The 57671-nt window shown below is 43.2% G+C and carries 53 protein-coding genes (1 of these 53 running past the window's edge); 40 read left to right on the forward strand and 13 right to left on the reverse strand.

The features are described from left to right. Nucleotides 1-116 precede the first annotated feature (116 nt). Nucleotides 117-497: a DUF4363 family protein gene (locus HNQ56_RS19380; RefSeq protein ID WP_429149545.1), complete on the reverse strand. Its 381-nt coding sequence runs from the start codon at nucleotides 495-497 to the stop codon at nucleotides 117-119. 5 nt (nucleotides 498-502) lie between these two features. Further along, on the reverse strand, nucleotides 503-1180 hold the full coding sequence (locus HNQ56_RS19385) for a DUF421 domain-containing protein (RefSeq protein WP_429149547.1): 678 nt from the start codon (nucleotides 1178-1180) through the stop codon (nucleotides 503-505). A 425-nt stretch (nucleotides 1181-1605) separates the two neighbouring features. On the opposite strand from HNQ56_RS19385, the gene HNQ56_RS19390 reads away from it, so the two are divergent. The 4 genes from HNQ56_RS19390 to HNQ56_RS19405 all read left to right on the forward strand — a co-directional run bounded on the left by HNQ56_RS19390 (nucleotide 1606) and on the right by HNQ56_RS19405 (nucleotide 6328). Beyond that, a complete protein-coding gene (locus tag HNQ56_RS19390) occupies nucleotides 1606-2607 on the forward strand; it encodes an immunoglobulin-like domain-containing protein (protein WP_429149549.1) in 1002 nt (333 codons plus the stop codon). Between the two features lie 137 nt (nucleotides 2608-2744). Beyond that, nucleotides 2745-4496: a Na/Pi cotransporter family protein gene (locus HNQ56_RS19395; protein ID WP_429149551.1), complete on the forward strand. Its 1752-nt coding sequence runs from the start codon at nucleotides 2745-2747 to the stop codon at nucleotides 4494-4496. Continuing rightward, nucleotides 4493-5950 (forward strand): hypothetical protein, encoded by a 1458-nt coding sequence (locus HNQ56_RS19400; RefSeq protein WP_429149553.1) that lies wholly within the window; start codon nucleotides 4493-4495, stop codon nucleotides 5948-5950. The genes HNQ56_RS19395 and HNQ56_RS19400 overlap by 4 nt, the downstream gene beginning before the upstream one ends. A 204-nt stretch (nucleotides 5951-6154) precedes the next feature. Further along, a complete protein-coding gene (locus HNQ56_RS19405; protein WP_429149791.1) occupies nucleotides 6155-6328 on the forward strand; it encodes a nitroreductase family protein in 174 nt (57 codons plus the stop codon). Between the two features lie 88 nt (nucleotides 6329-6416). Here the strand turns inward: HNQ56_RS19405 and HNQ56_RS19410 are convergent, their stop codons facing one another. Both HNQ56_RS19410 and HNQ56_RS19415 read right to left on the reverse strand, forming a co-directional pair. Next, a complete protein-coding gene (locus tag HNQ56_RS19410; RefSeq protein WP_429149555.1) occupies nucleotides 6417-6941 on the reverse strand; it encodes a hypothetical protein in 525 nt (174 codons plus the stop codon). Nucleotides 6942-7100: 159 nt separating this feature from the next. Continuing rightward, the gene (locus tag HNQ56_RS19415) at nucleotides 7101-8639 is read right to left on the reverse strand and encodes a MerR family transcriptional regulator (RefSeq protein WP_429149557.1); all 1539 of its coding nucleotides are present in this window, start codon (nucleotides 8637-8639) and stop codon (nucleotides 7101-7103) included. Nucleotides 8640-9107: 468 nt separating this feature from the next. Here HNQ56_RS19415 and HNQ56_RS19420 point away from each other — a divergent pair, with 468 nt between their 5' ends. Then, on the forward strand, nucleotides 9108-9908 hold the full coding sequence (locus tag HNQ56_RS19420) for an ABC transporter permease (RefSeq protein WP_429149559.1): 801 nt from the start codon (nucleotides 9108-9110) through the stop codon (nucleotides 9906-9908). Nucleotides 9909-9912: 4 nt separating this feature from the next. Next, complete coding sequence (locus tag HNQ56_RS19425; RefSeq protein ID WP_429149561.1) at nucleotides 9913-10689, forward strand: ABC transporter permease; 777 nt, start codon at nucleotides 9913-9915, stop codon at nucleotides 10687-10689. 36 nt (nucleotides 10690-10725) lie between these two features. On the opposite strand, the gene HNQ56_RS19430 is transcribed toward HNQ56_RS19425, so the two are convergent. The 5 genes from HNQ56_RS19430 to HNQ56_RS19450 form a co-directional block, all read right to left on the reverse strand. Then, nucleotides 10726-11616: a hypothetical protein gene (locus HNQ56_RS19430; RefSeq protein ID WP_429149562.1), complete on the reverse strand. Its 891-nt coding sequence runs from the start codon at nucleotides 11614-11616 to the stop codon at nucleotides 10726-10728. A gap of 33 nt (nucleotides 11617-11649) precedes the next feature. Then, nucleotides 11650-12021 carry a hypothetical protein gene (locus HNQ56_RS19435; protein WP_429149564.1) on the reverse strand — a complete coding sequence of 124 codons (372 nt, stop codon included), beginning with the start codon at nucleotides 12019-12021 and terminating at the stop codon, nucleotides 11650-11652. Nucleotides 12022-12214: 193 nt separating this feature from the next. Further along, nucleotides 12215-14836, reverse strand: coding sequence for a DUF4183 domain-containing protein (locus HNQ56_RS19440; RefSeq protein ID WP_429149566.1), 2622 nt, complete (start codon nucleotides 14834-14836; stop codon nucleotides 12215-12217). Between the two features lie 109 nt (nucleotides 14837-14945). Continuing rightward, the gene (locus HNQ56_RS19445; protein WP_429149568.1) at nucleotides 14946-15326 is read right to left on the reverse strand and encodes a DUF4183 domain-containing protein; all 381 of its coding nucleotides are present in this window, start codon (nucleotides 15324-15326) and stop codon (nucleotides 14946-14948) included. A gap of 331 nt (nucleotides 15327-15657) precedes the next feature. Further along, nucleotides 15658-18393, reverse strand: a complete 2736-nt coding sequence (locus tag HNQ56_RS19450) for a MerR family transcriptional regulator (protein ID WP_429149570.1) — start codon at nucleotides 18391-18393, stop codon at nucleotides 15658-15660. Between the two features lie 264 nt (nucleotides 18394-18657). Between HNQ56_RS19450 and HNQ56_RS19455 the strand changes: the two genes are divergently transcribed. From HNQ56_RS19455 to HNQ56_RS19475, 5 genes are all read left to right on the forward strand, one after another. Beyond that, nucleotides 18658-18990 carry a PadR family transcriptional regulator gene (locus HNQ56_RS19455; RefSeq protein ID WP_429149572.1) on the forward strand — a complete coding sequence of 111 codons (333 nt, stop codon included), beginning with the start codon at nucleotides 18658-18660 and terminating at the stop codon, nucleotides 18988-18990. Beyond that, nucleotides 18983-19615, forward strand: coding sequence for a DUF2812 domain-containing protein (locus HNQ56_RS19460; protein WP_429149574.1), 633 nt, complete (start codon nucleotides 18983-18985; stop codon nucleotides 19613-19615). Before HNQ56_RS19455 ends, HNQ56_RS19460 begins: the two co-directional genes overlap by 8 nt. Nucleotides 19616-19748: 133 nt before the next feature. Next, nucleotides 19749-20561, forward strand: a complete 813-nt coding sequence (locus HNQ56_RS19465) for a hypothetical protein (RefSeq protein ID WP_429149576.1) — start codon at nucleotides 19749-19751, stop codon at nucleotides 20559-20561. Nucleotides 20562-20620: 59 nt separating this feature from the next. Continuing rightward, complete coding sequence (locus HNQ56_RS19470; protein WP_429149577.1) at nucleotides 20621-20758, forward strand: hypothetical protein; 138 nt, start codon at nucleotides 20621-20623, stop codon at nucleotides 20756-20758. Next, on the forward strand, nucleotides 20755-21624 hold the full coding sequence (locus tag HNQ56_RS19475; RefSeq protein WP_429149579.1) for a hypothetical protein: 870 nt from the start codon (nucleotides 20755-20757) through the stop codon (nucleotides 21622-21624). The genes HNQ56_RS19470 and HNQ56_RS19475 overlap by 4 nt, the downstream gene beginning before the upstream one ends. Nucleotides 21625-22284: 660 nt before the next feature. On the opposite strand, the gene HNQ56_RS19480 is transcribed toward HNQ56_RS19475, so the two are convergent. Beyond that, entirely contained in the window at nucleotides 22285-23208 is a 924-nt protein-coding gene (locus HNQ56_RS19480) for an AEC family transporter (RefSeq protein ID WP_429149581.1), read from the reverse strand. A 200-nt stretch (nucleotides 23209-23408) separates the two neighbouring features. On the opposite strand from HNQ56_RS19480, the gene HNQ56_RS19485 reads away from it, so the two are divergent. From HNQ56_RS19485 to HNQ56_RS19505, 5 genes are read left to right on the forward strand one after another with little or no spacing between them, the layout of a single operon-like run. Then, entirely contained in the window at nucleotides 23409-24560 is a 1152-nt protein-coding gene (locus HNQ56_RS19485) for an ROK family protein (protein ID WP_429149583.1), read from the forward strand. Nucleotides 24561-24614: 54 nt separating this feature from the next. Beyond that, nucleotides 24615-25343 (forward strand): 6-phosphogluconolactonase, encoded by a 729-nt coding sequence (locus HNQ56_RS19490; protein ID WP_429149792.1) that lies wholly within the window; start codon nucleotides 24615-24617, stop codon nucleotides 25341-25343. Beyond that, nucleotides 25340-26260, forward strand: a complete 921-nt coding sequence (locus tag HNQ56_RS19495; protein ID WP_429149584.1) for an ROK family protein — start codon at nucleotides 25340-25342, stop codon at nucleotides 26258-26260. The genes HNQ56_RS19490 and HNQ56_RS19495 overlap by 4 nt, the downstream gene beginning before the upstream one ends. Continuing rightward, nucleotides 26257-26427, forward strand: a complete 171-nt coding sequence (locus tag HNQ56_RS19500) for a hypothetical protein (RefSeq protein ID WP_429149586.1) — start codon at nucleotides 26257-26259, stop codon at nucleotides 26425-26427. The genes HNQ56_RS19495 and HNQ56_RS19500 overlap by 4 nt, the downstream gene beginning before the upstream one ends. Before the next feature lie 43 nt (nucleotides 26428-26470). Then, nucleotides 26471-26803 (forward strand): family 4 glycosyl hydrolase, encoded by a 333-nt coding sequence (locus HNQ56_RS19505; protein ID WP_429149794.1) that lies wholly within the window; start codon nucleotides 26471-26473, stop codon nucleotides 26801-26803. Between the two features lie 201 nt (nucleotides 26804-27004). Here the strand turns inward: HNQ56_RS19505 and HNQ56_RS19510 are convergent, their stop codons facing one another. Beyond that, the gene (locus tag HNQ56_RS19510; protein ID WP_429149588.1) at nucleotides 27005-28312 is read right to left on the reverse strand and encodes a YcxB family protein; all 1308 of its coding nucleotides are present in this window, start codon (nucleotides 28310-28312) and stop codon (nucleotides 27005-27007) included. 197 nt (nucleotides 28313-28509) lie between these two features. Here HNQ56_RS19510 and HNQ56_RS19515 point away from each other — a divergent pair, with 197 nt between their 5' ends. From HNQ56_RS19515 to HNQ56_RS19630, 24 genes are all read left to right on the forward strand, one after another. Next, nucleotides 28510-29109 (forward strand): CPBP family intramembrane glutamic endopeptidase, encoded by a 600-nt coding sequence (locus tag HNQ56_RS19515; RefSeq protein WP_429149590.1) that lies wholly within the window; start codon nucleotides 28510-28512, stop codon nucleotides 29107-29109. 185 nt (nucleotides 29110-29294) lie between these two features. Beyond that, a complete protein-coding gene (locus tag HNQ56_RS19520; protein WP_429149592.1) occupies nucleotides 29295-31049 on the forward strand; it encodes an ABC-F family ATP-binding cassette domain-containing protein in 1755 nt (584 codons plus the stop codon). A 78-nt stretch (nucleotides 31050-31127) separates the two neighbouring features. Beyond that, nucleotides 31128-31475: a cupin domain-containing protein gene (locus HNQ56_RS19525; protein WP_429149593.1), complete on the forward strand. Its 348-nt coding sequence runs from the start codon at nucleotides 31128-31130 to the stop codon at nucleotides 31473-31475. A gap of 329 nt (nucleotides 31476-31804) precedes the next feature. Further along, on the forward strand, nucleotides 31805-32068 hold the full coding sequence (locus HNQ56_RS19530; protein ID WP_429149594.1) for a hypothetical protein: 264 nt from the start codon (nucleotides 31805-31807) through the stop codon (nucleotides 32066-32068). A 44-nt stretch (nucleotides 32069-32112) separates the two neighbouring features. Then, a complete protein-coding gene (locus HNQ56_RS19535; RefSeq protein WP_429149596.1) occupies nucleotides 32113-32832 on the forward strand; it encodes a nitroreductase family protein in 720 nt (239 codons plus the stop codon). Between the two features lie 20 nt (nucleotides 32833-32852). Further along, complete coding sequence (locus HNQ56_RS19540) at nucleotides 32853-33077, forward strand: EamA family transporter (protein WP_429149598.1); 225 nt, start codon at nucleotides 32853-32855, stop codon at nucleotides 33075-33077. Between the two features lie 175 nt (nucleotides 33078-33252). Continuing rightward, nucleotides 33253-34050: a phosphate ABC transporter ATP-binding protein PstB gene (gene pstB / locus HNQ56_RS19545; protein WP_429149600.1), complete on the forward strand. Its 798-nt coding sequence runs from the start codon at nucleotides 33253-33255 to the stop codon at nucleotides 34048-34050. A gap of 18 nt (nucleotides 34051-34068) precedes the next feature. Continuing rightward, entirely contained in the window at nucleotides 34069-34917 is an 849-nt protein-coding gene (locus tag HNQ56_RS19550; RefSeq protein ID WP_429149602.1) for a phosphate ABC transporter substrate-binding protein, read from the forward strand. Further along, a complete protein-coding gene (gene pstC / locus HNQ56_RS19555) occupies nucleotides 34914-35759 on the forward strand; it encodes a phosphate ABC transporter permease subunit PstC (protein ID WP_429149604.1) in 846 nt (281 codons plus the stop codon). Before HNQ56_RS19550 ends, pstC begins: the two co-directional genes overlap by 4 nt. A gap of 7 nt (nucleotides 35760-35766) precedes the next feature. Next, the gene (pstA, locus tag HNQ56_RS19560) at nucleotides 35767-36603 is read left to right on the forward strand and encodes a phosphate ABC transporter permease PstA (protein ID WP_429149605.1); all 837 of its coding nucleotides are present in this window, start codon (nucleotides 35767-35769) and stop codon (nucleotides 36601-36603) included. Between the two features lie 10 nt (nucleotides 36604-36613). Next, nucleotides 36614-37375, forward strand: coding sequence for a phosphate ABC transporter ATP-binding protein (locus HNQ56_RS19565; RefSeq protein ID WP_429149607.1), 762 nt, complete (start codon nucleotides 36614-36616; stop codon nucleotides 37373-37375). Between the two features lie 110 nt (nucleotides 37376-37485). Continuing rightward, complete coding sequence (locus tag HNQ56_RS19570) at nucleotides 37486-38223, forward strand: SDR family NAD(P)-dependent oxidoreductase (protein ID WP_429149609.1); 738 nt, start codon at nucleotides 37486-37488, stop codon at nucleotides 38221-38223. A gap of 472 nt (nucleotides 38224-38695) precedes the next feature. Then, nucleotides 38696-39775, forward strand: a complete 1080-nt coding sequence (bglB, locus tag HNQ56_RS19575) for a beta-galactosidase BglB (RefSeq protein WP_429149611.1) — start codon at nucleotides 38696-38698, stop codon at nucleotides 39773-39775. A 60-nt stretch (nucleotides 39776-39835) separates the two neighbouring features. Then, the gene (locus HNQ56_RS19580) at nucleotides 39836-40768 is read left to right on the forward strand and encodes an ABC transporter permease (RefSeq protein WP_429149613.1); all 933 of its coding nucleotides are present in this window, start codon (nucleotides 39836-39838) and stop codon (nucleotides 40766-40768) included. After that, complete coding sequence (locus HNQ56_RS19585) at nucleotides 40768-41640, forward strand: carbohydrate ABC transporter permease (RefSeq protein WP_429149615.1); 873 nt, start codon at nucleotides 40768-40770, stop codon at nucleotides 41638-41640. The genes HNQ56_RS19580 and HNQ56_RS19585 overlap by 1 nt, the downstream gene beginning before the upstream one ends. Before the next feature lie 61 nt (nucleotides 41641-41701). Next, complete coding sequence (locus HNQ56_RS19590) at nucleotides 41702-43303, forward strand: extracellular solute-binding protein (RefSeq protein ID WP_429149617.1); 1602 nt, start codon at nucleotides 41702-41704, stop codon at nucleotides 43301-43303. 38 nt (nucleotides 43304-43341) lie between these two features. Continuing rightward, a complete protein-coding gene (locus HNQ56_RS19595; protein ID WP_429149619.1) occupies nucleotides 43342-44274 on the forward strand; it encodes a CehA/McbA family metallohydrolase in 933 nt (310 codons plus the stop codon). A gap of 20 nt (nucleotides 44275-44294) precedes the next feature. Beyond that, nucleotides 44295-45218 (forward strand): CehA/McbA family metallohydrolase, encoded by a 924-nt coding sequence (locus HNQ56_RS19600; protein WP_429149621.1) that lies wholly within the window; start codon nucleotides 44295-44297, stop codon nucleotides 45216-45218. A 12-nt stretch (nucleotides 45219-45230) separates the two neighbouring features. Beyond that, complete coding sequence (locus HNQ56_RS19605) at nucleotides 45231-47723, forward strand: hypothetical protein (RefSeq protein ID WP_429149623.1); 2493 nt, start codon at nucleotides 45231-45233, stop codon at nucleotides 47721-47723. A gap of 73 nt (nucleotides 47724-47796) precedes the next feature. After that, entirely contained in the window at nucleotides 47797-49185 is a 1389-nt protein-coding gene (locus HNQ56_RS19610) for a hypothetical protein (protein WP_429149625.1), read from the forward strand. A gap of 83 nt (nucleotides 49186-49268) precedes the next feature. Then, a complete protein-coding gene (locus tag HNQ56_RS19615; protein ID WP_429149627.1) occupies nucleotides 49269-51713 on the forward strand; it encodes a hypothetical protein in 2445 nt (814 codons plus the stop codon). Next, nucleotides 51710-53947, forward strand: coding sequence for a hypothetical protein (locus HNQ56_RS19620; RefSeq protein ID WP_429149628.1), 2238 nt, complete (start codon nucleotides 51710-51712; stop codon nucleotides 53945-53947). The genes HNQ56_RS19615 and HNQ56_RS19620 overlap by 4 nt, the downstream gene beginning before the upstream one ends. 170 nt (nucleotides 53948-54117) lie before the next feature. Further along, entirely contained in the window at nucleotides 54118-55161 is a 1044-nt protein-coding gene (locus HNQ56_RS19625) for a LacI family DNA-binding transcriptional regulator (RefSeq protein WP_429149630.1), read from the forward strand. Nucleotides 55162-55274: 113 nt separating this feature from the next. Beyond that, nucleotides 55275-56618 carry an MFS transporter gene (locus HNQ56_RS19630; protein WP_429149632.1) on the forward strand — a complete coding sequence of 448 codons (1344 nt, stop codon included), beginning with the start codon at nucleotides 55275-55277 and terminating at the stop codon, nucleotides 56616-56618. Here HNQ56_RS19630 and HNQ56_RS19635 read toward each other — a convergent pair. Continuing rightward, nucleotides 56615-56890: a hypothetical protein gene (locus HNQ56_RS19635; protein WP_429149634.1), complete on the reverse strand. Its 276-nt coding sequence runs from the start codon at nucleotides 56888-56890 to the stop codon at nucleotides 56615-56617. The two genes, HNQ56_RS19630 and HNQ56_RS19635, sit on opposite strands and share 4 nt — an antisense overlap. A 238-nt stretch (nucleotides 56891-57128) precedes the next feature. After that, nucleotides 57129-57671: the 3' portion of an AraC family transcriptional regulator gene (locus HNQ56_RS19640; RefSeq protein WP_429149636.1), read on the reverse strand. 300 nt of this gene lie beyond the right edge of the window; the window shows 543 of its 843 coding nt (coding positions 301-843); the start codon falls outside the window, past its right edge; its stop codon occupies nucleotides 57129-57131.

Genomic DNA, 57671 nt, shown 5'->3' on the forward strand with positions numbered 1-57671 from the left:
CTTCTTTTTGCCATAAAATAAAACCTCCAAACCGAGTAATTTTATTTTACACCAGTTTGAAGGTTTACACAAACGTTAGGATAGTCCCCATTGATCAGCCGAAAGCCGTTTGAGGTTTAAAAAATATTTTGCAATTTGATTTTTTCTAGTTCCGAAATATGATCGACTAAAAACTTTAAAACATGAACGCTTGCAAGTGATTCATCTTTAGTCATTTCTTTTATATATTGTGGTAGCTTCATTAACTCCATTTCGATATTATCTATTTCCTGATGATTTAAATATAGTTTTATTTTTTTTGAATAATCTATCCACTTTTCAGTAAAATCTATGGATGCTTTATATGCTTCATCCCAATTATCATCAGCAATATAGTGTTCTATTTCATCGTTAAGCCTTCCTAAGTCCTGAGATACTTTATTTAGATACTTAATGGAAAAAGACATGGCCATTATCATAATTACTGATATCATTAAAGATATAACAATATTTTTCATGAATATTATATACCCTCTTTCTTAAGCTGATAGACAAGTTTGCCCTTTGAATCTAATAGAGCCACAAAAACTTGATCGGCAGATATATTTTTTTTATTAAGTTGATTATGAAGCCAAGACTTATCTTTATTTATATGCTTTAAATTTTTACTATTTATTTTGCCATCAAGGATTAAAGTAACAGGTAAGATATCTTGAGTGGATTTTACATTTAAGTCCTTTCTGGTAGCTGGTTCCAATTCACTTTTTGGTATTATAGATATTTGACCACCTGTTTCCAAGATGGCATACTCTATATCTTCAAGATTATAATAGTCTTTTAATCTTAATTCTTCCAACAAATCGTTGAGATTAAGTCTACTATTTCTAAGTTCTTTAATATTAATTTCCCCTTTTTCTATTAATATACTGGGTTTACCACAGAAAACGATCCTGGCAGTTTCGCTTTTAAGCTGTAACGTGGAAATCAATACTTGTAAAACCAATAGTGTTATTATGGGAATTATTCCATGGAACAGTGGTATACTAGTGTTTTGCATAGGCATTGCAGCAAGTTCCGAAACCATAAGAGCAATTACAAGTTCAAAAGGTTGAAGTTGACCAATTTGTCTTTTTCCCATTATTCGCATAATAAATACCACAATAAAATACAAAATTATGGCTCTAATTAAAACGATAAACATAATAAAATAACTCCCTTAAATTTATTTTTGTCTTTTATATTAATTGTTTGTAATATTTTACAGATTATACGCAGCTGGACTATAAATTATTTTTTCTCTTATGTTGGCAAATAATAATGCATATTTTTCGTCTTCTATATAGCTTATCAGGTATCCTATATTTCAATTAAAATGTACTATAAAGTTTTATTTTTGTTTCTTTTACGGAATTGTAATGCTGTCATTCCATAAAGCTTAAAAAACTGTTGATAGAAAATAAAATGTGTTAGTAATAAGTGCATGTATATGATATAGTAATTGGGTAAGATAGTCATGTATGGTATTGATGACAAAGAAACAGTTGTTGTAGACTTGACCTTGCATATGCAAGGAACCGCTTTTTGGTTTTTTGTCTATAATAATATAACATATCTTGGAGGGTGTTGATGAAGAAAAGAAAATCAATCTATATCATGGCGGTTCTTTTCATGTGCATGTTCTATGGATGTCATGCAGGGGGAGAAAAAACCTTACCTATGCTGAAAGCGGAAGACAAGCATAGTGGGTCGCTGAATGCGTATGACAACAGCGATGACAATGAACTGCCGGATAATGGAACACTTCCCAATGAGAATACAGTCCCCATATCTGATGTTGTCGGCATCGGAAGGACGGACGCTAATGAAGCCTATCAGGATGAATGGGGTGTAAAGCTCATCGCAAGGGATATCAATTCCACCGGTCTTACCATCATCTGCAATCAGTCGGGGGGAGAACCCGGCGGAAAGCTCCAGACCGGAAGTCCGTATTTTCTTGAAGTCCTAACGGATGGAGAATGGGTCGAGGTCGAGCTTCTTCCATCAGAGTACGAATTAGCATGGACATGTGAAGCTTGGTGTATCAGCGCTAATGATTCGGTTGAATGGACGGTAGACTGGACCAGGCTATATGGTGAGCTCCCCACCGGTAGCTATCGCATCGGAAAGGAGATCATGGATTTCAGAGGTACCGGTGATTACGACAAAAAGCTCTACTATGCAGGTTTTAATCTCAATAAGAATAGTAATGATTTTGACGTCAGCTATGAGCATGACAGTATCAGCATTCGTCTTCCCTATGTGGAAGGCTGGGAATACTGCATAACGGAGTCTGTCCAAGGATGCATAAGCTACGGTCTCGGCTTTCGCCCGGTCGGAGAGGATGGTTGGATTAATCTCCACTACTGGGAGAGCTTCGGCGTCTGCGGCACCGGTTTGGAAACAAAGTCCTACGGTCAAGGTACCATGGGCACCTATGATAACCATGCCGTGTGGGATTTCATTAGCTTTAAGGCGGATGAGGGGAACTTTGTTGCTATGACCGAAGCCGTTGATGAATGGTGGCCGCAGCATGGTAAGACCGCAATGGAGATTCTCTCTGCAGCAGGGTTTGACATTACGGATCAATGAGGGGAGGAGTGGGCTCAGTCATCCTTTTTATATCCTCAAGGCATGCGTAGACGTGCTGTCCGCTATATAAGGCGAAGTAAGAAATAGATAATACAAATAGATAATACAAATAGATAATACAAATAGGGAGAGACATAATGGAAATTTTTATGAATTTACTGCTTATGTTAGGCGGAGTCGCTGTATTTATGTTTGGCATGAAGCAGATGAGTTCTGGTTTGGAGCAAAGCGCAGGATCAGGAATACGAAATCTTTTCAAAAAATTCAACAAAAACAGAGTCTTTAATTACGGAATCGGAATCGGAGCTACCGTACTTGTTCAATCTTCTTCCGCCTCTTCGATCATGACAGTCGGACTTGCCCATGCGAATATTGTAACAGTCAAGCAAGGCTCAGGTTTTATCTTAGGTGCAAAAGTAGGTACCACTCTTACCGCATTTGTATTTGCTCTTTCAGGCGTCGGCAAAGGCGGCTTTAGCATTAGTTCTGTTTTTGCAGCGGTTGCGTTTGTCGGTGTCATCATCGTTTTTTCCACTAATAACGAAACCCTTAATAAAATTGCGCCATTTTTAATCGGATTTGGAATGCTTTTTATCGGGATGGAAGTGATGGAAACCGCAATCGGTGGACCGGATTCGACGCTGAGCATTCAACTCTCTAAAGTATTCAAGTATGAAATCATGCAGAATCCTATTTTGCTGGTGATATTAGGAATTCTCTTTACAGGCATCATACAGTCATCTACGGCAGCAACTGGTGTTTTTATAGCTTTCTTGGCTACGGGAGTTATCCGCAATATAGATCAATCGTTTTTCTTAGTGATGGGAGCAAATATAGGAACCTGCAGCGATGGCATTATGGCCTCCCTGTCCACGAACGCCAACGGGAAACGTATCGCATTATTCCATCTGATGACCAGCGTAATTGGCGCGATAGCTTTTTCTATTATTCTGGTTCTTTTCAGAATACCCATTAGGAATATGTTTGAAAGTCTATTCCCCGGAAAACCCCAGTTTAGTCTTGCAACATTTAACCTGATTTATAATACTCTTTATACCTTAGCGTTACTTGTATTTATCGACCCGTTAGTCAATTTGGTGACAGGTTTAGTGAAAGATAAGCAACAGAAGTTGGAAGAATTGTCATATATTGATGAGCGTTTCCTGCAAACTCCGGCGGTTGCCATTGAACAAGCATTAAAGGAATTGTATGATATGGCGATTCTCGCAAAGGAGAATATTGATCGTTCTTTTGCTTCATTGGTCAACGAAGATATGAGTGAAAGCAATAAAATTGCCGATACGGAATATCGCATTGATTTCTTAACAAATAAACTCACAAGCTTTTTTATCAAGATTTCATCAGTTACTAAATTTGCTGATGACGAAAAACTGATTGGCGGATTGCATCATGTAACAAATGATATTGAGCGGTTGGGGGATTACGCCATACTTTTGGTAAAAGAAACCAGCTATATGAAGGAGAATAATGTAAAGTTTTTAGATCAGACCAAGGATGAACTCGATCTAATCTACGGGAATATATCCGAGATGTTCGACTTAGGGTTTGATGCGTTTAAAAAACGCAGAACCGAAAATTTCAAAAAAATTTCAAATCTTCACAAGGAAATTAAAAAATTAATATCCTCTACGCGTAACGAACATGTGGTACGCCTGGGTTCCGGAATGTACCCTGTTGAGGTGTCAAAAAGCATTTATTCCGTTCTGTTTTCATTGCAAAGAATATCGGATCATATTGTGAATGTTGCTTTCTCGATTCGATCCACCACCGGAAGTAAAACAGAAGCATTGGAAGCTATTGAAAGAGAAAAGAAAAGAACGGAAAATGCAGATCGTAAGTCTTCTTTAGAATCCAATATGAAAAAGTGAAAACCCCCCGAATTAAACGCCAACAACACAACTTATTCTTTGACTGTGGCAACGGAAACTTTATATTGTTAATTCTGGAAATATATAATACAATGAAATTACGCTTTGGGGACGGCACCCATCACAAAAAACAGAAAAGTAATATTACAACGGGGAGGACACCCATCATAAAAAACATAATTGTAATAGATGAACAAAGTACCCAATATAATTCCACCTATTTGCGGAGAGCAAAAGGTCTTGTCAAAAACGGCAGGGCATATTGGGTTGATGATAATACTATTTGCCTTTTATGTCCGCCGTTAAATGAAACGGAGGATTTATTGATGGATAAAAATATAGAATATCAATATCATTGCCAGCATCAGGCGGAAGCGTTTGCACGGTCTATTCTGACGGTGCCGGAGGATTACCCGCTGCATGTTGGTTTGCCGAAAGATTTCCAAATACATTTTTCCGGATTATGCGAACTCGCAAAAGATATCTATATGGATATGGCTAAACAACCGGAGAACTATGGTTTAATGCTCGTTGATATAGAATCGAAGGATCACAATCTTGCCAGGGACGGATACCGCACCATTCACCGATTTGTTGATACCTTATCCAGCCTTTCGTGCTGCGGTGAATTGAGAGACCATCAACTGGTTGTTGATGCGGAGGAGTTCAGAAAAGTTATAAAAAAAGGAACAGGTCTTGTGTCCGGCCCCGTTCCGAAATATGAGCTGATTTTCTCGCGCCTGGTTGATTTTGGCTTCTCTATCCGGGATTTTGAGGGAAAACCATTCGGCAAGAAGGTGGAATTTTTCACTGTTGGGTATCCTGACTCCCCTGAGATGATGGATACAATTAAAAGCTATTGCGAATGCTGGAACGAACTGAAAAGCAAGCGGGAAGAGGAGGTTAAGGTATGGCCGAAGGAATATCATCATCACTATTACCGGTTTGATTATAAAATAACTGCGGATCGTGAGAAAATACCTATACTGCAATGGATAAGCGATGAGGCGGATTATTTGGGTTACTCAACCGGACAAAAAAAGTTTTCCGTCTTATTTTATCAATATTCATTGCAATACAAAGATGTGAAATTCGACGGGGATTATACCTATAAATCCAAACGGATCGCCAGAATATGCCAAGCTGGTTATACTGCCATGGGAGAAACGAAATTTCTTTTACACGTCAGGTTAAAGGATATGGATCGATATATTAGTGAAATAGACGCAATGCCCGAAAGTATAAAAAATCGGATGATGAAAGATAGCTGCCGGCATTGCGGTTTTCAGGGAGCGACTGACGACTATTGCAAATTCAGGATTCATTGGACATGGAATGAACAGCCGCATATCGGATGCGCTCATGAGTGTTTTTATTTCGATTGTTTTGACGCGGCACTTATCCCGTGTTATTGGAAATTACTTGAATTGGAGTATGGTTTGAAAAAAGCATGAGTGATACAAAATAAGTGATTCGTATTTATAAGACCAATGGGGAACGATTGCCGCTCCCCATTGGTTTATAATTTAGCAGGGAGTTGATGATGAATTCTTTACTTTTTTGAAGAGAGAGATAAGCTGTACGGGATGATGCGATATTATGTCGGTGAATTTGAATTTGACGGAGGAAAACAATGAGAGTATTATTAACCTCATGCGATCGAAGTTGGGCATATTTGCCAAAATCTTTACTTGGCTGGTGAATCCCTGGATATGGGTGTTTGTGCCATTGGCATATATGATCAGGAGGCGGTTGATAAACTCTTGCAATTAGATGGGGATGAAGAATTTGTCATATACATAGCAGCTGTTGGTAAAAAGAAAAGTAAATAGCAGATAGAAGACTGGCAGAACCGCCTCCAAACTGAGTAATTTGATTTTACATCAGTTTGAAGGCTTACACAAAGCTTATCGGCGGAAATTACAAAAAATTTGGGTGATATTGCTGTACATACGGCGTCGTCTTTTTACTGTATTCTATTAATTTTTTGATGTATTCTATGGTTTTGTTATCGGGATTCACAAAATCACGGGAATGTTGAGAACACACGCTTTTAAACTCTTTTCCGAAAATTTTAACATCTTTGGCTCTCCAGCATTCATCATGGCAGGGTGCGCCGCAAATGCTGACGTGGTCGTATACGGCTTTCTTAAAGTCTTCGTCCCTTTCGTCACTGTGAATATTTTCACCGAAATCAAGAAAATTAAAGATTTGAAACAACCATTCGCCATTATCTTTAACCAGCATCCAACCAAGATAATGCCCGTTATACGGTATTTTAACGCCAATTGTTTTGCCGTTATCCATTTCATACGGCAATGAGAGGGGGGATAATTCGTTTTCGTTCAAATAAGCCGTGAAATTTAGCGCGTTTTCTTGCAATTCATCGTCAAGAAATTCGATGATCGCATCTTCGATTTTGTCGTACTTTTTTTGCTCAGACATTTTTATTTCTCCTTTTTCATGTTTTATTTTAATCTTTTGCTTTACATTCTAATTCCAAATGTTATCCCAAAGAATGCCATGCAATCCTTCAGCAGTATTTTATTTCAGCGGCGTGCTCGCGGTGTTTTGTTCAGACATATGTATTTTCTCCTTTGATTTTTATTCATACTTCACCGGATACCAGCAGTAAACAATACTTCCCGTTTCTTTTTCACTGCCGACCTTACCGTCGGGCCAAACCATGAATGAACCTGAAATTGTGCCGTTCCATGTATAACCCAATTTCATACATACACTGTGGTCATTGAATGAATCGCCTTTTTCGAGTTCAAAAATCAACCACCTCGAAGCGTCGATGGTCCTGACATACGGATCATGCTTTATCAGCGCTTTAACGTCCGTAATGTCGGATTCTGCGAGACAAACGGAATCACGATGGCCGCCTCCCCGTATTTGCGCGTCCATATCAAGTGAGCCGAAAGTGAAAATCGGCGCGCCGGGTTTTCTGTACTTGTTCAGAATATCCATGCGTCCGTCTGCCATCAGCTCGTCCGTAAATGGAACAGAAGCGTTCGATCCGGGAGTTATAATCTTTGTAAATCCCATGATTCTGAACTTGTTTTTGGTAATAATGCTTGCCTTGAAGCCGCATTTTTCTTTACTGCCGGGTATTTCTACAATCGCATCTTCAATCGCGTAATACCTTTTTACAGGGAAAAGAACGTCATATTGTTTGTCGGTCTCCTGACCGTGATAAATATTATAATAATTGATGATTTCTTCCGGATCGAGCCTTACGCCGCCAAAGCTGTCAATTTCCTCAATGGGCGGCGTGACACGCGTCAGATTTCCATCATAGTCATATTGATATTTGTCGCTCTCATTGATCCAGTCCTGCATACCGAGATACGTCAGGAAGCCGTCGTCGCCCAACAAATGCGCCGCATATTGTCCTCCATGGAACTTTTTCTTTGTCAGCGGGGCAGGGACATCATAATCGTCAGGAATCGAGACCCAAACCTCATTTCCGAAACTTTGGCCCGTCGCATTTGAGCGCTCATGTCTAAAAACACGCAAATCGGGCTTGATATCCATCAATTTATTTTGTTTGATAAAATTATGTACCGCTTCCCACGCCTTATCTTGGGAGTTGTCGCCTGTAAAAAAAGCGGACGCTACGGTCATAGGCGGAAGGTATACGACCCTCACTTCTTTTAGTTTGTTCAGCACATCCGACGCTTTGTTCAGGTCACTCATTGAGAGGCTGTCTTTTACATTTTTTTGAACGAAAGAGAGCGAACCGGCTAATTTCAAAACGGAATCATCACCTAAAAAATCAAGATTCAAATGGAGATCCGCAATTTTTTCAAGCTCGCTTACGAAATAATTCAAAATATTTTTGATAGTTGATAAAGCCGTTATTTCGCTGTCCAACTCCGATATGTTTTTATTGAAAATATCAATCACGGTTTCGGCGTCAGGGTTATCCATGATAACGCATATTTGCTTGACTGGAATTTGTAATTTACGCAGGATGATAATCTGCTGCACGCGTTTTAACGCAGCTTCATCGTAAAGCCGGTAGGAATTATCTTCATTTCTGATGCTTTTTATAAGACCGATTTGCTCATAATATCGAAGCATACGTGAGGAAATGGCGTATGATTTTGAAACTTGACTGATTGTTTGTAATTCCAAATCAGAACCTCCTTTCAAGCGGCTTTAAATAGATTATAAACCATGACATCGTGTCAATGTCAAACATTTTGTAAAAAATATTCATAAAATTATTTGTTCTCAGACAAAAAATAACGCTCACCCAACATCATGGGTGAGCGTTATATGAAATTTGGTATAAAAAAAAGGCGCAATCGCACCGAAAACTGCTAAAAAATGTTAAGAAATAAAACCCCTTGATACTTGGCGTTAATTGTATATATACACTACCATGCAAATGGCAAACTGTCAAGCATTTTTATGAAAAATTGAGAATAAACGAGTTTGCTTTTACCTTTAACGATGAGTAGGTATTCCCTTCCCGCATTATATGTTTTGCATAATGAACCTTATGCTGTATAATAAAATTCTGGATTTGGTTGAAGATGTTTCTGTTTCCGGCATAACCGCTGAAGAAATGGCCACGGCTCTTTATAAGGAGTATTATAGATGAAAAAATATCTGGCGATCTTTCGCATACGTTTTATACATAGCGTGCAATACCGCATAGTCGTGTTCTCGCATTTATTTACCGGGTTTCTGTGGGGATTAATGCTGGTTCTTGCTTATACGGCTTTTTACCGCACTAATTCGGATGCCTTGCCCATGACGCTGTCACAAACGGTCTCATATATGTGGATGCAGCAAACATTCTTGATATTGTTTTCGGTGGTATTCGCGGACGAGGAAATTGAATCGTCCATCGAAAACGGTTCCATAGCCTACGAACTTATACGCCCTGCTGATCTGTATTGGCGCTGGTATACCCGCGCCTGTGCAAGCCGGGCTGCGGTTACCGCGTTTCGGCTGCCTCTATTAGCTGCTGTATTTTTTCTGCCGGCTCCTTTTCAGATGTCACTTCCGCCGGACATTACCCAACTGGCGATGTTCCTGCCTTCCATGGTGCTGGCGCTGGGTGTTACGGTATCGTTTACCATGCTCATGTATGTTTCCATGTTTTATACAACCTCATATAGGGGCGTAAGGGTGCTGCTTATAGCGATGACGGCTTTTTTTACAGGAGCTGTGATACCATTTCCTTTTTTCCCTTCGTCAGTTCGGTCTATTCTTGAAATGCTTCCATTTGCGGCGATGCAAAATATGCCCCTTCGTATATACAGCGGAAACATCGCTGACACTGATGCCTGGAAGGGGATCGCGTTTCAAGCTTTTTGGCTGGCTGCGCTTATTATCGTCGGAAGGATTACAATGGATCGTGCAATGAAAAAAGTTCTCGTTCAAGGAGGCTGATGAAATGTCGCTTTACCTAAAGTTTTTTCTGATCCACTTAAAAAGTGAAATGCAGTACAAGGCTTCATTCCTCTTTCTTACGGCAGGTAATTTCTTGATGCAGTTCTCCACTTTTTTAGGTGTTTATTTCATGTTTTATTTGTTCCACGATGTGGATGGGTTCACATACCCTCAGGTTTTACTTTGCTTTGCTGTTGTCATTATGGCGTTTTCTTTTGCGGAGATGTTCGGAAGCGGCTTTGAGCGCCTTTCGCGTATGCTGGCCAATGGTGAGTTTGACCGCGCTTTGGTTAGGCCGAGAAATATTACATTTCAGATTCTCGTGTCAAGGATGAGTTTTTTCCGAATCGGCGCGACCGCACAATCTGCTATTGTACTTTTTTGGGCGGTTCCGAACAGCGGCGTTGTTTGGACTTGGGACAAGATATTGACGCTCAGCCTGATGATCATATGCGGAAGTATCATATTCTCTGCACTGTTTCTTATACAGGCGACATTTGCATTTTTCACTACCGAAGGTCTGGAGTTTATGAATATCCTGACATACGGCGGGCGGGATCACGGGCGTTATCCATATTCCATATATGGTCAGGAAGTATTGAGGTTTCTTACGTTCGTAATTCCTCTGGCCTTATTTCAATACTACCCGTTATTGTATCTGTTGGATATGGAGCAAAGCGTATTTTACATGATGACGCCGTTGTTGGGGTTACTATTTCTTATTCCCGGTTATATATTTTTCCGATTCGGGTTAAGGCGATATAAATCGACGGGTTCATAAGGTTATTTTGCCTCATAATCAGATATCGCGGTAAAACTAAGCTTCATATCCGAAAATCGTAATTTGATTTTTACCCGCCGTGCAGATATTAATTTCTATGGCATCTAACTGCACTGTATTTCCAAGGCCTAGACCAGTATGTGTCCCGACAAAAGATGTTTGTAAGTTATTGATTACCTCCCAAGGGTCAGATGCTCCCCGTACCATATCTGTAATATCATGTTCAAGTGGGGTGGTTAAATAGTTCGCAGACCCTATGATAGACAGACTTATTTCTTGTAAATTAATCCAATCCGCCTGGGCATTTGGCCGCCAATAAAGAATCATGGAACTAACACCTACAGCAAGAGTTAGATTAAGGCGGCAGTAATATTTTATTATAACCTGTTCAATTTCTAAATACTTGTATTGAGTTGGTAACATATGATATTCTAAGACAAGTCTCCCCCGGGCTGGAGTAAGCAGAGCTGAGTTTAGAGAAGCCAGTGTCCCGTTGGAAAGCCCGATTGCATTATTAACATTAGTGAAATCACTTCTACCATTATAGGCAACCTGAGCAGCGGTTGCAGCACCATAAATATTACATGATACTTCCTCATCTGAAGTACTTAACATAAGAGGATTACCGGTTGTAAGCTTGAAGGCGGAAGGAAAGGCTTGACTTACAGTACTAAAAGGTTGTGTTATTCTAAGAGATAAAAAATTGGTATCATCATCACTTAATAAAATGGATACTGCTAATGGAGCAGATACCTGAACAGAGGTGAGATAAATACTTTTTTGAGGATCCGGTGTCCAAAGAATTGTTTTTGAGGGCTGTATACCTAAGCTGTAATAATGAATGATATCAGAACTTTTTTTTATAGATAATAGGATTTCGTGGCTTGCTGCCGGTATGCTGCTCTTGACTTGAATATTATGATTCATTATATAGTTCTCCTTGAATTGCCCATCAATGTATTAGAATTCATAGCCTAAAAGGGTAATATTAACTGTTCCTGCAGTACTGGTTGTAATGGAGATTGCTTCATCAGGATTAAATTCAATTGGTGAGGGGAAGCTTATACCATAGGTGGCAAGGGTATTGGTAAGAGCGATTGACATAAAGGCGGCATTATTTCCTCTATTTAATTGGACAACCAGTGGGGCAGGGGCAGAAACCTGCAATGCGGTGAGGAAAATGCTCTTATCAGTATTAGGTGTCCATATAGGTGTATTGGTTTGAAGTGTGGTAAAGGTTTGAAACAAGATAATATCAGATGGATATTCTCTTGTGAATATGGGATCTTCTAAATTAAAAACGATACTCATCAATTTTGTATTGCTGCCCATTAATAAACTCCTATCAATATATTTTAAAGTCCATATAATCTATATTTGAGGAACATAGTGCGCATTCCTGTAATGGAGACAGACGGCGAAAAAGCAGCGCCTTTTATAGAAAGCTGCTTTACGGCTTCTATATTATATGAATTTATTTGAAAAATATTATCTGTATGCATTTTCCAAATCAACAAATTAATTCTTATATTATATATAAAGAAAAAAACTTTACCAGAATAGGAGATTCTTTCATGGGAGCATATTCGACTGTCAATGTAAGGCTTCCCGGCTCAATGGAATAATTGATACTTGGTTGAATGACTCCATTCACGAAAAGGTTGCTATAGGAAGTTTGGTTAGGATCCAGAATCCCCCGGTCTCCATAAACAGTTAATTCGTCAGCATCGGTATAAGTTTTTTCTCCATTTGACAAGGTATTATACTGATAGGTTTCCGCCCTGATCAGTTGATTGTCCTTGTCTTTGATTACTAAATACTCAAGAATAACGGGTACATTTTTTTGGGGTGGTTCTGCTATGGTTAGGGTTAGAAGACCAGTTTCCACAGAATAATTAGGTTCCGGCTGTAAGACCCCATTAATATAGAGGTTAAAGAAGGATACATCATTTGGATCAGGGATACCATAGTCTCCATATATTAATAATTCATCGGTATTCGTAAATTCTTTTTTAATGCCATTTGAAACGGTATTATATTGATAATCAGAAACATCAAGTATTTTACTGTTTTCCTTATGAAAAGAGCCGGTGATTTCTGCCAGTAATACTACTGTGTTTCTGGAGTTTAAAGTTCCGATATCCCAGGTTATGATATTATTTGTTTGGGATATAGTACCTTTGGTAAGGCTTATGGGTTTAAAACAAGTCAAATCATCTAATAGTAAGGTATCAGTCATGACAATATTATTAACCGGACCATACCCATAATTGGATATTCTGATTTCAACTCTCCAAGTATTAATTTTATTTGGATTAACTTCCAGGGGACCTGATACAATATACTTCTCAATCCTTAGGTCACCAAATAGATCAGGACAATCATTATTTTTATGAATACCAATTGACCTTTCGTGAGCAGATAATAAATGTTCCGGCAGAAAGAAATCGAGACAAGTCTTCAGCTCAAAAATGTCATATACGGGGTTAATAACCGGATTGCTGCAGGCAAAAGACGCTGCATATTCGCGTCGGGAAAGAACTTTGACGGGACATCCCGAAGTTATATTGGATATGATACATGAATTTGAAGCTGAGCCGCCGGCAATGGCTCTGCTTACTGAGCGGCATCCTGTGGTATGGAATAAACCATCAACTTCAATAATCGCAGTCAGAGTTTCATAGGGCAGCATCCCTCCGATCTTCCATATAATAGAGTTATCAGAGACCGATATTTTACCTAATGTTATAGATTTAATCGTTATGTTCTTAATTTCATCTAAAAGAATATGGCCTATGACAATGACATCGTTAATAATTTCATCGTCTGTGTTAGTAATATTGAGAGAGAAAGTCCATTTTTTAGGATGGCCTAAGAAGGTCTTCATAGTTTCATGAAAAACATGGGCCTGTAATAATAATTTCTTTTTTGCTATATTCATCTTTGGAGAAACTGCGATTTGAAAATCCTGAGAAAGATTAGAAAAAATTTTCTTTGTTTTCACACTCCCTACGCCTGAGGCAATACCCAGAGTTTTAAATCCGTCCCGGCAGAAGCAGCCTATGATATCTACCATAAGAACTGAAGTATCTGATTCTCTTAGTACATCAATTTTCCAAAGAAGTTCATTGCCTGATATATTTGCTGCTCCATGAGAGATACTGATGATTTTTATACATTTGATATGATCAAGGAACAGGATATCTCTAATTAGGATACCGGATACAATATTAGCACTAAGATTAGATATTTTTATCTCTACCCTCCATAGATTGGCTGTATTAACATTTACTTTTGCAGGACCTGAGATAATGGTTTGAGTGAGTTCTAATCCTTGACTGACATGGATAGGGTTTATGCAAATAATATCAGTGTTTACAGAACCTGAGACGGTATTTCCATATGCCATACATCTGCTAATACAACGAGTTCCTTCCACTTGAAAGAAACCCTCTGTTCTAAAATGAGCAGCGGCGGATTCGCATAGATCCAGAGTATCAATATTCCAGGTGATTACCCCATCCTTTATTAATATACTTCCGCAGGAGACAGAGGTATTTTCAATATTAGTGATGAAATCCAATAGAATTGTATCGTTTATAACTATATTTGTAATGGGTATACGGCTTATATTACTTATTGTTAAGGTGAATTCCCAGGTTCCGTTACAGCCTGAGGGAATGCATTCAGGTCCGCACAAAAGAGTACTTTCCAAATGAAGATAATTGCTTATGTCATCCTGTACCCATATATTTATATCTGTTACAGGGCCGCTGGAAATTACTCCTGAAGGAAGGATACCTTCAACTAGAGCAGAATTAAGTTTCGTTGATTTTTCACTTTTGTCTTCAAAAGTAATGAAGGAGATAATAATAGTAGAATCCTTTATAGGAACATCTTCCGTTTTAAGAAGGAGAAGACCTTTTTGGATTTCATAATTTACTTTTGGCTGCAGCACTCCGTTAATAAATAGGCTGAAAAAAGAGACCTCATTAGGATCGAGGATGCCTCTATCACCATATTGAATTAATTCATCATCGTTGGTATAAATTTTTTTGACTCCATCAGACAGAGTATTATATTGATAGACATCTGCATCTATTCGTTTCTTTTTCTGATTTAAAGAAAGTGTGTTATCTCCAAACATAGTGACCACCCCCAAGTAAATACATATTTTATTATCATAGTTATTCTATAAGAAGTAAGTTATAAATGAAAAGGGATGTGCAAAGGATAGCACATCCCAAATTTGATAATTAAGTTGTTACTGTGGTGTCAGAATCAGAGGTCGGAGCAAAGTTAGTTACAATTAGAGTAATTGGAGCTCCAACTGGTATGGTTTCCGCATTATTAACAGTAACCTGGGAACCGTCAGTATTAACGGTATATAGACTGGATTGCTGTAATACACCATTTATAAATAGCAGATAATATCCATTGTCCGTAGTAGCAGTCGTAAGATTAGCGGTCATGATATCGCCGGCATCATCTATAAATTTTGTTGCCGGAATAGTAAGAACACCGCCGGTTCTGTCGTCTTCATTTAGCAGATAGAAGTATTTACTGATTTCCGGGTTGATGTCAACATCAGTTGTAGTAGTAGCATCGATTACGAGTTTAAATAATTGTGCGGCCATTATCTATCCCCCTTCTATTTCATTACACTTTAGTATATTGCGGAAGGTGACGATTTGTTACATATTTCGACTATTGTAATGAAAAACATACATTAATTGCAGAAATATATAAATAAAAGCGTCGGTTTGTTGATAGATGCACCCGCGGGTACCAATGAATTATCTCTTATCCTGGTCTTTATCGGAAATATGTTGCAGAAAGCAAAAAAGCACCATTAAGTATTCTCTTTGATTATCTGCACAATCCCATTTATCACATCTGCAAACTTACGAATTTTTGCCGCGATTTTACTGCGTCGTTCTTTATCCTGCAGCGCTTTCAGTGTAATAATCATAATGTTGTTTGCTCCTCAATAATCCGTACAACCTCATCCATGCAATCCGCAGCCTCCCGAATTTTTGCCGCGATTTTGCCTCGCCTTTCTTTGTCCTGCAAAGCTTCCAGTGTCACATTGAACCCGCCGCCGAGAGCTTCTAAATCCTTGCCGTTATCATTATTCCAAATTTTCGCCGTGCGTTCGTACAGTTTATTGATCTCATCCAGGAAGGTCATGTCCGGGTTCAGCCCCTGCGCCCTTTTTAAGAAATTATGGGCGCAGCTTCCATTGGTTGCCATATTGCAAATACTGCTAACGTGAGCATCCCACCCGTCGAATTCTTCCGGCTTTACATTGTCAAACTTTCCGCGTTCCATGCCGTCCGCCCACGCTCGAAACGCCTCCGCTCCGAAGCAATATTCCTCTGTTTTTGTGTTAAGCAGCCTGGGCATATCCCGTATGATATCCCTGTAAACTTGTGCAATATCTACTGTTTTTTTCTTTTCGCCGACGAAAATCCAGCCCCGGGCTTGATGGAATGCGTCCGATTTTTGAACATCATTATAAGTATACAAATCCACTCCGTCCCTAATCACTTTTTCAATGGGAACACGTTCGGGTTCGGATTTATCACCTGCCAAATAAAGCAATGTTTTGCCAGCCTCCTCATATCCGACGTAAATGCCCCACGGCGGTCCGTTATGTGTTACGGCTATGACAGGGATACCTTTATCAATATAAGCCATAAGTGTTTGCAGGTACATTCCTTTGTTGGCCGCAAGCTGCGTTCCGGAAACAAATGTACTTGCATAACCGCATTTTTCAAAAATACCTTCAAAATAACTGCCGCCTTCCCGGTTAAAGGTACAAGCCGAAACTGCTTCACCCATATAATCCTTGTAGGAATAAACCTGAGCAAGAACATCCCCTGTCAGCCCGGCGAAAAACCAATATCCGAAATCGGTGACGGCCTTTTTGCAATTATAAATTTCATCTGTCATTAGGTCGGAAGCCGCAGCGTATTCACCCAAAGCCTCCATTACATAACGGGCGCAGCCGTTAAAATGATAATTCTCTCCATATTCACTTGTAATAAACCGATGGATATTAGGGATCATGTTGTTGCTTTGTTTTGTAATCATTGTAAGCTCTCCTTCTTTTATTTTGGATTTTTGTATTTGTGCAAGCTGTGAAACACGAATTGATTTAAAGAATATCCTGCTTTGCCCATTAGAGCCGATTATAATGGGAAGCGGTTTTTGGCTCTTCCAATCTACCGACATATATGGGAAATTCACGCCGCAATACCGTATTTCGTTGTTAATTATGACCGCTAAATGCTTTTCACCGACAATCCATGTCAGGCGGTTGTACTCGTCTCTGTTAATACCCCCACGCTTTGGATACCGAAAATAGTCCCGGAAAATCGGTTGGTGAAAGCAGATTGCTTCCCTGGACAGCCGTTCGTCGGGGTTTGTCTCCATATTTATACCAAACAAGTAATTCAAGTCGTCGCCTTGATACAAACGTATGTTACCCTCATCCGCACCCCATGCGAATTGCATACTTTCTTTGCGTATCCTAAATTCTATATCCACGCGAAAAGGCAATGTTACCGCTATATTTGTAGATAATACCCTTGTTGAAATCCATGCGATATATTCAGCCTCTCCCTGCTCTGTAATTTGATAATGCGGATGATTGATCGGGCTCAGTTTATCCAGCGGTACATCAATTTCCCATAAAACCGGGTTTGCCGCTTCCATTTCCGGTATCGTGATTGACTCCGGCGGCAGTTCAACAGGCACATCGAATAATGTGTGGTCAGCCATCCGTTTTTTTACCGGAACAAGCAAAGCGACAAGCTCACGTTTGTCATCGGGAGAGATCAGGTTTTCTAACATGGCGGGATGACGCATTCCGCCCGTATGAGTATAGTCAATCTCATAAAACTTATTATTATCAAAACTCTTTATGAGAGAACGGAAGCGCCCGCCCAAATCTTCATCAAGAAATACATTGATTGACGCAAATAATCCGCCGCTGAAAATATAATCAGAATATGCGCTGTCATTCTGAAAATCATCCGGTATGCGCTGCATTTTCACATAGCCTGCGCTTGTTTGAAATTCAAACCTCTCATGAAGCCCGGGTTCGCCTGTTGTAATATTTTGTGCCTGCATCCATCGGTAGAACCCTTCTATATCAGATTCTTCCGGGCAGTCCTTTAATCGTGATGAAATAACGCGCATGGCGGGAAGCGAGAGAATAGCGGGCTCAACCGGTCTTGCCAACCTGTCTGACAAGGAGGAGAGTTCCTTGTAATTTAGAGCCTTTTTCTGTTCCAAAGTATCAAGCTGCTTTTCCATTTTTTCATACAAAATAGGTAATGCCGAAATTTTTGTAATCCCGTTTTGAATCATAGCTTGTAAAAACTCATTTACAAAGCTGCGAAGCTCTGCCAGGGCATCAACCTCATCATCAATAGCGCGTATCCGATTGACGAATGTTTCTACTACCACGCTCATATCGGAGCTTTCATAAATACGGAGAATATCCTTTATTGGTATCTCCATTTTACGCAATACCATGATTTGTTTTAACCGCTCGATGTTTGCCTTGTCGTAATAACGGTATTTTTCGGAATCCGAACGGACACTTTGAATTAATCCAACTTGCTCATAGTAGCGAAGGCTGCGCGAGGATAAGCCGAGCTGGGTGGTTAGATCTGTGATTTTTAGTAAATCCATGATGAGCCTCCTTCGATGGAACCGGACTTAGTCAAACTATATTTTACAGTCTATCACTTGACCGTGCGTCAATGTCAATAGTTTTCTATAAATATTTACGTCTGTCCTGTAAACTCTTTATGATTTTTTACAAGAAAAAGGAGATAAAATTAATCTCGCAACTATTTATCGGAACTTGCCTCGTCATTTTTTTTCTTGACTTATACAGTATAACTGTATATAATGAAACTATATAGTTGAACTGTATAGGTTTGGAGGTTAAAAATGAATAGAGATAAAAATTTACCGCTGACTGAAACTGTATACTATATTCTGTTAGCATTAGCAGAGCCGACTCATGGATATATAATTATGCAAAGGGTGGAAGAACTTAGTGAAGGACAGGTCAGATTAGCGGCAGGAACTCTTTATGGAGCGATAGAGAACCTATTAAAAAAGGGATTTATCATAGCTGTACCAAGCACGGATGCACGGCGCAAAATATATGTCATTTCGGCAGCAGGCAAACAAATATTGTACGCAGACTATCAGAGAATGAGCCATATGCTAAGCGTAACAAATAAGATTTTCGAAAGGGAGAGGAAGGGAAATGACTAAATTGAAAATTTTTACCAATTTTGATAAGGAAGAAAAATGGCTTGGTAAAATGGCGGAACAAGGTTATCAGCTTAAAAGTGTATCTTCCTGTTATAATTTCTATTCTACACAGCCGGAACGGGTAATTTTCAAAATTGATTATAGAACATTCAAGAATGATCAGGATTTTTTGGATTATTGCACTTTATTTGAAGATAGTGGATGGCAGCATATAGCAGGAACAAAGCGAAGCGGTTCACAATATTTTAAAAAAACAAGTCCCGAGGGCGATGAGGATATTTTTTCGGATTTGCTTTCTCGTGCAGGGCGCTATAAACGGGTATCAGATATGTGGTTATCATTATCCATAGCATGGTTACCGTTCTTAGTCATAATGTTAACATCTGACTGGATAAAGATGGATGGTTTCCTCAATCCTAAAACATTATATTTGACACCGGGTCTATGGGAAATGGAAGGTTTTGATTTTTGGAGACGCTTTTTATTTGAAACACCATTTGCGTTATTAAGAGGATTTTCATTGTTTTTCTGGATTACAATCGTTCTTTTATATGCATCTTTTGCAATTAAGTCATGGTGGTTATATAGAAAAACCTTGAACGAGAACAAAAGTATATCCTTATAAAAGTTAGCAATTAAAATATCGCACAGTTTGTTTGTGGTTTTGGTTTATGACTCCCCTTGACATCGTATCGGAACACCGATACAATGAGTTGGGTGATAATACAGCAGTATTTAATTAATAAAGGAGTCTTCCTATGAAAAAAAAGTATGTTACATCAACGCTTATCTTGATCATGCTTCTACCTGTTTTAACCGGATGCATGCAAGGAAGAGCGGCTAATAATACAATTAATGGACTAGTAGCAAGTGAGCAGTCTTACAAAAATCCGCCAGCAACCATACCCATAGCTGAAAATAATACATCAGAAGATATGAATCGGAATAGTATAGAAAACAGTGACGAGCCTCTTTGGGCGCAGCCAATTGAAGAACATGGTCAGCTTTTTACAGGCTTGAACTTGGATGGAATTGGAGACCATGATGATGAGGCGTATGTGAGCCTTTATGTCTGGGACCATAATGGAATTGGCAGATACGATGCTTCGGAACTTGTGGTACGGATTCGGTTTGGAACCGGCGATACAACGGCTCATATCGTCCCTGCAGTTGGCAGCTATCAATTTTATACAGCAAAGTTATTTTCTGAAAAAAAGGACGCGATTGTGATTGAAGTAAATATCCAATATGCCAACTCTGGTCTTGTTTCTGTTTTTGCCCTGGATGTATATGGCGCGGGTGAAGCAGACCCGTTTCCATCGGTTGCAGAGCGTTTAAACACAACTGGAGAAGAGCCCATCTTATCTGCCGATGGAGAGAAATTATACGCAGGAGGTCTTATACAAGGGACCGTCATTACAGATATTGATAATAAACCGTTGCAAGGCATTGTACTTCATTCGTCGGGTGATGGATATAGCGGCCCTATAGATGACCGAGTGAGTCAAACCATCTATTGGAATGGAGACGGATGGATCGTTTTAGAACGATCAGAAACAAAACATAATTAAAAAGCATTGCTCCCCTGTGGAAGGAGAGCAATGCTTTTTAATTAACGTAATATTAGATTATGGCTGCGCTTGCAGTGCTTAATGAAAAGCCGGCAGCTGTCCGGCCAAGCATAAATTCTTTGGCAAGAGCAGTGTTTTATGCTATCATTACAGAAAAGGGCAAAGATAACGAAAAGGAAGAGGTGGTACATCAATGAGTAATGTAATCAATTGGCTTCTTGAGGATAAAAGCCCGGAAGTGAAATACCGTACAATGACAGAGCTTTTAGATATGTCAAAAGATGATCCTGAAGTGAAAAAGGCTCATGATGATTTATTGAAATCAGGCGTTGTCGGTTTAATCATGGATAAGTTTAGGCTTAATAAAAGGTGGGAGGATGTCACTGCTTTCTGCGCACTTGCGGAATTTGGCCTGACACGCGTTGATGTTCCTATTGATGATTATATGGAACGTATCATCAAGAATATGAACTTTAGTATGAAGTGTGCTAAAATATTACTGTTAAGAAATTTGGTATCTCTTGGATATTACGAGCATACATGGGTAAAAGAAGAAATAGCTTTTGCTTTTTCCGCCATACGGGAAGACGGCACATTCCGGTGTCTGGACAAAACTAAGAATACAAACGACTCTAAGCTTCCGGATATGGGGTGCTACAGACAAACTACAACCTATCTTTTACTTGCGGCGGAGTTGAAAAAAATCGGTGTTATTCTTCCACAGTTTAAATCACTGATAAACTTTTATATCAGCCATCACGTTGTATTCCGCCCTGATAACCAGGAAAAGGCAATCATTGAAGAAATGGCGGGGACATATTATCCGTTTGACCATGTGAAATTGGGTTTACAAATGACGATATACGGTCTTTCGGTTCTTGGCGGGGCGAATCATTCTAATTGCAATAAGGCGTTAGCATTGTTAGATAGTAAAAGGGATTGTGAGGGTAAATATATTCTTGATAAATCTTTCCCATACTTTGAGGTGGGAAAGATAGGGGAACCTAATAAATGGATAACACTATATGTATTGCTATCAGAAAAGTATCGTAATGATGCTTGACAAAAAAGGAAGGAGATACTTAAGTAATGTTACTATCAAACCACTCACACCGGAGCTTTCTGCCGATTGCTTTGATTTCTTCGAAAATCGGGCGTTTACAGATAATTCTCCGGCTGTATGAGAAGGCTGGATTTGTCAAAGCGGCTGTTCGAGAGAAGATTGTTGTTATGAGGAAAGAGTTAAAATAACAACGAATAGGATAAGCATAACATGAAGATGATAAATTCCATATCTACTGGAATGAAGTCGATGTTGATAAGGAGAAATTTACATTAATGTATCTTTCATTTTAAATTGCAGGAGGAAAAATGAAAAGACAAGTTGTTTAGTTGATGATAATGAGCTATATGAAAACTTGAGCATTTTATGCAAAGGTCCTCGTAAATACAGTACAGATGGTGAAAAAAGAGCTTCTGATTACCTAATAAGTAAATTAAATGAATATGGCTATCAGACTAATATTCAGGAATTTCCGGTGTATCATAAGAGGGGTGAGGACTGGCTTAAGGGGCGCAGGAGCCTATAAAGAAAAGCTGTGAGTTGGTCCATCCTGTTTTTATGATGAGCTTTGTCTTTGCATTATTTCCGATGCCTACGCAAACCAGATCAGAGAATCATTGAAGTAAAGCAGAACATTTTGGGATTTGCAACAGGATCAGTTTACATAATAATTTTCATTAATATTGTTATTGTAAACAAGGATACCAAGGTAGATAAAGAGACAACGACAGCAGCGTATTCTTTTTCTTTGTCAAAGCTTTCGGCAAATATGGCAGTCATAGCAGAAGCAGGCATAGAAGACATAATAATCACGGTATTGACAGCTTTTGAAGCCTCCCCTAAAAATAAAGAGATAACATATATTATAACTGGAATAATAATTAATTTTGCGGCTAATCCATAATACAATGTCCAGTCATGAATATATCGTTTTAGATTTGCAGTGGAAAGTATGACACCAATAATAATCATGGATAAAGGACTGGATATGCTGCCAACACTTTTTATACTTGATAATAATGGGGCAGGAATTTTAAGATCGAATATCATAATTATTATGCCCGCACACACTGCAATAATCGATGGATTCAAAACTATTTTCCGTAATTCTTCTATCAGAGAATTTTTTTCATGACGGCCTTTGAAAAGAAGCAATCCATAGGTCCATAGAAATATAACAAAATACATATTAAATATGGATCCGTATATAATGCCTTCGGCTCCATAGACGGAGTATAACACAGGGAAACCAATGTAGCCGGTATTAACAAATACATTGGAAAAATGCAAAATTGTTTTCTTGTTTTTTTTGACTGGCAAAAGAATGAAGCGGGAGAGGACTATCGTGATAAGATAGACTGCAAATGAATAGTAAAAAGTTTTTAAGACATTGGTTTTTATTGTGTCATCGTAGGTATAGATAAAAGAAGATAGAATCATACAAGGTAAAGTAAGCTGTATGAGGATATCGATTAACCCCTTATTGATCGCAGCTGTAATGATCTTTCTCCTGTCTCCATAAACGCCTGCTAATATCATAAAGAATAGTGAAAGAACACTTTCAAATATTATATAAACTTCCAAGCGGCATACGCTCCTCATAGTAAGGTACTAACATATTATGCAATAGGCTTTAATCATGCAACGCTTGAATTTATAAGCATAAGCACATATTGTATAAAATAATATTGGCTGTTGACAATATGTAATTCTGTGCTTATAATTATTAAATAACATTAAATAATTAAATTAAGTAATAAGATTAAAAAAACAAGGAGGCCCTTATGAAGTCTTTTTTACCGAATGATATCAAGGATCAGAATAGAAAGATTATCTTTGATATATTACTGCAGGAACCGGATTTGGCAAAGGTTGAGGTGTCTGAGCGGACGGTTATGAGCTTTGTTACGGTCAGTAAGATCATTGATTACTTTGAGCAGATTGGAATCGTTACTGTGAACGGAGAAAGCAGGGAAGGCAGCGGAGGCTTGGGCCGTAAGCGTGTTGTTTATAGCTTCAACCCCAATAGCTACTCTACCATCGGGATACAAATGATCGGTAATAAAGTTTCAGCAGTACTGATCAATTTGTATAACCAGGTATTGAATACGTATGAAACGGATATGCAGGTACCCTTCCAGGAGGATATCGTTGTTGGTGCGGTCAAGAATATTGCAGAGCATTTTCAGGAGATAGCAAAGAAGCTTCCTACGACTATCACCGGAGTGGGAATCGGCATTGACGGTGCCATTCATGAAAAAAATAAAACAATAAGAATGCGCGCTTCAAGGGACAAGGAGCAGGATTATCCCTATGAAGAGATTCTAAAGAAGCTGGAGCAGGAGATAGATCTGCCGGTTATCATAGAAAATGACGTGAATGCTTCGGCGATTGCGGAATTTATACTTCTGGATAAGACCGGAGAAGGTCCGGAAGATTTACTGCAGATCGCACTTGGTGAAGGGGTTGGTGCCGGACTGATCCTTGATAAGAAGCTCCACCGGGGACATAATGCAGGTGTCGGAGAGCTGGAGTATATGTGCTTCGATACGGAGTTCGTGAATTCACCTTCCTCCATCGGCTGGTTGGAAAGTAAGTTGAATTTGGATTATCTGGCCGAGACTTTTCACTATTCTGTCGGCAATCCGGAGGATATGACCCGGGAAGAGAAGGAGAAGAGTGTTGACTATATTTCAAAATATATAGCATTGGCTATCACCAACATCGTAAGTCTGTTGGATATACGGTCTATCATCTTAAGCGGAAAGACGATAACAGTGTTCCCTGAGGAAATATTAGCTAAGACGGCAGAGTATATTAACCGTTACACAGGCTGGCAGCTGGACATATCGGTGAGCACAAAGAAGAACTCGACAGCGATTGGGGCAGCTATTCTATCCTTGCAGAAGGAAATGACGAAAGTAATATCCGGCTAGGGGAAGAAAAAGAAAAGGCTGTCAATTGCTGGTCTGGAAAGGGATGGTTATTTGATGATCAAAGTTTATGAAACAGAGGAAGCTTTGGCTTTGACAATTGCAAGAGAGATGCGGGAGCAGATCGAAAAGAAAGCGAATCCGGTGTTCTGTCTCGCAGCCGGAAGCACAGCTTCCAAATGCTATAAAAAGTTTGCCGAGGAGTGCGGCAACAGCGAAGCAATCAAGAAATTATCCTTTGTCAGCTTGGACGAATGGGTTGGTACCGGCAGCGAGACCATCGGCAGCTGCTATCAGATGCTCCGGGAAGATTTGTTTCAATATTTGCCCCTATCAAAGGAGAAAATTATATTCTTTGATACTGTCAATAATAACCTGGCAGAGGAATGTAAGAGAATCGATACTTATATTAAGGAAAAGCCGATTACCTTCAGCTTAATGGGAGTCGGTATGAACGGTCACATTGGTCTGAATGAGCCCGGCGCCCCCATCAAGGATCATAGCAGTATTGTGCCGCTTTCCGATACCACAAAGCGCGTAAGCCAGAAATATTTTGCGGAAAGTACTCCTGTGGAAGAGGGAATCACCCTGGGCCTGCAGCAGATTATTAACAGCGAGAGAGTTCTCGTCGTGGTAACAGGTTCCCACAAGAAGGATATCATAAAAGAAATCCTTGAGAACCCCAAAGCACATCTTCCGGCTCAGGAATTGCTGGGATACGAGCATATTGATTTTTACATCGATAAGGATGCGGCGCAATTAATCAGACAGGAGTTTTGTAAATGAAGGACCACATGATAGGGATTGATGTCGGAGGTACGAATAGCCGGGTGGCGCTTCTGAATCGGAATTTGGAAATTGTATCAAAAGAGGCTGCTTTAACCTCTGATTTTGATACCGCAGATGTGTTTTTTAAAAAGCTTAGAGAAATGGTTTATAGGGTTGATCCGGATCACAGAGCAGAAGCAATCGGAATCGTATTACCCGCACCCTGGACGATTGGAAAGAAAACGATAACGGATGCAACGAATGTTCCGTTTTTAGAAGACTTTGAAATAAAAAAGATAAAATATTATTTTGAAGGGTATCAGGTATATCTGGAGAATGATGTGAATGTAATTGCCCTGTTAGAATCGAATTACGGAGCCGCTAAGAACAGCATTCATTCCGTATATATCACGGTAAGTACCGGTATCGGAAGCGGAATTATCATTAATAATAAGATTTATCACGGGGCCAACGGATATGCAGGTGAGATTGGCAGTATTCTTGTTGGAGAACAGGATGGCATATCGAATGATCCATTGGATTATACACTGGAGAGACTTTGCAGCGGTAAAGCGCTGGAAAGCAGGAGTATTGCCATATACGGAGAAACAGCGGCCGCGGTGGATTTGTTTGTGAATTACCGGGATGGGGAAAGCAGGGCGAAGGAAGTTCTCAGGGTGTGGATCAGTAATCTGTCATCAGGGCTGGCGGCAGTGACGCAGATGATGGATCCGGACGTCATCGTTCTGGGCGGACCGGTAATCCTGAATCATAAATGGATCATGGAACAATTAAAAGAAGAAATACGGAAAAAGGTACTGGGAAGATTGGCAGAAAAGGTGAAAATAGCAGCGGCTGAGTTTGATGCAGAATCAGGATTGATCGGTGCGGCTTATTATGCGTTTGAAGCAAATGAAGGGAGAATAAGAGTATGAAGAAGTTAAAAATTGCTTTAGTTGGTGCAGGAAGTGTTTCTTTTGCCTTAGGAGCATTGCACGATATCGTGTTATCAAAGAGATTGCAGAATGAGGTTGAACTGGAAGTCGCATTAATGGATATTGTGGATGCCAACGTAGAAAGACAAGGTTCAGATCAGCCATGAGTATGCTATTCCGATTATTGAAGCAATCTTCTTTGAGGATGAGATCAGGTTAAATGCTGCAAATCTGCCAAATCATGGGGCCATTGCAGGATTACCGGAGGACATGGTAGTTGAGACTCAGGCAGTTGTCAACAAGGATGGTATTCGGCTGGTTCCCATGGAAGTAAAGCTGCTCACCGCTATTCTCGGTACCATCCATATTCAGGGAACGATTCATAAACTATTAATTGAGGCATATACAGAACAATCCAAGACTAAGCTATTGCAGGCAATTCTGCTGGATCCCCAGGCACCTACCTACTATCAGGCATGTGCAATGATTGATAAAATGTGCGAATTGCAAAAGGACATTCTGCCGAAGCTTGAGTGGAAATAGTTCGGAGGAACATGTTGGATAAGAAGCAGCTGATAAAATTACTATCACAAATGACGACAGAGGAAAAGCTGGGGCAGCTGACCCAAACCACCGGAGAGCATTTCATCGGCTAGGAACAAAAAAAGTCAGTTAACTATGAACTGACTTTTTTGTTCAATATAATTCTGGAATTATCCGCGAGCAATTTTCAACGGTCTCGGTTTATTGTGTTTTTATGGCCTCTTGCATAAGCTTCAGGCATGCCTCCGGATCGCCCTCAAAGCCGTCTTTCTTGAGATAAAGGGCTTTCTCGGGACCCAGGTAGAGATAAATATAGTCCTTATGCTGTTTGATCTCCGTGATCTGAAGATAAGGGTAGGTCGAAATATACTGTATGCCTGACAGGGTGAAGTAATCGCTGTAAAAAGTGAACACCGCCACCATTCCCTTGGTCTTATCATAGGACTTCATCGTGCGTGCGATGAGCTTCTCAACATTGATGACCTGGTAATAGATAAAGATAAACATTAGTACGATGGCGATTATGCATCCAAGCAATCCGGCACTGGAGCGGTATAGGAGAAACAGCACCAGCAGAAAGGCAATGGCAACGGTTATCCAGATCTTGATTTTCTTTGTCGAGTGGTTGTATTGGTAGAAATCCTTTACCACGTCCTCTGAATATTTGGTCCGGTTCGTGAACAGGACTTCTTCCTTCACATTCGACTCTTCCCGCTGTCGTTTGGCGGCATAGAACCGGGCCAGAGCATCCGATCTCTGGCTTTTTAGGACCTTTTGCTTCTTGTTCCTCATCCTGACCAAGATCGACCAGACGATAATAACGAGAATTAGGGCTGCCAACTGGATTATCAGACGGTTCGCGGCATCCTTCCTTTGCTTCTCCACCTCAGCCTTGTCCAGGAACAGGGTGAAATGAGTGCCGTCAACCAATTCTTTAATGAAAGTCTCGTCAATAGGGGCGGTGCTGCCGCTCTGATAAATATCATAGGAATAGGTATAGCCGTTGACGATGGTGCCGTAGATCACTTCCGTCGCGGTGGTGTCACTCTGCGTGACCTGGAGATGGTAACGGAAGAAAATGGCTTCCTCATGGGGAACGGTCTCAATGGTGGCCTTAGTGGTCTCGTCCTCTGTCTCTACAAGGCTTTGAAAGAAAGCCTCCCGTTCCTGGCCGGAAATCAGGGAAAGGTTATAGATTTCATCGGTCTGGCTGGATTGCTTCTGGAGCAGCCTCACCAGGGTCTTGGTTTCGGGGTCGAAAAATATGGCCTTTATGCCCATGCTGCTCATGCTTTTCTTTTCGGAAGCGACGTCGAAGATGCCCGCTTTACCCCAGGTTTCGTCCGTGTTGGGAGTGTTCGGCGTCAGCACCAGGGCATCCTCGGGCAGGGTCAGCTCCAGATACAGCTCGGAAAAATCCTGGACCCGGGCTTGTGCAGACGGGGCGGGAAGGATGGCAAGGGACAGAAGAATCGCGGTAAGAAAACCACCTATTATCTTTTTTTTCATGATATATCTCCTCATATTTAGAAATCAATATTATTATCTTACCACGAATCAACGCAATCTTCCATGGTTTTTCCTGCCGAGAATCTGAAAAAAGCATAAACAAAGTGTGGGATGAAGGAAGAAATAATGATTTATATAACTTATAAGTAGAATTTTACAGTAAAAGGATGTATAATATGGGACGGAGGTGAAAAACGGTGGATATTTTAGTGAGTTCGATTGTTCAAGTTGTCCTGTTTTCTGTTGTACCACTCATCTGGTGGCTTATTACAGCTCGTAAAAAGCTGGATTTTTTAAAATGGATTGGATTGAAGAAGCCAATAATAAAGGACTCTTTCATAAAATTTTTACTCATTCTATTTGCAGCTTCAGGCACATATATTTTGCTTATGGCAATCGTGATGAAGCTGCTACTGGGAGAGGTAGATACGGCAGTAACCCGGTTTGAGGGCCAAGGCTGGAATGCTCTTTTCTACATACTGATTTATGCAGTTATTCAAACCGGTCTATCAGAAGAAATTTTGTTTAGAGGTTTTATAGGAAAGCGGTTGACGAACCGGTTTGGTTTTACCGTTGGAAATACTGCTCAGGCAATTCTATTTGGCCTTCTGCATGGGCTGCCATTTGGATTTGCTACAGGTAATGCAGCGGTGACAATTCTATTAATAATGCTTCCTGGGTCCATAGGGTGGATCGAGGGATGGCTGAATGAGAAATATGCTTCCGGTTCCATCGTTCCTGGTTGGATCATGCATGCTATATTAAATATTTTGTCTGCTTTAAGCTCAGCATTCTAAGTTTTTGTGAAGTGCCTTGAACCAAAATTGCGGTTTCCTCCTTGCCGATTTTACTGTCCCTTGAAGGCTTAGCTTGACGCTATGTCAGAACATCGATATAATGACAATACAAGAATATTAGGCATATAAATTGGACATGTTTCAATCCTTGGGGAGTGAAAACTAAGCCAGCCTGGGAGGTAATCATGATTAAGGTTCAAAACTTGTCCTACTCATATCCGCAAAAGGATTTATATAAAAACATTTCATTTACAATAGAAGATAATGTACATTGTGCCTTGATCGGCACCAATGGTACAGGAAAAAGTACGCTGCTCGATTTACTGATGCACTCCGAAGATTATCTGTACGATGGAAAAATAGTAATTGACAATACAGGCAGAATTGGATATGTCAGTCAATTTTCGCAATTAGATCCCAAAGAAGATATAACCGTGTTTCAGTATATCAGCGACGAATTTGTCAGGCATGAGAAGAAAATATTTGATCTTTGTAAGCAAATGGAGACTGCTGTAGATCTGGAAAAGATCTTCGAGGAATATCAAAAAGAATTAGAGGAATGGGATGCAATTGATGGAGCGTCTTACGAAATCAATATTAGGAAGCAATTAAAGCTGGCTGATCTGAAAAAGCTGGAAGAGCAGAAGCTCAGCAGTCTGAGCGGCGGAGAATTCAAGCTGGTTCAGGTAATCAGAGGGATACTGCTGAGTCCACGGTTTCTTATTATGGATGAACCGGATGTGTTTTTAGATTTTAAACATCTGAATGCATTAAGAAATCTCATCAATGCCCATAAGGGAACGCTTCTTATCATCACACATAACCGGTACTTGTTAAACCATTGCTTTAACAAGATACTTCACATGGAAAATATGGATGTCCAGGAATTTGACGGAACCTATACAGAATATAATTATGAACTGCTTGCCACAAAGATTGATTTACAAGAAGCAGCTGCCGCAGACCAGGAAGAGATTGACCGCCAGAGCAGAATCTTAGATAAATCCAGAGCGAAAGCGACGGCAATGGATAACTCGTCCCTTGGAAGAGCCGTACATGCAAGACAGACCTTGGTGGACCGGCTGAAGGCAAGAAAAACAAAGGCTCCTTTTGTGGATATCAAGCAGCCGGAAATTTACTTTGAGCCGGAGAATGAAGTAACAGAGGAAAATATTCTGGAATTGACGGATTACAGCGTTGCCTTTGACGAGCAGCTTTTAGAACATGTGGATTTTGAAATGAAGCCGGGAGAGCATGCAGCAATTGTAGGGAGTAACGGAACCGGAAAAACAACAATGTTATGTGAGATTTTTGAAAATAAGAAGGACACGATCAAACTTAGTAAAGAGGCGGAGGTTGGCATGTTTTCTCAGATTACAGGCTCATTATATGACGATGAGAAAACCCTGCTTGAAATTTTTGAAGAAAAAGATTTTGGTACAAAAACGGATATAGAGAATTATTTGAAAAAATATGGTTTTGAAGGAGAGACCCTGGGGCAGAAAGTGAGTGAATTATCTGGCGGAGAAAAAGATTTGTTTCAATTGTCGGTGCTCTCATTAGAAAAAGCCAACTTCCTGCTGCTGGATGAACCGACGGGACATTTGGATGTTTATGCGCAGATTGCATTAGAACGGGCGATTTCAGAGTACAAAGGTGCAATTCTTATGGTGTCCCATGATTACTATACGGTGGCTAATTGCATGGACTATGTACTGTTGATAGAGAATAACACGGTGCGCAGAATGAGCATCCGTAAATTCCGGCAGATGATTTATGCCAATCACTTCGACAAGGATTATCTGCTGCTGGAGGAAAAGAAAAAAGAAACGGAAACCAGAATTCAACAGCTGCTTCGAGTGAATGAATTTGAAAAGGCAAAGGCTCTGATGGAGTCCTTAGAAGATATGATTAAAAAAATGAAAATTTCAATGGCCTAATAAGGCGGTATGGATGTTATAATGGAAAGCAAAGTTGGAGATATTAAAGTTTAAGTTTAAATAAAGGAGGATTTATCTATGAACAAGTTTATTTTTAGCGATTATTTTCATGAGCCTCAGGGGAAAATTGCCAAGCGTATGATTTTCAAAAGCGATAATGTAATTGCCTTTGTTCTAAACATTGCCAAAGGGGAAATACTTCCGGGGCACACGCATCTGGAATCCACCCTTTTTCTGCAGGTTATGGAAGGCAATGCCAAGGTTGTTACAGATGGAAAGGAAACCTTGTTGCAGGTGGGTGAGTTAATGCAGGTTGATGGGCAGGAAAGCCTGCAGGTTATAAACATCGGTGAAGATGTCCTGCGTCTGTTTGTCACAATTTCGCCCATGGGCTCAGAGGCCTTTGCAACAGATGCAAATGTTTAATGATTAGCAACACATACAGAAACAATTTGTATACTTAATAAGATGAAATATTATTTTAGAAACGCACTCATATAGAAATGGGTGCGTTTTGCTGTAGAATAATGATTAAATACTTTGTGATTTCTAAATTAATGGTATATAATGGAGGAAAGGTGTGACAGGAGATTTATGTGGAGGGATTACTTACAAGAGGAGATTTTGCTCCTAAAGGTTGCTGATTCGTACACTCAGTGTAGTAAAGAGAAATTAAAACAGCCGAGAAAATAAATGCGGTTGACCGGAACCTACCGTTTTTGATGGAGCCATTGGCGGACATTCAATGAACTTTGATGAATGCCATACCAACATGGAAGGTATTCTATGAAACACATAAACGTGACAATAATATTGTTATCATGTGTGTGGCAGGATGTGATGAAAAAGACAGCACTAGAATAACTGTAACTTTTTTACCGGAAGAAGCCAGATTAAATGCTCCAGAAAATAAAGGTATTTTAGTATCAGTAAGCGAGAATTTAGGTAAAAAGAAAGTAGATTATATTATAGATAATATAATAGATTTATATGATCAATACAAAGCAATTTATCTTTGAGATATAAAGAGGACAAAAAATATTTAATAGTTGGAGATGATTTCATGCGCAGCGCGATAGAAAGCAGGGTTTCAAGGAGAAAATTTGAAAAGGAACCCATTACAGACCGGGAAAAAGAAAATATTATGACCCTTATTCATCAATTAAATGAAGCATCCGGTTTAACTATGACGTTCCTGGAGGATGGAAGCAGTGCCTTTGGAAAGCTGAGAAAAAGTTATGGGTTATTTACCAATGTACGTTCTCTTATATTGATGAAAGGCAAGAAAGAGGATAAGGATCTGAAAGAAAAGATCGGATATTACGGAGAAGATTTCGTTCTTGCTGTCACTGATTTAGGTCTTGGATCATGCTGGGTCGGAGGTACCTTTGATAAAGAGGGATTAACTGTTGATAGCGGTGAAGAATTGGCTTGCGTCGTGGTAGTGGGTAAAGTGGCAGCGCCTTCCCTGACAGAGAAAGTGGTACGCTCAGCTACCCATAGAAAAGGGAAGAGCATGGGCGAGCGAATCGTAAGCGATCATCCTTTGCCCCAATGGGTGCAAAACGGTATGGAAGCTGTACTATTGGCCCCAAGTGCTAAGAACACACAAAAAGTAATGTTTCAATATGAGAACAACACCTTAAGCGCCCGGATTGCCAATGACTATTCGATGGATCTGATTGATTTAGGGATTGCAAAGAAACATTTTGAGATAGGAGCAGAGGCAGAAGTAAAAGGGAAGTTTGAATTTGGGAATGGAGGTATCTTTCATCTGGAATAAGCAATAACAGGGGGATTTTTATGTGGATTCTATATGCTTTTGGCTCGGCAGTATTTGCAGGTATGACATCTGTTTTAGCAAAGACAGGGATTAAAAATACGGATTCCAATCTAGCGGCTGCTTTGCGGACTGTCATTGTGCTTTTATTTTCTTGGGTGATGGTTTTTGTTGCAAGTTCACAGCATACCGTTCCAGCAATTCCTGCGAATAGCCTTTTGTTCCTGCAACGAAAAAGGAGCACTTGATAGAGTGAAATTAACCACACTCATTAAGTGCTTTTTTTGTAGCCATCCGGTGTCCTGATATTTTACAAACATTTAACATGCAATTAACACAGAGAATACGGTATTACTGTATAATTAATTAGTGCTTGTCATGAGAGAGATGATGGCAATTTAAAATATTAAACGAGGGTGACAAATGAATGATCTAATGTTAAAGTCCGGGCAAAGAGCCAAGATAAAAACAGAAGCGGTAAACCTGTTTTATGGCAGCTTCCAAGCTCTTAAGGGTGTTACGATGGACATTAAGGAATGTGCTATTACAGCCATAATTGGGCCGTCGGGATGCGGTAAGTCTTCCCTTCTGCGCCTTTTTAACCGTATGAATGACCTGATACCGGGGGTTAGGGTAGAGGGAAAATTAATGCTGGATGGTGTTTCGGTCTATGATAAGAATATGGATGTTGTTACACTGAAAAAAAGGGTTGGCATGGTTTTTCAAAAACCGAATCCCTTTCCCATGTCGGTCTATGATAATATGACTTTCGGTCCAAGGCATCATGGAATAAAGCAAAGGAACCGTCTTGATGAGATTGTGGAGAGAAATCTGCGGCAGGTTTCCTTATGGGACGAATTGAAGGACAAGCTGAAGGAATCTGCTTTTGAGCTTTCTCCTGGACAGCAGCAGCGTCTGTGTATTGCCCGTGCATTGACTGTGGAGCCTGAGGTTATATTGATGGACGAATCCTGCAGTGCTCTTGATCCGGAATCTACAATGAAGGTGGAAGAGTTAATGGAGGAGCTGGCCCAAAAATATACCATTATTATTGTAACTCATAGTATGGAGCAAGCGGCAAGGGTGTCTCACATGACAGCGTTTATGATGATGGATCAGGATAGGGCGGGGACATTGGTGGAGTATGCTTCAACATCAGAAATCTTTGCCAATCCCAGGGATAAACGTACGGAGGACTATATTACAGGCCGGTTTGGATAAAAATTGAGGATGAGGAATATGATGCAAACGAATATAACAAGCAAGCTGCTAAGACGAATAAGAGTAGCGGTCAGTGTTGTGATAGTGACCTTTTCTGTGGGTGCCATGTCTGCCTGCGGGCGGGCACCGGGCTCAGCCACCATTGTTGCTGGCTCAACTTCCGTACAACCTTATGCCGAGGTTCTGGCAGAAGAGTACATGATTTTGAATCCAGGTACGGAGATTGATATTCAGGGCGGAGGATCTTCAGCCGGTATTACGGCGGCCCAGACACACAGCGCTGATATTGGAATGTCCTCCCGTGCCATGAAAGAGGAGGAGAAAGGTCTATGGAATGTAGAAATTGCCAGGGATGGATTAGTGTTAATCGTGAATCCTAAAAATCCAATACAAAACCTTACTCTGGATCAAATTCGTGATATCTATGCCGCCGAAATTACTGACTGGAGTCAATTCGGAGGCGCGGAGGCAAGAATCAATATAATAGCGCGTGAAGAAGGCTCCGGTACAAGAAGTGCCTTTACGGAGCTGGTGATGAGGGAAACAGAGATAACCCCGAAAGCCATAGTCCAGGACTCCAATGGAGCGGTGCGGCAATTGGTTGCGGATGATCCCAATGCCATAGGCTTTATCTCTCTGGGGTTGGTTAATGATAATGTAAAAGCCTTGCATATAGCTGGCATCGAGGCCACGCGGGAAAATATAATGAATGGCAGCTACAGCATGTCCAGGCCGTTTTTATTTGTTACTAACGGTGAGCCGACGGGGCTGGCTAAAAGCTTCCTGGAGTTTACCCTTTCTTCCGAGGGGCAAAAACTACTGAGTCATGAGGGACTTATTCCATCAGCAGAGGGAGAGGGAAAATGAAGAAGTTTAAGGAAAAATTATCAGAGCGGATATTTCTCGTAATTGCGCTTTCCGCCTTATCGGTGCTGGCGCTCATCACGGTGTTTATCTTTGTAAAAGGGGTACCGATTATTGCCAAGGTTGGCCTGTTGAACTTTGTTTTTGGGATGAAGTGGGCTCCCAGCCAGGGGGCCTATGGCATTTTCCCGATGATTGTGGGATCGGTATCGGTTACTTTAGGAGCAGCAATTCTGGGAGTTCCCGTTGCGATTTGCTGCAGTATTTTTCTGGCTGAGTTTGCTCCTGCAGCCCTTAGAAACATATTCAGGCCCGCTATTCAGCTGCTGGCCGGCATACCCTCCGTGGTATACGGGTTCTGGGGCGTGCTGTTCATTGTGCCGATGATACGGAATCACCTGGGAGGACCGGGCTTAAGCATATTGGCCGGTTCTATCATTTTGGCCATTATGATTCTGCCGACGATCATCAGCATCACCGAAGTCTCGCTCCTTGCTCTGCCCCGCCATTATAAAGATGGGGCTCTTGCATTGGGGCTGACCCACTGGCAGACGATTCGTTCCCTGCTGCTGCCTGCGGCGAAGTCGGGAATTGTTGCCGCTATTATCTTAGGTTTAGGCAGGTCAATTGGTGAGACAATGGCGGTCATTATGGTTCTTGGTAATGCAGTGGCACTTCCAGAGTCAATTCTGGACCCGGTTCGGACGCTGACTACCAATATCGGTATTGAGATGGGGTATGCATCCGGCGAGCACCAGCAGGCGCTTTTCGCCACAGGGATTGTTTTGTTTGTTATTATCATGATTCTGAATGCCGCAGCCCAATACATCACACGAAAGAAGTGAGGACACAATGAGGATTAACGCGAAAACTTCCCAAAGGATAGCAAAATTTTTGATTTGGGCAGCTGCCCTTCTTGTTATAGTAATTCTTTTTTCCATCATTATTCATATTCTGATGAAGGGAATACCTATGATCAGCTGGCAGTTTTTAACGGAGATCCCGCGGAATATGGGCCGTACCGGGGGTATTTCTTCTTCTATTGCCGGCACGCTGCTTGTGACTGCCGTAGCCGTTATTGTAGCAACCCCCTTTGGAATTGGGACAGCGATATACCTTACGGAATATACACGTGAAGGCAGAGTTACCCGCATTATCCGATTCAGCGCCGAGTCCTTGGCCGGAATACCATCCATTGTATATGGACTTTTTGGTTTCATCTTCTTTGTCATATACCTGAAAATGGGCTGGTCAATTTTATCCGGCGGATTAACCATGGCGATCATGATTCTGCCCACTATCATCCGTACATCAGAAGAGGCAATCCGCACTGTGCCGCAGCTATACCGCGAGGTAGGCTTTTCTTTGGGATCCACCAAGTGGCAGGCAGTAACCAGGACGGTGCTCCCGTCAGCACTTCCCGGTATCGTCAATGGAGTGATCTTGAGCATAGGGAGATGCGTAGCCGAGACAGCGGCGGTTATTTTAACAGCCGGTTCGGCACTGCGTATGCCCACATCGCTTTTTTCACCGACCCGAACAATGGCAGTTCATTTTTATATACTGGCGAGGGAGGGAATATCCATGGAGAATGCTTATGGAACGGCAGCGCTCCTAATTCTTCTGATTCTTCTGCTGAATGTTGGTTTCAATATGCTGGTCAATCGATTCATAGCGAAAGGCCGTTAAGAGGTGAATAATGACACAGAAATCCAAAATAGAGATAAAAGGATTAAACTTTTATTATCAAGAAAAGCAGGTTATTAAAGACCTTAACCTGAAAATACCCCAAAATGAGATTTTGGCTGTTTTCGGACCGGCTAACAGCGGTATAACAACCCTGCTTCGTACCTTGAACCGTCTGTGTGACCTGACGTTCGGAACCCGCCAGGAGGGTGAGATCCTTTTGGACGGGAAAAACATCTTTGACCCGGACGTGAACGTGACAGAGCTGCGCCGCAGAGTAGGGATGGTCTTCGATGTACCGACCTCTCTGCCCATGTCCATCTTTGACAATGTGGCATTGGGCCCCCGCATGGGCGGAATGAAAACCAAGGCGGTTGTGGCCGAGAAGGTAGAAAAAGCACTTCGTATGTCTGCTCTCTGGGATGAGGTCAAGGACAGGCTGGATACCCCTGCAGCCAGGCTGTCCGGCGGTCAGCAGCAGCGCTTGTGCATTGCCAGAGTTCTGGCTCTGGAGCCCGAGGTTATCCTGCTGGACAGACCCTGTTCGGCTCTTGACCCGATATCAACGTCCAAAATTGAGGAATCCTTAAAACAGCTTCAGGAGCAGTTCACTATTATCATTGCCCCGCATACGGTTCAGCAGGCCGGGCGTATCGCTGACCGGGTGGCATTCATGTTAATGGGAGATCTGATAGAACAAGGCATTACCCAGGATGTCTTTTCCTTCCCCAAGGATAAGCGGACGGACGATTACCTTACCGGACGATTTGGTTAAAATCCAAAACAGGAACCGGAAAGTACGAAGCCGCTGCCCGAAAAAATCTTTGTAATATATAGCAATCCAGTTTATAATGGAGGCAAAGAAAATATATGGGAGATATCAATATGATAGATGTAAAAGGAAAATGGGTATTAGTAACCGGTGCCAGCCGCGGAGTTGGCAGACAAATTGCTTTGAAAATGGCCGAACTTGGATCTAATATTGTAGTTCACAGCAGAAATTTGAGCCATACCGCGAAGCTGGTAAAGGAGCTTGAAGCATTTGGGGTAAACGCCTGTGCTGTTCAGGCGGAGCTGTCCGATCAAGCTCAGGTAAAGTCCATGCTGGATGAAGTAAATCATGTGGTGCCGCAGATCGATATCCTGTTCAACAATGCAGGTATCTCAACCGGCTATAATCAAAACCTGTATGAGCATTCCCTTGAGGCATTCAGGACATGCTACGAGATTAATATGATTGCTGTTGCCCATATTTGCTACAATTTTTTGCCTGGCATGCTCAATCGCGGTTTTGGCAGGATAATAAATACCACCAGCGGAGTGAAAAATCAACCGGAGTTATCTGCTTATGCTGCAAGTAAGGCGGCTCTTGATAAGTTTGTCCGGGATTTTGCCCCAACCTTGGAGGGAACCGGCGTTATGATGAATCTCATGGATCCCGGCTGGCTGAGGACGGATCTCGGCGGGGCAGGTGCGCCTAATGCCGTGGAGACAGTTGTGCCCGGTGCAATTATAGGCGCATTGCTGGACGACAACAAGAGCGGCAGATGGATCAGTGCACAGGATTATGCCGGTCTGACGGTAGAAGAGGCTGTCGCCAAAGCCGCAGTGCTGCTGAAGTAGAAGAGCAGGGCGGTAAATGTAAACGGGATGTTTGCCAATGAAACCTTATAAGTAAAATGCAATTGTGTACAAAGTGAGCTGTGTTTTTCTGAAACGAAAAGCACGGCTCTTTTTTGTGGCTATGAGCAGGCATATACATACATTCTCAAGAAGGAAGGTTTCCAACTTACGTGTAGTGAAAAAGGGCGGTTGGACAACGGGGAGGCGTAATAATGTAAATTATAATAAAAAAATAAAAATAGTCTTGCATTCATTTCTAATATCGTATATAATAACATTATAAACTTTAACAGGTGTTAAAAAACTGAAAAGGAATTGTGAGAATATATTGAGATATCAATATATTTACAAAATTTATTCGTGTAAAAAAATTTGTGTTTTGGAAGTTTGTGGATGTGTCGGATTCATAACGGTCCAGACATTCCTTACAGCCGCAGCAGGGTAGAAAAATACAGAAGGATAAGGTAACAGTATGGAAAAAAATTATCAGGAAATGATTCAAAAAGTGGAAAACAATCTCTACGGTTTTTTGTACCACACGGATGCACGCTATATTGACAATCTGGTACATACGGTGGGACGATCCCCGGCAGAGGCAAGGAGCCTGGCAGCGTGGGACTGGACTCATGGGGTGGGTCTGTATGGATTATACAAATCTTATGAGTATACAAAGGATGAGAAATATTTGAAATACATCGAGGACTGGTTTGAAGACCGTATCCGGATCGGCCTTCCTGATAAGAATGTGAATACCGTTGCTCCCTTGCTGACCATGGCCTGCCTGTATGAGGTAAATCCCAAGCCAGGGCATAAGGCAATCATGCAGGAATGGGCCGACTGGATTATGAATGACATGAAACGGACCCAGGAGCGCGGCATTCAGCATGAGCATGCGGAACTGGAGAATCACCAGGAACTATGGGATGATACCCTGTTTATGACGGTGTTATTCCTTACAAAATACGGAAGAATATTTCATAAGCCGGAATGTGTGGAGGAAGCAGTCTATCAGTTAATGCTGCATGCCAAATATCTTATGGATACGAAGACGGGACTCTGGTATCACGGATGGAATTTTGTGGAGAGAGACAACTTTGCCAACGCTTTATGGGGGCGCGGCAACTGCTGGATTACCGTATTCATACCGGAGTTTTTGGAAATGGTGGAGCTAAACCCCAGGGAAGAAGAATTTATCCTGAATCTGTTTCAGAATCAGGCGGGGGCGTTAAGGAAGTATCAATCCGAGGAAGGCATGTGGCATACTTTAATTGATGATCCGTCCTCTTATTTGGAAGCGTCCGCCACCGCGGGATTTTGCTTTGGAATATTAAAGGGTGTGAGAAAAGGATATCTGGATACGGGTTATCTGGAATGCGGGCGGAAGGCGCTGATGGCCGTACTTGACGGGATCAATGAGGACGGTGAGCTGACGAGGGTATCCTATGGCACCAACGTGGGACGCACCTTACAGCATTACAAAGACATACCGCTGGTCAAGATGCATTACGGACAATCCCTTGCACTTCTTGCCCTGATTGAGGGACTGATGTAACGAGGGGATCCATGCTGTCTTGACGGTATTACGGCAATCACTATATGAGGGGGGAAATATATGAAGAGATCAAAAGAGAACAGGATAACAAGGCCGGGTTCCCGCAATTCTATAAAGCGTAACCTTCCATTGTATGTCATGTTGGCGATTCCGATGTTGTATATCATCACATTTGGCTATGCACCATTAGCCGGAGTTACCATTGCCTTTAAACAATATAATATTTTCCAAGGGATCTGGGCGAGTCCCTGGGTGGGTTTTAAACATTTCAAAGAGGTATTTGCGGCCAGGGAGTTCCAGGCAGCGATCCAAAATACGATTATTTTAAATCTGGGTGAGCTGTTCATCAATTTTCCCTTTCCAATCGTTCTTGCAGTGCTTCTGAACGAAATGAGCAGCCAGAGGATGAAAAAAGTAACACAGACGGTGTTATATCTGCCGCATTTTCTATCCATGGTGGTCATTGCAGGTATCATGTACCAGGTCTTTGCCGCCAACGGCATGGTGAATAATGCATTAGGCTCTTTTGGAATAGGACCGGTGAATTTTTTGGGAGATCCCGGAAAGTGGCGGGCAATCTATTGGGGAAGCGGCATCTGGATGGGAGCCGGCTACGGCATGATTGTCTATCTGGCCGCTATGGCGGGAATTAATGTGGAACTGTATGATGCCGCCTATATAGACGGAGCCGGGCGTTGGAAACGCATCTGGCATGTTACCCTTCCGCAGATTAGACCGACCATTGTTACTATGACAATCATGAATGTGGGGAAGATCTTGTCCATTGGATTTGAGCGGCCGTACTTGATGGGAAATGTGCTTGTACGGGATGTCTCTTCCGTAATCAGTACTTATGTGTATTCCGTGGGTTTGCAGGCGGGAAGATATGATTTTGCTACTGCGGTTGGATTGTTCCAGTCTGTCGTTGCAGTGTGCATGGTGGTGGCAGCGAATCAGGTTGCCAAGAAACTTGGAGAGGAGGGGATTATGTAATGAATTCAGTTTATGATAAAAAGCGGAGCTTATACCAGATTGTCATGACCCTTGTCTGTTGCCTTATGATTGCCGTCACATTGTTGCCCGTGCTGAATATCGTAGCAACTTCTCTCAGTGGTAAGAATGCAATTGCAAAAGGAATTGTCGGATTGTTTCCGAGAGAGTTTACACTGGAAGCGTATAAGATGGTGTTTCAGAACAATAATATTGTACGTTCTTTGTTCTACTCCATTCTGCTCACCCTTGGTGCCAGTTCCCTCTCTACTTTTATGACGATATTGGCAGCATACCCTCTTTCCAAAACAAATTTAAAGGGAAAACATATTTTCCTGATTTTGATTACGGTGACCATGTATGTGAATGCGGGAACGGTACCTAATTATTTGCTCGTTAAGAATCTGCATTTGATCAACACTGTGTGGGCGTTGATTCTTCCGGTACTGATCAGTCCATTTAACTTAATTATTTTACGTACCTTCTTTTCAGGAATCAACAAAGCGCTGTACGAGGCGGCTTATATGGACGGGTGCGGAGAGTGGGGGTGTTTGTTCCGGATTACGATTCCGCTGTCCCGGCCTTCCATCTTAACCATCATGCTGTTCTATGCAATCTCCAGATGGAATGGCATCACCGATGTGCTTTACTATATCAACAAAACAGAGTTATATACCCTGCAGTACCAATTGAAGCTTATGCTGGATACCCTGTCCATTCCATACAACCCGGAAGAGGTGGCGACAATGCTTATCACGCCGGAGAATGTGAAGTCTTCCACCATCGTCTTTGCCATGGTTCCTATGTTAATTGTATATCCCTTCGTACAGAAACATTTCACAAAGGGTGTTATGATTGGCGGCGTGAAGGAATAGAGGAAGCGGGCTATAGATAATTTTGAAAGCTTTAAAATTTAAAATAAACGGAGGTAGAAGTATGAAAAAAAGATTTACAATGGTATGCGCACTGGTTATGGTCATAGTAATGGCGGTAACAGGCTGCGGAAACACGTCGAAAACGACATCGCCGGACGGGGGGAAAGCAACATCGCCGGACGCAGGAAAGACGACATCGCCGGAAGCAACAAAAGGAGCATCGTCAGACACAGCGATAGTAGACATTAATGTAATGGTTTACGACCGCGGCGCCGAATTTTCTTCAGGCAACTCTTTAACGGACAATGAGCTGACCCGTTGGATTAATGAAGCAATGGAGCCCCAGGGGGTCCATGTAAATTTTGTTCCGGTTCCTCGTTCCGGTGCGGATGATCAGGTAAACCTGATGTTAACTGCCGGCACTGCGCCTGATATTATCAGAACCTATGACAGGCAGCGTGTTGCTACTTATGGAAGCCAGGGCGGTCTGGTAGACTTGGGACAGTATCTGGAGCGTATGGATGCAGCTTATGTATCCCAGAATCAGGCGGCAATTGAATTTGCCCAGTTTGATGGAAAGCAATATGCGCTTCCGGGCGTATACTCCTATCATGGCAAGGGACATGACAGCTATCTGCGTCAGGACCTTGTAGAGAAGATGGGGATGAAAATGCCTGCGAACAGGGATGAGCTGATTGAAGTGTTATACGCTATGAAGGATAAATTCCCGGATATCACCCCCTATGCATTCCAGGGTAAGGTCACCGACGGCAATTACACCAACTTCCTGCTTTCCTACGTAAGCCGCAGCAATGAGAGAGATAACTATATCTATGAACCGACCTTTACCACTGTTTTAAAACCGGGCCATATAGAAGGCTTAAAGCAGCTGAACCGGTTTGTGCTGGATGGAATTATTCCCGCCGATTTTGCGCTGGATGTAGATTCAACAAAATACAAACAGGATATTGCAAACGGTAAGGTTGGCTTCGTCTTAGACGGCGGCAGTGAAGCGATCAAAGCCTATGCAACAGCAGACGATCCGGATTATCACATGGTTGAAGTAGATGTGCTGCCAAACGCAGACGGTTCTTATGAAGTGCCGTCCCAGGATGCTTTGTCACATTATGTCTATGTACCGAAGACAGCAGAGAAGAAAATCGATGCGGTTGTGAAGTATCTGGCCTGGCTGTCGGCTGAAGAGAATGCAATGAATGTGTCTTACGGCGTGATTGGGATAGGCAGTGATTTAGTGGATGGAATTCCGATGGCGAAGCCTTCCGAGGAACGCATTAAGCTGGGCATGACACCCAATCCTGGTGATTCCAATTTCCTGATTGCAAACTTTGGCTTTGAAAAGGACAGGCTGGTTGCAAACTTCATGAATTCCAACCCCGGTGTCCCGCAGGAAGTTGCAGAGGGTAAGATTGCCTCACAGTACAGCAATTACTATGATAAGTGCCTCATCCCTTCCGCATTGCAGACAGACCAGCATGTGCCGCTGCTGCAGAAATTGATTGCGGAGTTTGTATTCAAGGTCATGTCCGCACCGGAAGGCAAGTTTGATGAAGTATACGCACAAGAGTACCAGATTCTGGTGGACAATCATTTACAGGAAGTATTGGATGAACGTGCCCAGTGGTATGATGCCAACATGAAGTAAACCAAACATCAGGTGTGAATAGAAAAGGCGGGAGTAAAATGAAGCTTACTAATTTTATAGAAGACGGCATATGGCTCAAAGGCAACCTTCACACACATACTACCAACTCCGACGGCGAACTGCCGCCGGAGCGGGTAGTTCAGGCTTATAAGGAGAGAGGATATCAGTTTCTCTGCCTGTCCGACCACGATATTTTCATGGCATATCCGCAATTTAATGAGAAGGATAAGTTCGTGATGATACCTGGCTTTGAGCTGACCCTTCCCAATGATAAGTCACCGGAAAAGGTCATGCATGTGAATGTGCTTTCTAAGAACGATGCCTATGATTTTGAACAGAATGAGATATTTAAGATTAGAACACCGGAAGAGGGAATCAGCTTTTTAAAACAACATGCCAGGAATAATATTCTCATGCTGAATCACGCGTACTGGTCAGCTTTAGAATGGGATGAAATCATTGAGCTTCCGGGGATTAGCTGTATGGAAATCTATAATCATGCCAGTGAATGGCTGGATTTGCTGGGAGACGATGTCAGAGAGTGGGATGCTCTTTTGAAAAAGGGCAGGAGGCTTTGGGGACTGGCAACGGATGACAGTCATAACGGCTATGTTCATCGCGACGGCTGGCCCTTTCATCTGCTGGAGAATGATTCCTTCGGCGGATTTATTGTGGTAAAGGCAAAAGCCTGCACCCAGGAAGCCATTATAGAGGCAATTGAGACCGGCAGCTTCTATTCCAGTATGGGTCCCGAAATCTATGATTTTTATGTGGAGAACGGAGAGGCCGTGGTAAAATGCTCTCCTTGTGAGCGTATCTGTTTGACCGGGAATAGAGGAAAGGTCATGCGTGCTTTAGGCGTGGATTTGATGGAAGGACGGATTCCCTTAAAAGGGAAGGAAACCTTTGTGCGTGTTCAATGTGTGGACAAGCACGGCCGTATTGCGTTTTCCAATCCGATTTACTTATGAACAGGGAGGAAGTTTAGCTTATGAAAAAGACAATTTTTCTGCAGGATGAGAATGCTGTCTGGTTAAAAGGAAACATTCACAGCCATAGCGTTTTTTCCGACGGCAGTCTGACACCGGAGGAGATGAAAGAGGCTTATATCCATCATGGTTATGATTTTCTGGCAGTAACCGATCATGATTTCTATACCGATACCCGGATGCTGACGGAGGAGAAGTTTACCATGCTTCAAGGCTTTGAATTATGGGCCAATGCTTCGAACGACAAGGATATCCATGTAAATTTTTTATGGGATGATAAAATTGAGGGAATTGAGCCGGGACAGAAGATCCACCTTCCGGTCAGAACGGGCAGGGAGTCGATGGCGTTCTGCTACAAGATGCGTGAAAAAGGCTGTTATGTTATGCTGAACCATCCCCACTGGTCCATGCTGACGAGTCCGGAGGTAGAGGATGAGAATCCTTATGATGCCGTTGAGATTATCAATTACGGAACCGAATGGCTTGAGAATACGGGGGATGGAAGCGTCTTCTGGACGGAAATGCTTTATCGAGGCTGCAAGCTGTGGAACGGAGGCAGTGACGATAATCACAACCATGATGCATTGGATTCCATGTACAGTGATTCCTTCGGCGGTTTTACTGTAGTTAAGGCAGCGGACCGTTCCGCCAAGGCGATTATGCAGGCAATGAAAGCAGGCAGCTTTTATACCTCTACCGGCCCATCGATTTATGACTTTTATGTAGAGGGGGATGAGGTACATGTGGTATGCTCCCCCTGTGAACGTATCTATGTCACCGGAGAGAGCAGACCATATCGGCGCAAGCTGGGAAGACATGTAACGGAATTTGTGACAAAACTCAAAGGCACTGAGAAAATGGTTCGCGCGGAGTGTATGGACGCGGCAGGCCGTTCCGCTTATACCAATCCCATTTACTTAGATTAGGATGGATGCATGATGAAATACTTGGAATATAAGCTGTTTTCAGGCGGTTATATCAACCGTTTCGTGACGGCAGGGGTATTCGCCCAGGAACGTCCGTTCCGGAAGACGGTTCTTCACGGCAAGGTGAATGAGTGGCTGACAAAAGAACCTTCCATTTATGATAATCCCTGCAGAATGGAAGTTTTGGAAGACCGTATCGGGAAGCTTCCGCCCTATATGGATTTGAGCAGCCTGTTTCCGGGGGACGAGATTGAGGTATTCGGACAGAAAAAGAAGCTGACCGTGTATTTCCCTTTTGGGAATGTCGGCATAGACGATTCCGGATTTTATACCAATCCCGCCTATCTGAGAAGCTATGGCTATTCCTATTTAGAGGTGCCGAAGGAGGAGACGGCAGAGTTTGAGCTCTCTGCCTGCGGGGCGCTGACGGTCTGGCTGAACGATGAATTGGTGAAGGATTATGTCCCGTTCCAGAGAAACCGGGAGCAGCACACCGTGATTGCCATGACTTTGCGAAAAGGCAGGAATAAGTTAGTGGTTTGTCTGGAGGATCTGGCGGAGCGGGATACGGACTACTGTTATAAAGTACGTTATCTGGGCAGGCAGGATATACGGCTTCGGCTTCCGGTGAGGGAGGAAACCGATACGGAAGCCATAAGGAAAGCGGAAGACGCACTTTCCCGTATATATTTTGATAAAGAGGCATATTTAAGCGAACCCGTATATCTAAACCTGGAAGCCTTTACAGAGGTGCCTGTGGAAATGGTTCTCACTCCGGATCGATACACCGGGCCCAAACATTATCTGATACAGCCGGGACAGAAGGGGATGACGCTGTTTCATGCAGATGATATCCCTTCCAGCTTTTATTTTTTCAAGCTGGAGGTTACGGTGTCCGGGCTTGCAATGAGCAGGGTGATTGGTACTTATTCCTTCAATACACGGTTTATGGGGTATCACGAGGATACCTGCGGGGAAAGGAAGCAGCGAATCAGGGATATTATCCGTGATGCCGACAGGGGAAGTGATTACCGTGCGGTGATCAGGATGCACGAGGGAGAGACCCCGGATAATCTGGAAGAGATTCTGTCCAATCATCTGGAATGGGTGAATGAAAAGCGGGATTGTTCCGATTTCCGTCTTATCATTCTGGTGTATCTGTATGTAAGCTTCTCTGACCGTTTCCCTGAGAAATTGCGGCGGGAAGTGGAAGACGCCATGGCGGGATACCGCTATTGGATTGACGAACCCGGCGATGATGTGATGTGGTTTTTTAGTGAAAATCATGCATTGATGTTTCATATCTGTCAATATTTTGCGGGAAAATCAATGCCGGAACGTATCTTTACCTGCAGCGGTCTCACAGGAGAAGAAGCATGCAAAAAGGCGGAAAGACTTTTGAAGGTATGGTTCGAGAGCTTTTTTGCGGAATTTGCATCAGAGTGGAATTCCAGCACCTATCTGCCCATTGATATTATGGGTCTTGGCTATTTATATAATTTGACGCCAAAAGGCTCCTCCCTGCATGAGAAGGCGAAGAAGGCACTGGACATGCTGGCCTTCTCCCTGGCGGTCAACGAGCATAAGGGCAATATTATGACCAGCTTCGGAAGGACCTATGAGAGAGAGCTTAAGGGAAGCTACAGCACGGGAATGCCGTCCTTATTGTATCTCTTCTACAATGCAGGATATATGAATGACCATTTTCGGGCATTGGTCCCTATTGTTGCGGGTGATTATGAACCGCCGAAGGAATATGGGCAGTATGTCAGGCTGCAGGGAGAGGAAGAGCTGATCCATCAGAATACCCAGGGAATTGATCAATATGTAAACCTCTATCTATACAAGAATTCCAAGGCGCTTCTCTCTACGGCTGTGGGCTTCCGGCCTTACGGGCCGGGCTATCAGGAGAATATTGTACAGGCTACCCTTGACGGAACAGCCCAGGTATTCATCAATCATCCGGGAGAGGTTCAGATTTATGGAAACGGGCGTCCCGGTTTCTGGGCAGGCAACGGATGCCTGCCGTTGGCAGTCCAGTATAGAAATATCAGTATTTTAAAATACCATATCAAAGAGGAGCACTGTTTGGATTACACCCATGCTTATGTGCCGCTGAATGAGTTCCATAGCTATAGAAGAAGTGAATATGCCATTGCGCTGGAGAAGGACGGCGGCTATATCGGCGTCAGAGCGTTAAACGGCCTCCATATGCAGGAGGAAGGACCTTGCTGCAGCCGTGAATTGATCAGTCCGGGGCGTGATAATGTCTGGGTGCTGAAGGTGGGTACTTACGGAGAATACCGGAATGTGGACGAACTGCTAAGAGACATGGAACAAATGGAAATGGAAGCAGAGGACAGCACAAGGGTAATTGTAACCGATGGCAGTGAGCATTATGTGATAGAGAATAACATATTGTATGTGAACGGGGAAAAGGTTCACCATTATCCATTGGATGTAGCAGGAAAGCTGGAGATCACAAGAGGAAAGACGGCTGAATAAAAGATATTCACCCCTTGATTAGAGTGCCCGATAAAGACGTATGAAAGGACATTGCGGGCAGATAGGAGCAAAAGTGGAGATTAAATGTTTAAAGGAATTTAATTTAGGAATCCAGTTGGGACAGGTCCGCTCGGTTCCGGTATCCTTAGGTAAGGATATGCCGGAGGCGGTATTATTTGTATACTCCAGTCAGGGAAATCTGGACCCATGGCCGGAGCTGTTTAACTATCCGACGGACACCTTAAAAATGGCGCTGTACACCATGGATGGTGTAGTTATGTGGAAGAGAGATCTGGGAAACGGCGTTATTCCGGGCGTATGGTATACGCCGTTCATTTCTTTTGATTTAGATCAGGATGGCGTGGATGAGATCTGGTTTGTCAACAACCTGAATCCCAACATTCCCTTCAGCCTGAATGCAAGAGTCTTAGAACGCATCAATCCTCTGACGGGAGAGACCACCGGACAGTGGAAATGGCCGGATAATACCATTGACGATACCATGTCACATTCTTACCGTTTCTTTATCACCGGCGGATATGTTCATGACAAGCCGGTTCTGGTAACCGCACAGGGAACCTACAGGGATATGTATTTGCAGGGATACGGCGAAGGCGTGGAGAAACGCTGGGATATTAAGATTCCTCATGATGATATGGGCGCGCGTTCCAGCCATCTGTGCCCGGTTTTGGACTTCAATCATGACGGAGTGGACGAGCTGTTCTGGGGAGAACGCCTGATCAGCCTGGATGACGGGCATGAAGTATTCTGCGGAGACAAGGGAAAATATCTGGGACATTCCGATATTGTGGTTCCTTTTGAGGATAGTGAGACCGGGAAGAGATACATTTATACCTGCCGTGAGGATTATGAGCAGGAAGGGGAGCCGAGGGTCGTTACTTATAATGAACAAGGCGGGAGAGAATGGACTGCGGTAGACAGTGTCGGCCATATGCACAATGGCTGGATTGCCAATATCGGTCCGGATTACCGGAAGGTAGCCATGGCGATGCGGATTACCCGCCGTGTCATTCATAACGCCATCGTGGATACGGAGCCGGAGGATTTCTATTTTGATGCCGTGACAGGTGCTCCCTTAGAGCCGCCCCTGCCGTTCAAGGGAGATGAATTCATGCCCGTTGACTTCGATGGGGACGGTTATCACGAATTCTACGGAACCGGCGGCGATAAGAAGGGGTATATTGTAGACTGCACAGGTAAGATACATGGTTTTGCCGGCGGTGACGGTGTGGTCAGAAGCGGTAAGATTATGAAGCGGCCGGGTGAGATGCTGATGGTATTCTACCATGACGAGGGAAAGGTTCGTATCTGGGGGGATGCCAATGCGGCGGAAAGCGAATACACCAAGAAGAGATTTGCACACAGCTATCACTGGAGAATGCAGCATTTTATGGGAACCGGATATAATCATGGCAGCAGCCACATTACCTGCGGGATGTAAGAGAAGGATGTTAGTCTGGGAAAGGTTTGGGCAGCCGTGTGAAAACGGCTGCTCTCAGACGATAAAGGGAAGGGGCAGACATTATGAACACATCGGATTTAACTTATACCGTGGGGACAGGCGAATACCTGACAAGCTGGCTTATAAGCAAGGTGCTGGAGACTCCTTTTCTTGCGAAGCCGGTACCTACGCAGTTCCCGGGTTACCGTCCGGGGGTAAGTGTAAAGGATGAAGAAGGAAAGGAAAGAAAATCTCCCGCCAAGGAGGAATTCTTAAGGAGGGGAGAGTTTAAGGCTTCCGGTTATCCGGCTGACATAGTGATGGATAAATTATATTACCCCTTTGATACGAACCGCGTGGATCTTTCGGGCTTCTGGGATTATCCGGCGGATATCCGTTTTTATGCCAGGGCTTATGTAATGCCTGTCAAAGCCGGAATGCAGGAGCTTGAAATCTTTGCTTCCGGGGCGGTGAAGGTATGGGTGAATAACAGACTTGCGGAGGAATTCTATCCATATGAGTCCAATATTGAGCAGAGTCACAGGTTCCGGGTATATCTGCAGGAAGGGAATAACGAAATTGTTGTCGGCTGTAATGATTATGGAGAGCGCAATATTGTTTTTAAGTTTGGACTTAAAAATTGGGGAGAGGACCTTAGGGTATCCCTGCCGATTCAGGCGGACGTGGATCGAATCACCCGGGTAAACAAGAGTCTGCAGGCTTGTTATCTGGATAAATTAAGCTATAGCGAGGGAGACCTCCGAATATGCACAGACCTGCCCTTTCCGGATGCGGTGGAGTTAAAGGTACGCATTTGCGGCATGGATAAAAGCTTCCGGGCAGAAAAAGAGCAGACTGAAATTATCTGGGGCAGGGTCAAGGAGCTTCTGATTGGTTATCATGAATTGGCTATCCGCACGGAGGTGGATGGTGTGGAGCTCAGGACAAGTCTTTGGGCGGAGTTTTATCCGAGGGAGCGGGAGATAGGAACGCCTGCGCTTTATGAGGAACGGGCAAAGGCGGCCATTCATTTTGCAATTCACAATGGGAACCCATCCTTTGACAGCTATGTGGCTGGACTCTATCTGGGGCGCAATGAATATGAACGCTGCCGTAAAGCGATAGAACAGGATGTAGAGATGGTCAACCGGCGCGCGGACTGCGCCGACTTCAAGCTTCTGCGGATTATATGGATACTGTATAAGTTCAGGCCGGTTTTATCCGGAGAGCAGATTGCAGGCTTTGAGGCCGCTTTGCTGAATTTCCGGTATTGGTATGATGAACCGGGCAATGACGCCATGTGGTTTTTCAGTGAGAATCACGCTCTTGCCTTTCATGTGGATGAGTATCTGGCCGGACAGCTGTTCCCGGAGAAGGTGTTCCCCAACAGCGGCATGACGGGCAGACAGCATATGGAGAAGGCCAGGATACGGATCGTAGAGTGGTTTGAAAAGCTGATGGAATTTGGATATAATGAATGGAATTCCTCGGCTTATATCTCCGTGGATGTGCGCAGCTACATCACCCTGTATGAACTTGCCGAAGATGCGCAGTTAAAGGAACGGGCAGAAAAGGCGCTGGATCTGACCTTTGAATTGTATGCACAGAACAGCTTCTGCGGTGTTCTCGGTACCTCCAACGGCAGGGCATACCGATCCGACCTGCTGGGCAACCGGTGCATGGGGGCAAACAGCCAGATATGGCTGGCCTGGGGCTGCGGGTGCATGAATCAGGAGATCAGCCCTGCCATCTATATTGCCATGTCCGGCTATCAGCCGCCCAAACAGCTTGGCGCTGCGGCAGATTGGATGAGTACGGACAAATATATGATATCCAGACTGCAGGGAACCTTTAAGGTGCCTACGACCCTTTGCAAGACCGGGGACTATATGCTTGGCTCCTGTATCTCTCCGCGAACCGGTTACTTTGGTTCCCAGGAGCATCTGATCAATCTCTTCCTGGCGGATGCGGATACCCGTATCTGGATTAATCATCCGGGAGAAGGTAAGATTTTCGGACAGCGCAGGCCCGGATATTTCAACGGTAACGGCTTGACGCCTCTCGTAGATCAGCAGCAGAATACCGCGGTGGTAAGCTATGAGTTCCCGAAGGAAATGCTGGAACGGGCGGAGGTCCCCTTTACCCATGCTTTCTGTGACACAAGGGAATGTGATGAGACAGTTCTTGACGGCAATTGGCTGTTCATCCGCAGAAAAAAGGCATATGCGGCACTGTATTCCGCCAATGGACTGGAAGAGAGTGACAAAGCACTGTTAAAGGGCAAAGAGTTTATTTCCAGAGGCATTAACAGTACCTGGTTTGTGAAGGTGACCTGTGAGACGGAAGCAGGGAGCTTTGGGGCATTCCGGGATTACATGAAGGAGCATACGCCTGTATGCAGGGAGCATCAGCTATATTATACGGATTATGAATTTGGTGAAATGAAGTTTTCACTTTTGGAGGAGGGATATATACGGAAGGCTTTGAATTCCCCTGCGGCCAGGGAGCTTGGATTACGAAGTTTATGATAAGCAGCCTGCGGGAACAAATATTTGTAAGTGAACCGGGAGTCTATGATGCCTCCTGCAAAGTAAATGGAGCATGGAATCAGATTGTTTCCCCCACCAGAAAGCAGTTTATCCGGGAAGGAGAATTTATCCGCCGCCCGGACGAAAGCTATGCATGCGGGCAGCTATATTTCCCATTTGAAGGGGAGAAGGTAGAGTATTCCGGGTTCTGGATGCGACCTACCCAGCTTGATTTTGGAGCCAGGGTAAGTCTTTGTGCCAGGGAGAAGGGGGAATATCCCTTTCTCCTTAGCACCTGCGGCGGAGCTAAATTATATATAAACGGAGTGTTGCAGGGAAGTCTCATGGGATATGAGCGGAATCAGGAGGTTCGCCTGGAGCTGTCCCTTCCCCTGAAGAAGGGGGAAAACAGCCTGTATATCCAGTGCAATGACCTTGCGGAAAGAGATACCCAGGTGTACTTTAAATTGCGCTACCTGGGATCGAAGGAACTGACAGGGAAGATACCTGCCAGTGTGGATATGGAAGAGCTGGAGCGGGTCAGGTCAATTTTGGCAGGGGTTTACCTGAAAAGGTTTCATTATCAGGCGCCGGACATATCGCTGTATTTTGACAAGCCGGTGGAAGGGGGGCTGGACGCGGAAGTGGAACTTGCCTTCACCGATGCCCATACGTCTCTATCCAAGCGCTGTAAATCCGTACATCTGGCTGACGGCACCCGGATGGTTGAGATTGGTGATCTGATATACCGGGATGCAGGTATGGTGAGGGTAACCCTATCTTCCGAAGTCTCCGGGTTACAGCTCAAACGCTCCCTTCAATTCGAGTACTATGATGAGAGCATTATGGATGCGGTACGGGAAGCAAAACCAGCGGAGAGAAAACACAATATCCTGCTGTTTTTGGCCAAGCATGGCACCCCGGTCTTTCAGAGGGCGCTGGCGCTTTTTGAAACAGGCGGTGATAAACAGACCGCCATGGAGATTGTGAGAGAGGAACTTGTAAGGATCAATAACCGGTTTGATTGCAGTGATTTCCGGCTTCCGGCCTTCTTCTATGCCCTGGAAAGTCCTCATGTGCCCGACGAGGTGAAGGCGGGGCTTGAGGAAGCGCTTCTTCATTTCCGGTACTGGTATGACGAGCCGGGCAATGATGTCATGTGGTTTTTCAGTGAAAATCATGCCCTGTGCTTCCATGCGTGTGAATTCCTGGCAGGGGAGCGCTATCCGGAGCGGATATTTGCGTGCAGCGGGATGAAGGGCTTTGAACACAGGGAGAAAGCTAAGGGGCTGCTTTGTAAATGGTTTGACAATTTCCTGGCAAACGGCTTTTCAGAATGGAATTCCTCGGTATATATTCCAATTGATGTCATAGGGCTGCTGGCCTTATATGATCATGCCAGGGATGCACAGATACGCCGGTATGCCAGGGAAGCGTTAGATAAGACCTTTGATATCCTGGCATGCAATAGCTTTAAGGGCATTGTGGCTGCAAGCTACGGTAGGATTTATTTTAAGAATCTCATCGGGCGGAGGACGAGTGAAGCCTCTGCGTTGAATTTTATTGTAAGCGGGGAAGGCTGGCTGAACCAAAATTGCTATTCCACCGTACTAATGGCGTTATCCGGTTACCGTCCGGAGAAGGCTTTGCTGAGTTTATACAAGGCGGATGATGCAGGAAGCATAAATGAATCTGTACAAGGCGAAGAAAAAGTGCGATTATATAGTTATAAGACCGCAGACTATATCCTGGCGAGCGCCATCGGATACCGCCCGGGAGAAAGAGGGCAGCAGGAGCATGTGCTTCAGCTTATGGTTCAAACCTGTGATACTCAGATATGGATTAACCATCCGGGGGAAGCGGTGTATTTTGGAGAAGGACGCCCCAGCTATTTTGCAGGGAACGGAACACTGCCCCTTGTGGAACAGAATAGAAATGCTGCCAGGCTGACCTATGATTTGCTGGAACAGGAGGTGTCCTACACCCATGCCTATTGTCCGCTGTATCAGTTTGATGAGTGGATAGCAATGGGAGAGTGGCTGTTCCTGCGGAAAGGGAGAACCGGTGTAGGGCTCTATGCCCGGAATGGCTTGACGATAACCAGGGAAGGCCCCCTGAAGGATTTGGAGGTTATATCCCATGGAAAGCATAATGTCTGGTATGTGACCGTTGATAATATGAAATCCGAAGAGCTGCTTTCCGAGTTTGGGGAGAGGATCATGTGTGAAGTGTGAGGGGGGATTATGTCCTTTGCCGGGCAGCCTTTGAACGGGGATAACCATTTACAGAAAAGAGGGATTCTTATATTTTTAGCTTGATTGTGATGGCAGGCATGTAATATGATAGGAATAGGTTTGTATGTGTGCAGGGAAGCAATCATTACAATGAAGAAGAGGTGGTATGAATGACGACTGAAGAATTGGCCAAAATCATAGGGGTTTCGCGGGTCACTCTCTCCAAGGTTATCAACGGTGCGGGCGGAGTGTCTCCCAAGACTGAGAAAAAGATACGCAAATATATTGATATGTATAATTTTGAACCAAACAGCAAGGCAAGGAGTCTTGTCGGCAAGGAGGAACAGATTATAGGTTTATTCTCTGCGTATTCGGACAAGAATTCAGGCGCCGGCGACAATATCACCTCCCACTTTGCGACAGAGATGATTAACCTGGTTGTAAGCAATGCCCAAAAGTGCGATTATAAGACCCTTGTGTATCTGACGGAGCGGGAAAAGGATGTTAAATCCATAGAGCGCATCCTGAACGGCAGTCTGGTGAGAGGTGCGGTACTGCTGGGTTATGATACCGGGAGTGCGGATATCAGACGTCTTGCGGAGCGCGGATATCCCCTTGTCCTGGTTAATCAGGAGAGGGATTCCTATTATGAGAATGTGGTGGTCGTCAATATGGACGATCAGGTATCCGCTTATTATGCAATTGAAAGACTTGTGCAGAACGGGCATAAGAATATCCTGTATATAGGCTGCGGCAGGCCGCGTCTTCCGGCCATCCGCAGGCACGAAGGGGTCAAATCGGCGGCGGGGAAGTGCCGGAACCAGATAGAGAAGCTGATGGAAATTGACTGTGACTTCAGTGAGGAAAAGGCATACCGGGAAATCTACCGGATGTACAGCAGCCCGGAGGCGGACAAGCCCACAGGTATCTTCGCCGCCAATGATATTATGGCAATCGGCGCGATGAATGCCTTGAAGGATCTGGGGTATGAGGTTCCCCGGGATGTGTCCGTTATTGGCTTCGATGATATATCCATATCCAAATATCTTACACCGGGACTTACGACGATGCGGTGCAATTTTGATAGAATTGCATCGGTGAGCGTCAATTCCCTGATTGATCTGATTGAACACCGGAATGCAGTGAGGCATGTGGAGCTTCCGGTAGAATTCATTGAACGCGGGACCCTGGGTAAAGCCAAGGGAACGGAGTAGGGATATTTGCTATAAGAGTAATTTGCGGCTCCCTGTCAAGCTGCGCTGAGCAGCATGACAGGGAGCAAGATATATAGGTTAGCACGTGTAAAATATGAAATGGAGTGCAGGAGATGACTGAAAGTACATACCGTATGCATGCGGGTAAGTTTATGGAAAAGCGTAAAATCCGGATGCTGTTTTTATTATGTGTAAGCGTTTATTTTATTACTTATCTTGGGAGACTGAACTACTCGGTTTCTTTAGTAGAAATTATCCGTGCCGAAGGATTTGATAAGGGAAAAGCGGGAATGATCGGTACAATGTTTTTCTTTTCCTATGGGATAAGTCAATTATTCAGCGGATTTCTGGGAGATAGGTTGTCCGGGAAATGGCTGGTATTCGGAGGTCTTACGGTGTCCGGCCTGTCTAATGTGCTGATGGGAATGCTTCATGCGCCGGAGCTTATGGCGGCGGTATGGTGTGTGAACGGACTGGCACAGGCATTTATCTGGTCGCCTTTGCTTCACATCATCTGTGAATATATGCCGGAGGAGGAAAGGACAAAGAGCTGCCTGCATCTGAATTATTCCGTTCCCCTTGGAACAGTGGCTTCTTATGCATTGAGCGCGGCTCTTATCAATGAGCTTAACTGGCGATGGGCCTTTTATGTACCGGCTGTCTGCCTATGTGTCATGGCAGCCGTATGGTATGTGAGCATGGGCCGTGTGGAGCGTTATGCGAGACAGATGGGCAGCAGGGAAGCCAGGACAAAGGAAGCGGTCATAGAGCCGGCCGGGGCAGAGGAGGCAGAGAAGAGCAGGGAGGTAGGAGAAAAAAGCAGGGCGGCAGAAGCCAAGCCATATTCCTGGAAGCAGCTTCTGATCGCTTCCGGCTTATGCGGCCTTCTTCCTGCCTTATTTGTACAGGGAGCGTTGAAGGACGGTGTGGCAACCTGGGTTCCGACCTTTTTACAGGAGAATTACGCTACCAGCTCCATGGTATCCATCCTCAGTACCATGGTGATTCCGGTGTGCAATCTGTTCGGCGTGGCACTTGCATCCATGGCGGGCAGACTGCTCCGCAAGGATGAGATATTCGGGTCGGCAGCTTTCTTTGGGGTATGCGGGGCTGCATTGCTGGCGCTTCTATTATGGGGACAGAGCTGCATGCCGGTGGCCCTTGCCATGTTTACCCTGTGCACTACGGCTATGATGGCAGTGAACACCATGCTGACGGCGGTCATGCCCTCCCGGTTTGCCAGGACAGGCAAGGCCTCCAGTATATACGGCATCATCAACTCCTGCGTATATGCAGGATGTGCAGTTTCCATGTATGGGATCGGAGCACTGTCTACTGCATATGGCTGGAATGCCACCATCCGGATATGGGTAATCGGAGCATTTTTATCCATGGCGGTCTGCTTTGCCGTAAGCCGTAAGTGGCGCACCTTTGCTAGAAAGGCTTTGGAAATCTAAAAGAATAAAAAATATCGCCCAACCGACCTTTTATATTTCCGATATTCCTCACCAAATACAGCGGCCATGAGAAAACTTAAGATCTGCAATGCAGCCATTGAAAAGGTGGCAGCTTTAAGCAGCCTTTCGATGATGAGGGTTCGTTTCGGTTTATCGCCGCATCCCAGCCGGTCGCTTGTTATGCCTTGTCTTTTCAGCATCAGCTGTTTGCCCAGATAACTGCCATAGAATAGTACATAAACGAGAATTCCGAAATAGATCAGGTTGCCCATCATTATCCTCCTTATATTTCTTAATCAGTAATATACTCATTGGTTGATTCATCCAAATAAGATTAGCATTCCTACTTTTCTTCTCTTATATGTTCCAGTCCTTTTTCAAAAATTTGTTTGATATGATCGTCCGCTAAAGAATAGTAAACATGAACGCTTAATATCATTGTGAGTAATAAAAAAGTGTCCTCGAATGATGATCTCAGATATCAATCGGGGACACTCTTTACATGGAATATCATTTCTTAATAACCGGGATCCATATTTCGCTTTTGTAATCGGATGAGCTCAGATCACCGTTTGAATACCATTCCACTTCCGGTGCCTCTGCGTGTTCATAGCCGGATGTGGGAAACCATTCGGAGAAAATGCGCCCCCATATATCTGCCATTGCGGTAGGCATGGGGCCGGTTATTTCAAATATAGCCCATGTAAGAGCCGGTATTTCAAGCCTGCTCAGCGTTTTGGGACAATCTTTTTCCGTTATGGCGGCAATGTAGTAATCTGTTGTGTTGTCTTCATACATTCCGCTGTAAACACCCACCAGCCCATCCCCAAGTCCGGCGATCTGCCCGAAGACCTCAGCCGGGGTTTCCCGCCACATCTTTCCTACGTTTTCACCCAAACCCTCAACAGTAGAAAATCGCTGCTTTACACCCACAACGGCAAAGGAAGCTCTTTGTTCCATTCTGTAATTCATCTCAACCACTCCTTTTAGTGATAAAGAGAATGTGATACGAGGATACGCCTTTAAGGATATTCCTTTTTCCCTTGCTTTTGA

It is taken from the genome of Anaerotaenia torta, assembly GCF_050433395.1.
GTDB lineage: Bacteria > Bacillota > Clostridia > Lachnospirales > Lachnospiraceae > Mobilitalea > Mobilitalea torta.

Excerpts from the sequence above, each read along its gene's own strand:
- HNQ56_RS19380 (WP_429149545.1), bottom strand. The coding sequence starts at position 497 with ATGAAAAATATTGTTATATCTTTAATGATATCAGTAATTATGATAATG.
- HNQ56_RS19385 (WP_429149547.1), bottom strand. The coding sequence starts at position 1,180 with ATGTTTATCGTTTTAATTAGAGCCATAATTTTGTATTTTATTGTGGTA.
- HNQ56_RS19390 (WP_429149549.1), top strand. The coding sequence starts at position 1,606 with ATGAAGAAAAGAAAATCAATCTATATCATGGCGGTTCTTTTCATGTGC.
- HNQ56_RS19395 (WP_429149551.1), top strand. The coding sequence starts at position 2,745 with ATGGAAATTTTTATGAATTTACTGCTTATGTTAGGCGGAGTCGCTGTA.
- HNQ56_RS19410 (WP_429149555.1), bottom strand. The coding sequence starts at position 6,941 with ATGTCTGAGCAAAAAAAGTACGACAAAATCGAAGATGCGATCATCGAA.
- HNQ56_RS19420 (WP_429149559.1), top strand. The coding sequence starts at position 9,108 with ATGAAAAAATATCTGGCGATCTTTCGCATACGTTTTATACATAGCGTG.
- HNQ56_RS19425 (WP_429149561.1), top strand. The coding sequence starts at position 9,913 with ATGTCGCTTTACCTAAAGTTTTTTCTGATCCACTTAAAAAGTGAAATG.
- HNQ56_RS19430 (WP_429149562.1), bottom strand. The coding sequence starts at position 11,616 with ATGAATCATAATATTCAAGTCAAGAGCAGCATACCGGCAGCAAGCCAC.
- HNQ56_RS19435 (WP_429149564.1), bottom strand. The coding sequence starts at position 12,021 with ATGGGCAGCAATACAAAATTGATGAGTATCGTTTTTAATTTAGAAGAT.
- HNQ56_RS19440 (WP_429149566.1), bottom strand. The coding sequence starts at position 14,836 with ATGTTTGGAGATAACACACTTTCTTTAAATCAGAAAAAGAAACGAATA.
- HNQ56_RS19445 (WP_429149568.1), bottom strand. The coding sequence starts at position 15,326 with ATGGCCGCACAATTATTTAAACTCGTAATCGATGCTACTACTACAACT.
- HNQ56_RS19450 (WP_429149570.1), bottom strand. The coding sequence starts at position 18,393 with ATGGATTTACTAAAAATCACAGATCTAACCACCCAGCTCGGCTTATCC.
- HNQ56_RS19455 (WP_429149572.1), top strand. The coding sequence starts at position 18,658 with ATGAATAGAGATAAAAATTTACCGCTGACTGAAACTGTATACTATATT.
- HNQ56_RS19460 (WP_429149574.1), top strand. The coding sequence starts at position 18,983 with ATGACTAAATTGAAAATTTTTACCAATTTTGATAAGGAAGAAAAATGG.
- HNQ56_RS19465 (WP_429149576.1), top strand. The coding sequence starts at position 19,749 with ATGAAAAAAAAGTATGTTACATCAACGCTTATCTTGATCATGCTTCTA.
- HNQ56_RS19470 (WP_429149577.1), top strand. The coding sequence starts at position 20,621 with ATGGCTGCGCTTGCAGTGCTTAATGAAAAGCCGGCAGCTGTCCGGCCA.
- HNQ56_RS19475 (WP_429149579.1), top strand. The coding sequence starts at position 20,755 with ATGAGTAATGTAATCAATTGGCTTCTTGAGGATAAAAGCCCGGAAGTG.
- HNQ56_RS19485 (WP_429149583.1), top strand. The coding sequence starts at position 23,409 with ATGAAGTCTTTTTTACCGAATGATATCAAGGATCAGAATAGAAAGATT.
- HNQ56_RS19490 (WP_429149792.1), top strand. The coding sequence starts at position 24,615 with ATGATCAAAGTTTATGAAACAGAGGAAGCTTTGGCTTTGACAATTGCA.
- HNQ56_RS19495 (WP_429149584.1), top strand. The coding sequence starts at position 25,340 with ATGAAGGACCACATGATAGGGATTGATGTCGGAGGTACGAATAGCCGG.
- HNQ56_RS19500 (WP_429149586.1), top strand. The coding sequence starts at position 26,257 with ATGAAGAAGTTAAAAATTGCTTTAGTTGGTGCAGGAAGTGTTTCTTTT.
- HNQ56_RS19510 (WP_429149588.1), bottom strand. The coding sequence starts at position 28,312 with ATGAAAAAAAAGATAATAGGTGGTTTTCTTACCGCGATTCTTCTGTCC.
- HNQ56_RS19520 (WP_429149592.1), top strand. The coding sequence starts at position 29,295 with ATGATTAAGGTTCAAAACTTGTCCTACTCATATCCGCAAAAGGATTTA.
- HNQ56_RS19525 (WP_429149593.1), top strand. The coding sequence starts at position 31,128 with ATGAACAAGTTTATTTTTAGCGATTATTTTCATGAGCCTCAGGGGAAA.
- HNQ56_RS19530 (WP_429149594.1), top strand. The coding sequence starts at position 31,805 with ATGAATGCCATACCAACATGGAAGGTATTCTATGAAACACATAAACGT.
- HNQ56_RS19535 (WP_429149596.1), top strand. The coding sequence starts at position 32,113 with ATGCGCAGCGCGATAGAAAGCAGGGTTTCAAGGAGAAAATTTGAAAAG.
- HNQ56_RS19540 (WP_429149598.1), top strand. The coding sequence starts at position 32,853 with ATGTGGATTCTATATGCTTTTGGCTCGGCAGTATTTGCAGGTATGACA.
- pstB (WP_429149600.1), top strand. The coding sequence starts at position 33,253 with ATGAATGATCTAATGTTAAAGTCCGGGCAAAGAGCCAAGATAAAAACA.
- HNQ56_RS19550 (WP_429149602.1), top strand. The coding sequence starts at position 34,069 with ATGATGCAAACGAATATAACAAGCAAGCTGCTAAGACGAATAAGAGTA.
- pstC (WP_429149604.1), top strand. The coding sequence starts at position 34,914 with ATGAAGAAGTTTAAGGAAAAATTATCAGAGCGGATATTTCTCGTAATT.
- pstA (WP_429149605.1), top strand. The coding sequence starts at position 35,767 with ATGAGGATTAACGCGAAAACTTCCCAAAGGATAGCAAAATTTTTGATT.
- HNQ56_RS19565 (WP_429149607.1), top strand. The coding sequence starts at position 36,614 with ATGACACAGAAATCCAAAATAGAGATAAAAGGATTAAACTTTTATTAT.
- HNQ56_RS19570 (WP_429149609.1), top strand. The coding sequence starts at position 37,486 with ATGATAGATGTAAAAGGAAAATGGGTATTAGTAACCGGTGCCAGCCGC.
- bglB (WP_429149611.1), top strand. The coding sequence starts at position 38,696 with ATGGAAAAAAATTATCAGGAAATGATTCAAAAAGTGGAAAACAATCTC.
- HNQ56_RS19580 (WP_429149613.1), top strand. The coding sequence starts at position 39,836 with ATGAAGAGATCAAAAGAGAACAGGATAACAAGGCCGGGTTCCCGCAAT.
- HNQ56_RS19585 (WP_429149615.1), top strand. The coding sequence starts at position 40,768 with ATGAATTCAGTTTATGATAAAAAGCGGAGCTTATACCAGATTGTCATG.
- HNQ56_RS19590 (WP_429149617.1), top strand. The coding sequence starts at position 41,702 with ATGAAAAAAAGATTTACAATGGTATGCGCACTGGTTATGGTCATAGTA.
- HNQ56_RS19595 (WP_429149619.1), top strand. The coding sequence starts at position 43,342 with ATGAAGCTTACTAATTTTATAGAAGACGGCATATGGCTCAAAGGCAAC.
- HNQ56_RS19600 (WP_429149621.1), top strand. The coding sequence starts at position 44,295 with ATGAAAAAGACAATTTTTCTGCAGGATGAGAATGCTGTCTGGTTAAAA.
- HNQ56_RS19605 (WP_429149623.1), top strand. The coding sequence starts at position 45,231 with ATGAAATACTTGGAATATAAGCTGTTTTCAGGCGGTTATATCAACCGT.
- HNQ56_RS19615 (WP_429149627.1), top strand. The coding sequence starts at position 49,269 with ATGAACACATCGGATTTAACTTATACCGTGGGGACAGGCGAATACCTG.
- HNQ56_RS19620 (WP_429149628.1), top strand. The coding sequence starts at position 51,710 with ATGATAAGCAGCCTGCGGGAACAAATATTTGTAAGTGAACCGGGAGTC.
- HNQ56_RS19625 (WP_429149630.1), top strand. The coding sequence starts at position 54,118 with ATGACGACTGAAGAATTGGCCAAAATCATAGGGGTTTCGCGGGTCACT.
- HNQ56_RS19630 (WP_429149632.1), top strand. The coding sequence starts at position 55,275 with ATGACTGAAAGTACATACCGTATGCATGCGGGTAAGTTTATGGAAAAG.
- HNQ56_RS19635 (WP_429149634.1), bottom strand. The coding sequence starts at position 56,890 with ATGGGCAACCTGATCTATTTCGGAATTCTCGTTTATGTACTATTCTAT.